The 56,403-nt window shown below is 71.1% G+C and carries 55 protein-coding genes, 1 tRNA gene and 1 pseudogene (1 of these 57 only partly in view); 37 read left to right on the forward strand and 20 right to left on the reverse strand.

What is annotated here, in order from left to right; translation table 11 throughout:
• From ACWEGE_RS29990 to ACWEGE_RS30005, 4 genes are all read right to left on the reverse strand, one after another.
• The coding region (locus ACWEGE_RS29990; RefSeq protein ID WP_449663795.1) for a ribose-phosphate diphosphokinase at nt 1–1,061 on the reverse strand (1,061 nt) is incomplete at its 3' end.
• Nucleotides 1,058–2,530 (reverse strand): bifunctional UDP-N-acetylglucosamine diphosphorylase/glucosamine-1-phosphate N-acetyltransferase GlmU, encoded by a 1,473-nt coding sequence (gene glmU / locus ACWEGE_RS29995; RefSeq protein ID WP_449663796.1) that lies wholly within the window; start codon nt 2,528–2,530, stop codon nt 1,058–1,060. The genes ACWEGE_RS29990 and glmU, both read right to left, overlap by 4 nt.
• Nucleotides 2,531–2,578: 48 nt before the next feature.
• Complete coding sequence (locus tag ACWEGE_RS30000) at nt 2,579–4,333, reverse strand: diguanylate cyclase domain-containing protein (RefSeq protein ID WP_449663797.1); 1,755 nt, start codon at nt 4,331–4,333, stop codon at nt 2,579–2,581.
• Between the two features lie 36 nt (nt 4,334–4,369).
• Nucleotides 4,370–4,441: transfer RNA gene (locus ACWEGE_RS30005), tRNA-Gln, on the reverse strand.
• Nucleotides 4,442–4,646: 205 nt separating this feature from the next.
• Here ACWEGE_RS30005 and ACWEGE_RS30010 point away from each other — a divergent pair.
• From ACWEGE_RS30010 to ACWEGE_RS30020, 3 genes are all read left to right on the forward strand, one after another.
• Complete coding sequence (locus tag ACWEGE_RS30010; protein ID WP_449663798.1) at nt 4,647–5,612, forward strand: acyl-CoA desaturase; 966 nt, start codon at nt 4,647–4,649, stop codon at nt 5,610–5,612.
• Between the two features lie 95 nt (nt 5,613–5,707).
• Nucleotides 5,708–6,301, forward strand: a complete 594-nt coding sequence (locus ACWEGE_RS30015; protein ID WP_003062116.1) for a TetR/AcrR family transcriptional regulator — start codon at nt 5,708–5,710, stop codon at nt 6,299–6,301.
• Between the two features lie 33 nt (nt 6,302–6,334).
• On the forward strand, nt 6,335–7,243 hold the full coding sequence (locus tag ACWEGE_RS30020; RefSeq protein WP_449663799.1) for a GNAT family N-acetyltransferase: 909 nt from the start codon (nt 6,335–6,337) through the stop codon (nt 7,241–7,243).
• Nucleotides 7,244–7,288: 45 nt separating this feature from the next.
• Here the strand turns inward: ACWEGE_RS30020 and ACWEGE_RS30025 are convergent, their stop codons facing one another.
• From ACWEGE_RS30025 to ACWEGE_RS30035, 3 genes are all read right to left on the reverse strand, one after another.
• Nucleotides 7,289–8,791 (reverse strand): hypothetical protein, encoded by a 1,503-nt coding sequence (locus ACWEGE_RS30025; RefSeq protein WP_449663800.1) that lies wholly within the window; start codon nt 8,789–8,791, stop codon nt 7,289–7,291.
• Nucleotides 8,792–9,018: 227 nt separating this feature from the next.
• Nucleotides 9,019–9,411, reverse strand: a complete 393-nt coding sequence (locus ACWEGE_RS30030; protein ID WP_449663801.1) for an NUDIX hydrolase — start codon at nt 9,409–9,411, stop codon at nt 9,019–9,021.
• Nucleotides 9,408–9,800: an NUDIX hydrolase gene (locus tag ACWEGE_RS30035; protein ID WP_449663935.1), complete on the reverse strand. Its 393-nt coding sequence runs from the start codon at nt 9,798–9,800 to the stop codon at nt 9,408–9,410. The genes ACWEGE_RS30030 and ACWEGE_RS30035 overlap by 4 nt, the downstream gene beginning before the upstream one ends.
• Nucleotides 9,801–9,863: 63 nt before the next feature.
• Between ACWEGE_RS30035 and ACWEGE_RS30040 the strand changes: the two genes are divergently transcribed.
• Nucleotides 9,864–10,592 carry an SDR family NAD(P)-dependent oxidoreductase gene (locus ACWEGE_RS30040; RefSeq protein ID WP_449663802.1) on the forward strand — a complete coding sequence of 243 codons (729 nt, stop codon included), beginning with the start codon at nt 9,864–9,866 and terminating at the stop codon, nt 10,590–10,592.
• A gap of 139 nt (nt 10,593–10,731) precedes the next feature.
• Nucleotides 10,732–11,616: a serine hydrolase gene (locus ACWEGE_RS30045; protein ID WP_449663803.1), complete on the forward strand. Its 885-nt coding sequence runs from the start codon at nt 10,732–10,734 to the stop codon at nt 11,614–11,616.
• A 204-nt stretch (nt 11,617–11,820) separates the two neighbouring features.
• Here ACWEGE_RS30045 and ACWEGE_RS30050 read toward each other — a convergent pair whose 3' ends face one another.
• From ACWEGE_RS30050 to ACWEGE_RS30060, 3 genes are read right to left on the reverse strand one after another with little or no spacing between them, the layout of a single operon-like run.
• On the reverse strand, nt 11,821–13,002 hold the full coding sequence (locus ACWEGE_RS30050; RefSeq protein WP_449663804.1) for a PQQ-dependent sugar dehydrogenase: 1,182 nt from the start codon (nt 13,000–13,002) through the stop codon (nt 11,821–11,823).
• Nucleotides 13,003–13,053: 51 nt separating this feature from the next.
• On the reverse strand, nt 13,054–13,710 hold the full coding sequence (locus tag ACWEGE_RS30055) for a response regulator (RefSeq protein ID WP_449663805.1): 657 nt from the start codon (nt 13,708–13,710) through the stop codon (nt 13,054–13,056).
• Entirely contained in the window at nt 13,707–14,828 is a 1,122-nt protein-coding gene (locus tag ACWEGE_RS30060) for a sensor histidine kinase (protein ID WP_449663806.1), read from the reverse strand. The genes ACWEGE_RS30055 and ACWEGE_RS30060 overlap by 4 nt, the downstream gene beginning before the upstream one ends.
• 132 nt (nt 14,829–14,960) lie before the next feature.
• On the opposite strand from ACWEGE_RS30060, the gene ACWEGE_RS30065 reads away from it, so the two are divergent.
• Complete coding sequence (locus ACWEGE_RS30065) at nt 14,961–15,557, forward strand: class I SAM-dependent methyltransferase (RefSeq protein ID WP_449663807.1); 597 nt, start codon at nt 14,961–14,963, stop codon at nt 15,555–15,557.
• Nucleotides 15,529–16,008 (forward strand): DedA family protein, encoded by a 480-nt coding sequence (locus tag ACWEGE_RS30070; protein ID WP_449663808.1) that lies wholly within the window; start codon nt 15,529–15,531, stop codon nt 16,006–16,008. The genes ACWEGE_RS30065 and ACWEGE_RS30070 overlap by 29 nt, the downstream gene beginning before the upstream one ends.
• On the opposite strand, the gene ACWEGE_RS30075 is transcribed toward ACWEGE_RS30070, so the two are convergent.
• A complete protein-coding gene (locus tag ACWEGE_RS30075) occupies nt 15,984–16,757 on the reverse strand; it encodes an MmyB family transcriptional regulator (protein WP_449663809.1) in 774 nt (257 codons plus the stop codon). The genes ACWEGE_RS30070 and ACWEGE_RS30075 overlap by 25 nt on opposite strands.
• Nucleotides 16,758–16,832: 75 nt before the next feature.
• Here ACWEGE_RS30075 and ACWEGE_RS30080 point away from each other — a divergent pair, with 75 nt between their 5' ends.
• The 3 genes from ACWEGE_RS30080 to ACWEGE_RS30090 all read left to right on the forward strand — a co-directional run bounded on the left by ACWEGE_RS30080 (nt 16,833) and on the right by ACWEGE_RS30090 (nt 22,523).
• Nucleotides 16,833–17,750, forward strand: coding sequence for an LLM class flavin-dependent oxidoreductase (locus ACWEGE_RS30080; protein ID WP_449663810.1), 918 nt, complete (start codon nt 16,833–16,835; stop codon nt 17,748–17,750).
• 138 nt (nt 17,751–17,888) lie between these two features.
• Nucleotides 17,889–21,443, forward strand: a complete 3,555-nt coding sequence (mfd, locus tag ACWEGE_RS30085; RefSeq protein ID WP_449663936.1) for a transcription-repair coupling factor — start codon at nt 17,889–17,891, stop codon at nt 21,441–21,443.
• Between the two features lie 84 nt (nt 21,444–21,527).
• Nucleotides 21,528–22,523 carry a Scr1 family TA system antitoxin-like transcriptional regulator gene (locus tag ACWEGE_RS30090; protein WP_449663811.1) on the forward strand — a complete coding sequence of 332 codons (996 nt, stop codon included), beginning with the start codon at nt 21,528–21,530 and terminating at the stop codon, nt 22,521–22,523.
• On the opposite strand, the gene ACWEGE_RS30095 is transcribed toward ACWEGE_RS30090, so the two are convergent.
• Nucleotides 22,520–22,927: a hypothetical protein gene (locus ACWEGE_RS30095; RefSeq protein WP_449663812.1), complete on the reverse strand. Its 408-nt coding sequence runs from the start codon at nt 22,925–22,927 to the stop codon at nt 22,520–22,522. The two genes, ACWEGE_RS30090 and ACWEGE_RS30095, sit on opposite strands and share 4 nt — an antisense overlap.
• A gap of 85 nt (nt 22,928–23,012) precedes the next feature.
• Here ACWEGE_RS30095 and ACWEGE_RS30100 point away from each other — a divergent pair, with 85 nt between their 5' ends.
• Genes ACWEGE_RS30100 through ACWEGE_RS30130 form a run of 7 tightly spaced genes read left to right on the forward strand, consistent with a single transcriptional unit; the run spans nt 23,013 to nt 29,183 of the window.
• A complete protein-coding gene (locus ACWEGE_RS30100; RefSeq protein ID WP_449663813.1) occupies nt 23,013–24,077 on the forward strand; it encodes a SurA N-terminal domain-containing protein in 1,065 nt (354 codons plus the stop codon).
• Nucleotides 24,074–25,006, forward strand: coding sequence for a MazG family protein (locus tag ACWEGE_RS30105; protein WP_449663814.1), 933 nt, complete (start codon nt 24,074–24,076; stop codon nt 25,004–25,006). Before ACWEGE_RS30100 ends, ACWEGE_RS30105 begins: the two co-directional genes overlap by 4 nt.
• A 54-nt stretch (nt 25,007–25,060) precedes the next feature.
• The gene (locus ACWEGE_RS30110) at nt 25,061–25,618 is read left to right on the forward strand and encodes an RNA polymerase sigma factor (RefSeq protein WP_449663815.1); all 558 of its coding nucleotides are present in this window, start codon (nt 25,061–25,063) and stop codon (nt 25,616–25,618) included.
• A complete protein-coding gene (locus ACWEGE_RS30115; RefSeq protein WP_449663816.1) occupies nt 25,615–26,439 on the forward strand; it encodes a zf-HC2 domain-containing protein in 825 nt (274 codons plus the stop codon). The genes ACWEGE_RS30110 and ACWEGE_RS30115 overlap by 4 nt, the downstream gene beginning before the upstream one ends.
• A 34-nt stretch (nt 26,440–26,473) precedes the next feature.
• Entirely contained in the window at nt 26,474–27,277 is an 804-nt protein-coding gene (locus ACWEGE_RS30120) for an ABC transporter ATP-binding protein (RefSeq protein WP_449663817.1), read from the forward strand.
• Nucleotides 27,274–28,623, forward strand: a complete 1,350-nt coding sequence (locus ACWEGE_RS30125; RefSeq protein ID WP_449663818.1) for a hypothetical protein — start codon at nt 27,274–27,276, stop codon at nt 28,621–28,623. Before ACWEGE_RS30120 ends, ACWEGE_RS30125 begins: the two co-directional genes overlap by 4 nt.
• Complete coding sequence (locus ACWEGE_RS30130) at nt 28,620–29,183, forward strand: hypothetical protein (protein WP_449663819.1); 564 nt, start codon at nt 28,620–28,622, stop codon at nt 29,181–29,183. The genes ACWEGE_RS30125 and ACWEGE_RS30130 overlap by 4 nt, the downstream gene beginning before the upstream one ends.
• Before the next feature lie 384 nt (nt 29,184–29,567).
• On the opposite strand, the pseudogene ACWEGE_RS30135 reads toward ACWEGE_RS30130, so the two are convergent.
• The 6 genes and pseudogenes from ACWEGE_RS30135 to efeU all read right to left on the reverse strand — a co-directional run bounded on the left by ACWEGE_RS30135 (nt 29,568) and on the right by efeU (nt 34,928).
• A pseudogene (locus ACWEGE_RS30135) lies at nt 29,568–29,978 on the reverse strand (PPOX class F420-dependent oxidoreductase).
• Nucleotides 29,979–30,001: 23 nt separating this feature from the next.
• Nucleotides 30,002–31,063 (reverse strand): GDSL-type esterase/lipase family protein, encoded by a 1,062-nt coding sequence (locus tag ACWEGE_RS30140; protein ID WP_449663937.1) that lies wholly within the window; start codon nt 31,061–31,063, stop codon nt 30,002–30,004.
• Nucleotides 31,060–31,629, reverse strand: coding sequence for a TetR/AcrR family transcriptional regulator (locus ACWEGE_RS30145; protein ID WP_449663820.1), 570 nt, complete (start codon nt 31,627–31,629; stop codon nt 31,060–31,062). The genes ACWEGE_RS30140 and ACWEGE_RS30145 overlap by 4 nt, the downstream gene beginning before the upstream one ends.
• Before the next feature lie 64 nt (nt 31,630–31,693).
• Nucleotides 31,694–32,953, reverse strand: a complete 1,260-nt coding sequence (gene efeB / locus ACWEGE_RS30150) for an iron uptake transporter deferrochelatase/peroxidase subunit (protein WP_449663821.1) — start codon at nt 32,951–32,953, stop codon at nt 31,694–31,696.
• Nucleotides 32,950–34,086: an iron uptake system protein EfeO gene (gene efeO / locus ACWEGE_RS30155; protein WP_449663822.1), complete on the reverse strand. Its 1,137-nt coding sequence runs from the start codon at nt 34,084–34,086 to the stop codon at nt 32,950–32,952. The genes efeB and efeO overlap by 4 nt, the downstream gene beginning before the upstream one ends.
• On the reverse strand, nt 34,083–34,928 hold the full coding sequence (efeU, locus tag ACWEGE_RS30160) for an iron uptake transporter permease EfeU (RefSeq protein ID WP_449663823.1): 846 nt from the start codon (nt 34,926–34,928) through the stop codon (nt 34,083–34,085). The genes efeO and efeU overlap by 4 nt, the downstream gene beginning before the upstream one ends.
• Nucleotides 34,929–35,298: 370 nt before the next feature.
• On the opposite strand from efeU, the gene ACWEGE_RS30165 reads away from it, so the two are divergent.
• Nucleotides 35,299–36,045 carry a murein transglycosylase gene (locus tag ACWEGE_RS30165; RefSeq protein ID WP_449663938.1) on the forward strand — a complete coding sequence of 249 codons (747 nt, stop codon included), beginning with the start codon at nt 35,299–35,301 and terminating at the stop codon, nt 36,043–36,045.
• Nucleotides 36,046–36,268: 223 nt separating this feature from the next.
• On the opposite strand, the gene ACWEGE_RS30170 is transcribed toward ACWEGE_RS30165, so the two are convergent.
• Nucleotides 36,269–36,673 (reverse strand): tetratricopeptide repeat protein, encoded by a 405-nt coding sequence (locus ACWEGE_RS30170; RefSeq protein ID WP_449663824.1) that lies wholly within the window; start codon nt 36,671–36,673, stop codon nt 36,269–36,271.
• Between the two features lie 72 nt (nt 36,674–36,745).
• Between ACWEGE_RS30170 and ACWEGE_RS30175 the strand changes: the two genes are divergently transcribed.
• From ACWEGE_RS30175 to ACWEGE_RS30245, 15 genes are all read left to right on the forward strand, one after another.
• Nucleotides 36,746–37,207 carry a VOC family protein gene (locus ACWEGE_RS30175; protein ID WP_449663825.1) on the forward strand — a complete coding sequence of 154 codons (462 nt, stop codon included), beginning with the start codon at nt 36,746–36,748 and terminating at the stop codon, nt 37,205–37,207.
• A gap of 62 nt (nt 37,208–37,269) precedes the next feature.
• Nucleotides 37,270–38,556, forward strand: coding sequence for a phosphopyruvate hydratase (gene eno, locus ACWEGE_RS30180; protein WP_449663826.1), 1,287 nt, complete (start codon nt 37,270–37,272; stop codon nt 38,554–38,556).
• A 248-nt stretch (nt 38,557–38,804) separates the two neighbouring features.
• Entirely contained in the window at nt 38,805–39,167 is a 363-nt protein-coding gene (locus ACWEGE_RS30185; RefSeq protein WP_449663827.1) for an FtsB family cell division protein, read from the forward strand.
• A 24-nt stretch (nt 39,168–39,191) separates the two neighbouring features.
• Nucleotides 39,192–39,701, forward strand: a complete 510-nt coding sequence (locus ACWEGE_RS30190) for a DUF501 domain-containing protein (RefSeq protein ID WP_449663828.1) — start codon at nt 39,192–39,194, stop codon at nt 39,699–39,701.
• A gap of 140 nt (nt 39,702–39,841) precedes the next feature.
• Nucleotides 39,842–41,020: a lytic transglycosylase domain-containing protein gene (locus ACWEGE_RS30195; protein ID WP_449663829.1), complete on the forward strand. Its 1,179-nt coding sequence runs from the start codon at nt 39,842–39,844 to the stop codon at nt 41,018–41,020.
• Between the two features lie 9 nt (nt 41,021–41,029).
• Nucleotides 41,030–41,983: a Ppx/GppA phosphatase family protein gene (locus tag ACWEGE_RS30200; protein WP_449663830.1), complete on the forward strand. Its 954-nt coding sequence runs from the start codon at nt 41,030–41,032 to the stop codon at nt 41,981–41,983.
• A 287-nt stretch (nt 41,984–42,270) separates the two neighbouring features.
• Nucleotides 42,271–43,896 carry a peptide ABC transporter substrate-binding protein gene (locus ACWEGE_RS30205; protein WP_449663831.1) on the forward strand — a complete coding sequence of 542 codons (1,626 nt, stop codon included), beginning with the start codon at nt 42,271–42,273 and terminating at the stop codon, nt 43,894–43,896.
• Between the two features lie 94 nt (nt 43,897–43,990).
• A complete protein-coding gene (locus ACWEGE_RS30210; RefSeq protein ID WP_449663832.1) occupies nt 43,991–44,920 on the forward strand; it encodes an ABC transporter permease in 930 nt (309 codons plus the stop codon).
• The gene (locus ACWEGE_RS30215) at nt 44,913–45,866 is read left to right on the forward strand and encodes an ABC transporter permease (RefSeq protein ID WP_449663833.1); all 954 of its coding nucleotides are present in this window, start codon (nt 44,913–44,915) and stop codon (nt 45,864–45,866) included. Before ACWEGE_RS30210 ends, ACWEGE_RS30215 begins: the two co-directional genes overlap by 8 nt.
• A 4-nt stretch (nt 45,867–45,870) precedes the next feature.
• On the forward strand, nt 45,871–46,866 hold the full coding sequence (locus ACWEGE_RS30220; RefSeq protein ID WP_449663834.1) for an ABC transporter ATP-binding protein: 996 nt from the start codon (nt 45,871–45,873) through the stop codon (nt 46,864–46,866).
• Nucleotides 46,859–47,857 (forward strand): ABC transporter ATP-binding protein, encoded by a 999-nt coding sequence (locus ACWEGE_RS30225; RefSeq protein WP_449663835.1) that lies wholly within the window; start codon nt 46,859–46,861, stop codon nt 47,855–47,857. Before ACWEGE_RS30220 ends, ACWEGE_RS30225 begins: the two co-directional genes overlap by 8 nt.
• A 74-nt stretch (nt 47,858–47,931) precedes the next feature.
• Nucleotides 47,932–49,659, forward strand: coding sequence for a S8 family serine peptidase (locus tag ACWEGE_RS30230; protein ID WP_449663836.1), 1,728 nt, complete (start codon nt 47,932–47,934; stop codon nt 49,657–49,659).
• Between the two features lie 76 nt (nt 49,660–49,735).
• The gene (locus ACWEGE_RS30235) at nt 49,736–50,572 is read left to right on the forward strand and encodes a hypothetical protein (RefSeq protein WP_449663837.1); all 837 of its coding nucleotides are present in this window, start codon (nt 49,736–49,738) and stop codon (nt 50,570–50,572) included.
• Between the two features lie 46 nt (nt 50,573–50,618).
• Nucleotides 50,619–51,467, forward strand: coding sequence for a hypothetical protein (locus ACWEGE_RS30240; RefSeq protein ID WP_449663838.1), 849 nt, complete (start codon nt 50,619–50,621; stop codon nt 51,465–51,467).
• Nucleotides 51,468–51,554: 87 nt separating this feature from the next.
• Nucleotides 51,555–51,884 (forward strand): hypothetical protein, encoded by a 330-nt coding sequence (locus ACWEGE_RS30245; RefSeq protein WP_449663839.1) that lies wholly within the window; start codon nt 51,555–51,557, stop codon nt 51,882–51,884.
• Here ACWEGE_RS30245 and ACWEGE_RS30250 read toward each other — a convergent pair.
• The gene (locus ACWEGE_RS30250) at nt 51,862–53,355 is read right to left on the reverse strand and encodes a S10 family peptidase (RefSeq protein WP_449663840.1); all 1,494 of its coding nucleotides are present in this window, start codon (nt 53,353–53,355) and stop codon (nt 51,862–51,864) included. The genes ACWEGE_RS30245 and ACWEGE_RS30250 overlap by 23 nt on opposite strands.
• Before the next feature lie 48 nt (nt 53,356–53,403).
• Between ACWEGE_RS30250 and ACWEGE_RS30255 the strand changes: the two genes are divergently transcribed.
• The 4 genes from ACWEGE_RS30255 to ACWEGE_RS30270 form a co-directional block, all read left to right on the forward strand.
• Entirely contained in the window at nt 53,404–54,063 is a 660-nt protein-coding gene (locus ACWEGE_RS30255; protein ID WP_449663841.1) for an endonuclease V, read from the forward strand.
• Nucleotides 54,060–54,743 (forward strand): uracil-DNA glycosylase, encoded by a 684-nt coding sequence (locus ACWEGE_RS30260; RefSeq protein WP_449663842.1) that lies wholly within the window; start codon nt 54,060–54,062, stop codon nt 54,741–54,743. The genes ACWEGE_RS30255 and ACWEGE_RS30260 overlap by 4 nt, the downstream gene beginning before the upstream one ends.
• A gap of 84 nt (nt 54,744–54,827) precedes the next feature.
• A complete protein-coding gene (locus ACWEGE_RS30265) occupies nt 54,828–56,162 on the forward strand; it encodes an NAD(P)/FAD-dependent oxidoreductase (RefSeq protein ID WP_449663843.1) in 1,335 nt (444 codons plus the stop codon).
• Nucleotides 56,163–56,178: 16 nt separating this feature from the next.
• A protein-coding gene (locus tag ACWEGE_RS30270) for a Crp/Fnr family transcriptional regulator (RefSeq protein ID WP_449663844.1) crosses the window boundary here: on the forward strand, nt 56,179–56,403 show its start. Its footprint extends 465 nt past the window's final position; 225 of the gene's 690 nt are visible here — the first part of the coding sequence; the start codon lies at nt 56,179–56,181; its stop codon lies off the right edge, out of view.

A 56,403-nucleotide genomic window follows, 5' to 3' on the forward strand; every position in this document is an offset into this window, starting at 1 on the left:
GCCGGGCCGGCGGTGTCCTTGAACGGGTCGCCAACGGTGTCACCGATGATGGTGGCCTCGTGCGAGGACGAGCCCTTGCCACCGTGGTTGCCGTCGAACAGTGACGTGACCGAGCCGTCCTCGAAGACCTGCTGGATGGCCTCCGCCAGCATCGGGGCGATCGACAGCACCGTCAGCCCCGGGAACCGCTTCTCCTCCGGGATCGGCAGCGAGTTCGTCACGATCACCTCGCGCGCCTTGCAGGACGAGAGCCGCTGGGTGGCCGGGTCGGACAGGATGCCGTGGGTCGTCGCGATGACCACGTCGGCCGCGCCCTCTTCGATCAGGGCCTCGGTGGCCTTCACGATCGTGCCGCCGGTGTCGATCATGTCGTCGATCAGCACGCAGAGCTTGCCCTCGACCTTGCCGACCACGCGGTTGGCCACAGCCTGGTTCGGCTTGTCCGGGTCGCGCGTCTTGTGGATGAACGCGATCGGGCGGTCGCCCAGCTGGGCGGCCCACTTCTCGGCCAGCCGGACGCGGCCGGAGTCCGGCGAGACGACCGTGATGTCCGCGTCGCCGTAGGTGGCCTTGATGTGGTCGGCCAGCACGGTCTGGGCCATCAGGTGGTCGACCGGGCCGTCGAAGAAGCCCTGGATCTGCGCGGTGTGCAGGTCGACCGTCATGATCCGGTCGGCGCCCGCGGTCTTGAACAGGTCCGCGATCAGGCGCGCCGAGATCGGCTCGCGGCCCTTGTGCTTCTTGTCCTGGCGCGCGTACGGGTAGAACGGCATCACCACGGTGATCCGCTTCGCGCTCGCCCGCTTGAGCGCGTCCACCATGATCAGCTGCTCCATCACGTACTCGTTGATGGGCGTGGTGTGCGCCTGGATGACGAAGGCGTCGGTCCCGCGGACCGACTCCTCGAACCGGACGAACAGCTCCCCGTTGGCGAACGTGTGCGCCGTCTGCGGGGTGATCGTGACGTTGAGGTGCTGGGCCACCTCTTCGGCGAGCTCCGTGTGCGCGCGTCCGGAGAAGAGCATCAAGTTCTTCTTCGGCGTCCCTTGCTTCGGACTCATGCTGGCGACTCCCCGTCGGTTCCTGCTGCTGAATCGGCGTCGAGGGCGGCCTGGGCCGCCTCCGCCGCGGGCGTACCCGGCCGGCGCCGGATCGCCCAGCCTTCGATGTTGCGCTGGGGCGGCGCCGACACCGCGAGTGTGCCTGGCGGGACGTCTTCGCGGATCACGGCACCTGCACCACTGTAAGCGCCGTCACCGATGTGCACCGGGGCGACGAAGGTGTTGTCCGCGCCCAACCGGACATACGACCCGATAACGGTCCGGTGCTTGTTCACGCCGTCGTAGTTCACGAAGACGCTGGAGCACCCGATGTTGCTGTGCTCACCGATCGTGGCGTCACCCACGTAGGTCAGGTGGGGCACCTTCGTGCCGGCGCCGATCTCGGCGGCCTTCGTCTCGACGAACGCGCCCAGCTTCGCCTTGACGCCCAGCTTGGTGCCCGGCCGCAGGTAGGTGAACGGGCCGACGTTGACGCCGTCGCCGAGCTCCGAGTCCGAGCCGTGGACCCGCACGACGCTCGCGCCCGCGCCGATCGACACGTTCGTCAGCGTGCTGTCCGGGCCGACCGTGCTGCCTTCGCCGACCGACGTCGTGCCCTTGAGCTGCACGCCGGGCTCGACGACGACATCGCGGGAGAGGGTGACGCCGGCGTCGATCCAGGTCGTCGCCGGGTCGACGACCGTGACGCCTTCGCGCTGCCAGCGCTGCACGATCCGGCGGTTGAGCTCGGCGCCCAGCACCGACAGCTGCACGCGGTCGTTGACGCCCTCGGTCAGCCACGGGTCGTCGACGACCAGCGCGCCGACGTGCAGCCCGTCGCCGTTCGCGATGCCGAGCACGTCGGTGAGGTAGAGCTCGCCCTGGGCGTTGTCGGTCGAGAGGCGCGAGAGGCCGTCGCGCAGCACCGCCGCGTCGAAGGCGTAGACGCCCGAGTTGATCTCGGTGATCTCGGCCTGCTCGGGGGTGGCGTCCTTGTGCTCGACGATCCCGGTGACCTTGCCGGCGCTGTCGCGCACGATCCGGCCGTACCCGCTCGGGTCGGCGACCACCGAGGTGAGCACGGTGACCGCGTTCTTCGCTTCGGTGTGCTCGTCGAGCAGCGCGCCCAGGGTCGCGGTGTCGAGCAGCGGGACGTCGCCGTAGCTGACGAGCACGGTGCCGGTGAGGTCCGCGGGCAGCGTCGCGAGCGCGCAGGAGACGGCGTGGCCGGTGCCCTTCTGCTGGTCCTGCACCGCCGTGCCGACCGGGCGGCCGAGGGCTTCCCCGACCGAGGCCAGGTGCTCGCCGACGGCCTCGCGGCCGTGTCCGACGACCACGACGAGGTGTTCGGGGTTCAGGCCGGCGGCGGCCCGGACCGCGTGCTCGACCAGGGGCCGCCCGGCGATCGGGTGCAGCACCTTGGGCGTCGAGGAACGCATGCGGGTGCCTTCACCCGCGGCCAGGATCAACGTGCTCAGCGGGCCGGTCAACGGCGCTCCCAACGGTTACCAAAAGATGGCTTCTGTCGGGCACCGATCCTAACCGTGCTCTTCGGGGTCCCACGTCGGGTCGGTGGGCGGAGCCTCGCTGGCCCACGCGGCGGCCGGGTCGGCGGCCATCGAGTTCGCCGACGCGACCTGGTTGCCGCCGCCGCGTTTGGCCTGGTACATGGCCGCGTCCGCGCGGGCGAGGACCTGCTCGCCGCGTTCCTGGGGCCGCAGCGACACCAGCCCGATCGACAGCGTCACACCGTGCGAAAGGTGGTGCGGCAGGTTCGAGACGGACTTCACGGCGCGCCCGAGCGCCATCTTCGCCGCGGACGCCGGGGTGCCCGGGAGCAGGACGATGAACTCGTCGCCGCCGTAGCGGGCCACCAGGTCGTCGCCGCGCAACGCGTCCCGCAGGGTGCTCGCGACCACCCGCAGGACGTTGTCGCCTTCGGCGTGCGACTGCTTGTCGTTGACGCCTTTGAAGCCGTCGAGGTCGACCAGGGCGACCGCCAGCGGCTGCGCGTCGGCCGACGACGCGAGCTGGCGCAGCTTCTCGTCCAGCGCGCGCCGGTTCGGCAGGCCGGTGAGCGGGTCCTGCAGCGCCTGCTGGGTGATCGCGCCGTGCTCGGCGGAGAGCCGTTCGTGCTCGCGGCGGGCGTTCAGGGTGGCGATCTGCGACTCGCGCAGGCTCCACATCTCCGACTCCAGGCGCCGCGCGTAGTCGATCAGCGACTCGCTGGCACCGGAGGCGTAGTCCGGGGTCGTGTCGAGCCGGGCCAGCTCGCGGGCGATGTTCAGCCGCATCGACGGCTGCGAGGTGTCGTCCGAGATCGACTGGCGGGTCTCGCGCAGGACCGTGAGGGCCTCCTCGCGGCGGCCCTCCTTGTCCAGGCAGCGGGCCAGCGCGATCGCCACGATCTCCCGGTCGTGCCCGAACGCGCGCTCGGTGTAGAGGTGCTGCAGCCGGTCGATGTGCTCGGCGCCCGGCTGGTTCAGCGCCGGCGCCGCGGCCAGCACGCCGACCTGGTCGATCGCCGCCACGTTCGCCTTGCGCGGGAACAGCGATTCGGCGAACGGGCCTTCGGCGGCCGCGCCCATCGAAGCCGCGGTGCGGAACTTCTCGGCGCTCTCGTCGTACTCGTCGATGCGCTCCAGCCGCAGGCCCCAGCCGAGCAGCATCTTGATCCGGTTGATCAGCTGCAGGGCGATGTCGTGCGGGCTCGCGCTCTCGCGGATCGCGGTGGCGGCCCGGCCGATGACCTCTTCGGCGGCCTCGTAGACGCCGAGCTGGTTGAGCACCAGCCAGCAGTCGATCAGCGTCGAGGAGAGCAGCCGGTTCCAGTTGCGCAGCCCGACCTGCCGGTCCGGGATGGTCGAGTCGTCGAGGATGGCCAGCGCGCGGGCGATCTCGGTGAGCGCGGCGTCCTCCTGCGCGGCGATCACGAGCCGGCGCCCGCGCAGCGCGTGCGCGTCCGCGCGCAGCAGGGCGATGCCGTGGCGCCGGGTGTGCGCGAGCATCTCGTCGAGCCGGGGCTCGGCCTCCGCGGCCAGGCCTTTCGTGGCCAGCCGGGCCAGCGCCGACGAGCGCAGCAGCTGGGCCACGAGCAGGGGCTCCCCGCGCCGCTGGGTCTCGTCGAGCAGCTCGTCCATCATCGCGACGATCTCGAGCTGCTGGGTGTACTCGTGCCGCTGGACCGCGGCGTTCAGCTCCCGCGCGCGCCCGACGATCCACGCGTCGGACATCTCGGCCAGCGCGGGCCGCCTGGCCGTCACCGGGTCGGTCGCCTCGTCGGTCAGCGCCAACCTCCCGGTGTCGTGGGTTTCCGGTTCCTTCTGCTGCTCCGCCGCCAGGATTCGAACCTGAACTGTCAGAACCAAAATCTGAAGTGCTGCCGATTACACTACGGCGGATCGAACCTGGTCAGGATAGCGACGATCGGGTGTCGTCCGCGCGGGGGATGCGTTACGGGCGGCTCCGCCGGGGTACCCGGGTTCCCGACAGCGGTGTGAGTTCGGGCTCTCCCCAGCCGCCCGAACCTCCTGTACCGTAACTTACGGCATCGTAGGTTAGGGCGCCCTTGCTAGAAGTGTGCCCGTGTAGGAAGAAGTGAAGCGTATGACGGCCACGCTCGACCGTTCCCAGCCCACCGGGGAGCCGGAGGCCCCCAAGGGGCCCAAACCTGTCATCGACGGCAAGCGCGGCATCGGCGTGCAGCTGTCGGTCTACTTCGGTGTGATCGCCCCGCTCGTGGCCCTGCTGGTCGCGGTGCCGTTCGCGTGGGGCTGGGGACTGAGCTGGGTCGACGTCGGCATCTTCGTGGCGTTCTACGCGATCAGCGGGCTCGGCATCACGGTGTCGTACCACCGCTACTTCACGCACGGCTCGTTCAAGGCCAAGCAGTGGCTGCGCGTGTTCATGGCCATCGCGGGCAGCATCGCCCTGCAGGGCCCGGTGATCACCTGGGTTGCCGACCACCGCCGCCACCACGCGTTCTCCGACCGCGACGGCGACCCGCACTCGCCGTGGGCGTTCGGCACCTCGCCGTGGGCCATCGCCAAGGGCTTCTGGCACGCGCACATGGGCTGGCTGTTCGAGCGCGACCAGACCAACGCCGAGCGCTTCGCGCCGGACCTGGTCAAGGACCCGGCGATCAAGAAGGTCGACGACCTGTTCTGGCTGTGGGCCCTGCTCAGCCTGACGCTGCCGGCGCTGCTCGGCGGGCTGATCTCGTGGTCGCTGTGGGGCGCGGTGACGGCGTTCTTCTGGGCCGGCCTGGTCCGCATCTGCGTGCTGCACCACGTGACCTGGTCGGTCAACTCGATCTGCCACATGATCGGCGAGCGCCCGTTCGCCGCCCGCGACAAGTCGGCGAACTTCTGGCCGCTGGCGATCTTCTCCTTCGGCGAGTCTTGGCACAACCTGCACCACGCCGACCCGACGTCCGCCCGCCACGGCGTCAAGCGCGGCCAGATCGACATCTCCGCGCGGCTGATCTGGATCTTCGAGAAGTTCGGCTGGGTGCACGACGTGCGCTGGCCGACGCCGCAGCGCTTGGCCCGTATCGCGACCGAAAAAGCCTAGTCAACTAGGCTGCCCCGATGGCGGGGAGACGACGTTCGAAGCGTGAGCAGCAGGTCACCGGGGCCCGTCCGGCCGCCCCGGTGACCCGCGTCCGGATGACCGGCACCGAGCGGCGTCAGCAGCTGCTGAACGTGGCGCGGGCCCTGTTCGCCGAGAAGGGCTTCGACGGCACGTCGATCGAAGAGATCGCCCACCGCGCCAACGTGTCCAAACCGGTGGTGTACGAGCACTTCGGCGGCAAAGAGGGCATCTACGCGGTGGTTGTCGACCGCGAGACCCAGCTGCTGCTCGACAGGATGGTCTCGACCCTCCACGGCGGCCACCCGCGGGCGATGCTCGAACAGGCGGCGACAGCGCTGCTGTCCTACGTCGAGGACTCCCACGACGGCTTCCGCATCCTGGTCCGCGACTCCCCGGTGGCCAGCTCGACGGGGACGTTTTCCACGGTGCTGAACGACATCGCGAGCCAGGTCGAGCACATCCTGGCCCAGCAGTTCGCGGCCCGAGGCTACGACGAGAAGCTGGCCGCGCTGTACGCGCAGGCCCTGGTGGGCATGGTGGCGCTGACCGGCCAGTGGTGGCTGGACGCGCGCAAGCCGAAGCGCGACGAAGTGGCGGCGCACCTGGTCAACCTGGCGTGGAACGGGTTGTCGCACCTGGAGCACAAGCCGAAGCTGCGCCTGGGCTGAAAACGGCTCGACAGCCCTGCCACAGTGGTGGGCATGGCCGAGTTCGCGACCTTGCGGCTGATGCAGGGGCTGGCGCAGCGGCTCACCGCCACCCACCCGGAGCTGGTCAACAGCGACGCGTCGTACGGCGAGCTGGCCTGGAACTGGGGCCGCACCGGCGGCGAAGGCGAGCACCGGCGGTGGTTTTCCGGCGGCGAGCTCGTCGCCTGGGGCTGGGCCGAGCTGCTGCGCCGGGCCCGCCGCAACGACGGCTCGGTCAAGGACGTCAAGGGCGCGTACCTGGCCTATCAGGTGCACCCTTCGCACGCGGAGCTGGTCGACGAGGTGATCGCCTGGTTCGAGGCGACAGCTCCCGGTGTCGAGCGCACTGTGCTGCCGTCCGCGGCCGACTCGCACGGCCTGCGGCGGTGGGCCGCGCACGGCTACGAGCCGGACGCACCCGACGCGTGGTCGCAGCTCAACTCGCGCGACCTGAACGAGCCGGCGGAACCGTCGCTGCCGGCCGGGTTTTCCTTCCGCACCGCGGCGGAGGTCCCGCCGGAAGCCGTGGTCCAGGCCCACGTGGCCGCCTGGGCACCGACGTCGTACACGGCTTCGTCGTACGAGCGCCTGCGGCGGGTGCCGGGCTACCGAGGTGACTTGCACGTCCTGGTGGAGGCCCCGGACGGGACGATGGCGTGCTCGGCGATCATGTGGCTCGACGAGGTGAACGAAACGGTCGAGTTCGAGCCGGTCGGCACGCATCCGGGCTACCGGCGCCGAGGGCTGGCCCGGGCGATGCTGCTGCAGGGGATGCGCTCGGCGGCCGCGGCGGGCGCCCGGCACGCGACGGTCGCCTGCATGGGCGAGCCGGCCCCGGCGCGGGAGCTGTACCACAGCGTGGGGTTCCGGGCGTTTTCGCGGGACGCGCCGCTGATCAAGCGTTGGCCGCCCGGAGCCTGAAGGGCCGGGACCGCGCCGGAAGGCGGGCCCCGGCACCGGAAGCCGTCAGGTCCGGCCGGTGATGTGCACGGGCGCGGTGACCGGTTCCTGCGGGACCAGGACGATCGGCGCGAGCTTGCCCACCGGCCAGCCCCCCGCGCCGAAGGTCAGGTCGCCGCCCGCGGCCGGGACCGGGTTGGTCGCGTTGCGGAGGTTCTTCAACTGCAGCAGGACGTCCCCGGGGGCCGGCGGCTTGCCCAGGTTCTCCGCCGCCTGCCGGGTGGCGAAGACGGCCGAAGCCAGCGCGTCGTGGAAGGAGATCGAGTAGCCGTCGATCAGGTCGCCCTCGGCCAGCCCGAGTGCGAGGTAGCGGCTGTGGAACTGCGCGTAGTTCTTCGGCGCCCGGTTCGCCCGCCCGGCGTCGCCCCAGGCCTGCGCGTCGCTGTCGGACGCGGCGATGAGCCGGAGGTTCGCCCGGTCGAGGTTCGCCAGCACCGCGCCGTCGCCCTGGGTGAGGCCGACGCCGGTGGTCCCGGTGGCCACGTACCGCCGCTTGTCGTTCCGGCACGGGTGCCCGGCCAGCGCCGCGACCAGCGCGGGGAGGTCACGTTCCCGGCCGGCGAAGAACACGACGTCGCTGTCGTATTCGCACACGGCGTCGGCGACCGGCCCGAACACCGCGGGGGTGGCTTGCGAGGGCTGGCGGCTCCCGGCGAACCAGCGGGTCCGCTGGTCGAACCGGTACCGCTTCCCGAACTTTTCCGTCAGCGCTTCGCCGAGGGTGGTCACGTACGGGTCTTTGTTGTTGTCCTGGACGAGCAGGCCGCCGGCCGGCGGCGGGGTGAGGTACTCGTCGAGCGCCGTCACGTAGTCGGCGTTGGACGGCGACACCTTGAAGAAGTTGTCCCACACCATGTCGGTGCTGGACACGTCGCCGATGGCCGCGATGTGGTACTTCTCGAGTTCCCTGGCGTCGTCCAGGGTCCGCTGGCCACTGGGCCCCATGCCGACGACGGCGACCAGCGGGTGCTCCTCACCGGTCATCCGGACCAGTTGTTCGATCACCTTCGCGGAGTGGTCCTGGTTGCGTCCCTCGTTGAGGAGCACCACTTGCACGCCCAGCGTGTTGGCCGGCCGGAAGTCCGCGCGCTCGAGGTCGTTGGCCCGCACCTGGGCGGTGAGGATCCCGTTCAGCGCACGGGGAATCGCCTTCTCGGTCATCGCACTGCCGGGGCCCGACGTCATGGGCATCAGGACGCCTATCCGCACGTAGTCGATCGGCCCGCGGCTCCCGTCCGCCTGTTCCCCTCGCCGCTTCACAACCTCGTTCTGCGCGGCGATCCGGGCGACGACGTCCTTGACCTCGGGCGAAAACGCATAGCTCTGTTCATTGGTCCACCCGACGCATTCGTCGTCCGCCATGGACAGGGCGAAACCGGGGGTCTCGACCTGGTCCAGGCCCTGGCAGGCCGCCGGCGGTGCTCCGCCGGGACCGCAGCCGACGGCCCCCAGCCCGGCGAACACCACGACCACCGCGGCGAGGGCCCGGCGGCGTTTTCTCGCCGGCACGCGAACCCGGTGGGGAAGTTTTTCCAGCACTTGGCACCTCGCAAAGAAACGGGATTGCTGATCGCGGCCACTCCGGTCTGCCGGGAGTGTCGAAACCGCCGTTCCTTCTACAGATACCAATTTCCACGAGGATATTTGCCGGTGCGCTGTCACTCGATCCGGTGAATACGCGCCGAGTGAGAATCAATTCGAAAACCGGGAAACGGGGTTCGAAATTCCCGTGCTGCTCACCGCAGTTGCCCGGCCGCGTGCAGGTGGTCGAAGATGAGCTGGTCCACGGCGGAAACCCGGCCGCGGTCGGCGTAGCCGAGCCAGACGACCTCTTCGATCTCGCTGCTCGCCTTGCACGTGCCGCGGTAGCCGGCGGTGTAGCAGGTCATCCGCACCAGCGTGCCCGCCGCGTGGCCGTGCGCCTGGGCTTCGAACGTGCCCGCCGGCGTGATCGACTCGACGTCGATCGCCACGTCGAGTTCTTCGCGGATCTCGCGGACCAGCGTTTCGCGGTCGGTTTCGCCGGGCTCGCGCTTGCCGCCGGGGAGGTAGTAGACGTCCTTGCCGCGCGAGCGCGTGCTGAGGACCCGGCCGTCCACGACGTGGATCCAGGCGATCTTGTCGATCACCGCAGCTGCCCTGCCTCGTGCAGGTGGTCGAAGATCTGCTGCGCCACCAGCGAAACCCGCGGCCGGTCCGCGTAGCCGAGCCACGCGATCTCCTCGATCTCCGCGCAGGCACCGGGCGTGCCCCGGTAATCCGCCGAGTAGGCCGTGGTGCGGACGAGCGTGCCGTCCGCGTGTCCGTGGGCCTGGCCCTCGAACGTGCCCGCCGGCGTGATCGACTCGACGTCGATCACCACCCCGAGTTCCTCGCGGATCTCGCGGACCAGCGTCTCGGCGTCGGTCTCGCCCGGCTCGCGTTTGCCGCCCGGCAGGTAGAACCGGTCCTTGCCCCGCGAACGCGCCGCCAGGATCCGGCCGTCCACGACGTGGATCCAGGCGATCTTGTCGATCACGCCGGCGGACGTGGCCGGGTCGATCTCGCTCATGCCCCGATCCTAGGCACTAGGGTCGGGTCTATGGCGAACAACAGGGAAATCGTGGTGACGGGCGGCGGCACGGGCATCGGCTACGCCGTGGCGGCGGCCTTCGCGCAGGCCGGCGAGCGCGTCACGATCACCGGGCGCCGGGAGAAGGTGCTCACCGAAGCCGCGACGCTCACCGGCGCGCGGCCCGTCGTGTTCGACGCCGCCGATCCGGCCGCCGTCGAAGCCGCGCTGGCCGAGCTGCCGGACCGCGTCGACGTCCTCGTCAACAACGCCGGTGGCAACACGGACCTCCTCGACGGGGACAGCGAACCGGGGCTGGCCGGCTTCGCGGCCGCGTTCGAGCGGAACCTCAAGTCCAATGTGGTCAGTGCCGCGCTGGTGACGCACGCGCTGCGCGACCGCCTCGCCGACGGCGCGCGGATCATCACCGTCGGCTCGATCGCCGCGCACACCGGCGCCGGGTCCTACGGGGCCGCGAAGGCCGCGGTCGAAGGCTGGAACGTGAGCGTGGCCCGGGAGTTCGGGCCGCGCGGGATCACCGCGAACGTCGTCGCGCCCGGGCTGATCGGGGAGACCGAGTTCTTCCACGGGCAGCTGAGCGACCGGCGTCGCGAGTGGCTGATCGGCAACACGATGAACAAGCGCCCGGGGACGCCGGACGACGTCGTCGCCGTGGTGACGTTCTTGGCGAGCCCGGCGGCCGGGCACGTCACCGGCCAGGTCGTGCACGTCAACGGTGGTGCCCACCTGGGCAAATAAGGCCGCGAAACCGGCCGATCGGCCGATGCGCGCGCCGGTTGTCCGCCGGATGGCCGGAACAGCCCGGCCCATCGGATGATCCACGCCGCCCGCCTCCGCCATAGCTTCGGATTCCTCACGGATCCGGCGGAGGTGGACGGTGTTCGAGCGGCTGAACAACGTGAAGGTGCTCGTGGCGATCGCGGTGGCCATCGTGGTCGGGGGCCTGGCCGTCGCCTTCGCCGTCAACAGCGGTTCCGGCGGTGACGGCTGGCACGCCCGGTGCGGTGCGGTGCCCGCCGAGCCCGCCGGCAAGCAGGCGAGCCTCGTGGCGGAGGCGCGGAAGGCGCTGCTGGAGACCGGGCACGAGCCGCGGCTCGGGATCGAGATCGTCGACCTGGACGCCTGCGCCGTCGAAACGCGGTGGAAGGCCGACCAGCCGCAGCCCACCGCGTCCGTGGTGAAGCTGCTCATCGCCCTCGACCTGATCGACCGCTCCGGGGTGCCTTCGGGCAGCGAAGCGGCGGCCGTGCGCACCATGCTCGCCGCCAGCGACGACCGCGTCGCCAGCCGCCTGTGGCAGCAGGACGGCGGCCCGGCCATCGTCCGGCGGATGGCCGGGAAGCTGGGGCTCACGCACACCGCGGCCCCGGACGACGCGGGCCAGTGGGGTGCCACCCGGATGTCGCCCACCGACGTCGTCACGGTCTACCGGTACATCACCGCGAACCTGGCCGAAGACGGCCGCGAGTTCCTCACCGAAGCGATGGAAAACGCCCCGCGCAGCGCCGCCGACGGGTTCGACCAGCACTTCGGGATCCCGAGCGCGTTCGCGGGCGCGACCTGGGCGGTCAAGCAGGGCTGGGGCAGCTCCGAGGCCCGCCGGGTGCTCAACACCACGGGCCTGGTCCGGACCGCGTCCCGTACCTACGCCGTCGCGGTGATGGCTTCCTGGAAGGAAACCATCGACTGGCCCACCGCGACCACGGCGGTGACCACCGCCATCACCGCGCTGAAGGGCTCGCTCAAGGCCGGCAAGGCCTGAGGCCGGGCTGGATGCCGGTCCCCGGGTCGCCAGGTCGGCGATGGCGCCCGGGGACCGGCGCGGTGCTGCCGCGGGAACGCACTCTTCGGACCGCGTCCAACACGCGTCGGGGGCGGGCGAAAACTCTTGGTGCACACCATGTTCCGCGATCCGCCACCCCGGCGGAAGTGCCCACGGCACCGAGCGGCCGTGCCTTTCGCACGCTCAGGCGGGTGTGACCTTCAGCAGCTTGTCGTCCGTCCCGTCCGACGTGGTCACGTACAGGGCGCCGTCCGGGCCGCTGCGGACCGCGCGCAGCCGGCCGAACTTGTCGTCGAACTCCGGCGGCAGCGTGACGTCGAGGACCTTGCCCGCCGGGTCCAGGTGGTACAGCAGCAGCTTCTGGCCCTTGAGCGCCACCACGACCAGCGCGCCGTCGTTCGCGCCCCACTGCGAGCCGGTCAGGAAGGCGTCGCCGCTGATCGCCTCGGTGATCTGCCCAGACGTCCACAGTGGACTCACCGCGTCCGGGAACCGCTTGAGGTCGGTCATCGGCACGCTCTCGTCGTAGCTGGAGTCGGTGCCGCCCTTCGACGGGTCCCAGCCGTAGTTCCCGCCCGGCTTCAGCAGGTTGACCTCGTCGTCGAACGTCGGCCCGTGTTCGGCGGTGATCACCTGGCCGCTGCCCGGCCGGATCGCCACGCCCTGGACGTTGCGGTGGCCGTAGGTGTAGATCAGCCGTTCGCGCGGGTCGCTCGAAGTGATGAACGGGTTGTCCGGCAACGGGTTCCCGGTCTTCGCGTCCAGCCGCAGCACCTTGCCGCCGAGGGAGTGGCGGTCCTGCGCGATCGACGCGCGCGCGGTGTCACCGGTGCCGACCAGCAGCGCGCCGTCCGGGGCGAACGTCGGACGGCAGCCGGAGTGCCGCCCGCTCGGGTTCACCGGCAGCCCGGTGAGCAGGTCCTTGACCTTCGACGCGCTCGCGCCGTCGGCGGCCAGCTTCCAGGTGACCAGCCGGATGTCGACGGCCTTGCCGCCTTCCTGGTGGTCCTGGCAGGTGATGAACTCGCGGCTGGTGGCGAAGTCCGGGCTGACGACCATGCCGAGCAGCCCGCCTTCGCCCTTGACCATGACGTCGGAGAAGTCGGCGCGCACCTCGGTGGCCTTGCCGTCGCGGACCAGGGCGAGCTTGCCGGGCCGCTGCGGCACGAGGATGCCGCCGCCGGGCAGGAACCCGACGTCCCAGCCGTGCTCCAGGCCGGCTGTCACGGTCTCGACCTTGAACTTCCCGCTCGCGGCGGACGGCGTGGTCGCGGGCGGGGCGCTCTGCACCGGTTCGCTCGCCGCTCCGGAACAGCCCAGGACCAGCAGGGACACCGCACCGATGAGACCCAGCGAACGCCGCATAAGGCCCATCCTGCCACCACCCGGTGAAATCGCCGTCTGGCCGGACGGCGTTCAGGAGCCCGGCCGCACCAAACCCGATTCGTAGGCGAAGACCACGGCGTGCACCCGGTCGCGCAGCCGCAGCTTGCCGAGGATCCGTCCCAGGTGCGTTTTCACCGTGGTCTCGCCGATGTAGAGCCTCGCGGCGATCTCGCCGTTCGACAGCCCGCGCGCGACGAGGCCCAGCACGTCCTTCTCGCGTTCGGTGAGCTCGCCGAGTTTTGCCACGTCCACGGGGGCGCGGTCGTGCGCGAGGTACCGGTCGAGCAGCCGCCGCGTGACCGACGGCGAGACCATCGAGTCGCCCCGCAGCACGCCCCGGATCGCCACGAGCATCTCTTCCGAAGGCGCGTCCTTCACGAGGAACCCGCTGGCCCCGCCCCGCAGCGCGGCGTAGGCGTATTCGTCGAGGTCGAAGGTGGTGATGACGAGAACGCGCACATCCGGCAGCTCGGCGCAGATCCGCCTGGTCGCGGCGACGCCGTCGAGCACCGGCATCCGGACGTCCATCAGCACGAGGTCGGGCCGCAGTTCGTGGGCGAGGGCGAGGGCTTCTTCGCCGTTGCCGGCCTCGCCGACGACGGTGAGATCGTCCTGGCTTTCGACGATCATCCGCAGGCCCACGCGGACGAGCTGCTGGTCGTCGCAGAGCAGGATCCGGGTGGTCACGGTCCCACCACCAGGCTCGCGCACACCCGGTACCCGCCGTCCGGCAGGGGGCCGGCCGACAGCTCGCCGTGGTACATCTCGACGCGCTGGCGCATTCCGGCCAGCCCTCGGCCGGACGAGGGCAGGGCCGGTGACGGTGGTGCGTGGCCGCCCGTGTTGGTCACCTCGATCCGCACCTCCGGTGGCTCGTAGGCGACGCCGACGCGGCCGGTCGCGTCGGCCGGAGCGTGCTTGATCATGTTGGTCAGTGCCTCCTGGACGATGCGGTACGCCTGCAGCGCGGCGCTCGCGGGCAGCCGGCCCGGGTCGCCGGTGACGTCGAGGCTGACGTCGCGCCCGGACTGCGCCACCAGCTCGCGCAGCTCGGCGAGCGTCGGCTGGGGACTGCGTGCCGCCTGGCCGGCGTGCAGGACTTCGAGGAGCCGCCGCAGCTCGGCCAGTGCGTCCCGGCCGGTGTGGACGATCGTGTCGAGCGTGCGGTCGACGGCTTCGGGGTCGCGGTGCCGGGCGAGCTTCGCGCCCTCGGCGTTCAGGACGATCACGCTCACGCTGTGCGCCAGCACGTCGTGCAGCTCGCGGGCGATCCGCGTGCGCTCTTCCGCGACCGCCGCGCGCGACTGGGCGTCGGCCCGCTTCTCCTCCTCCGCGGCGAGCTGCTCCCGCTTGCGGAAGAACTCGCCGAGCGCCCACGCCGCGATGTGCAGGGGCAGGCCGGCGACGATGGTGAGGGCCGGGTTGTCCGTGTAGCTGCCCCAGACCACGGCCCACTGGACGTCGAGCACGACGATCGCCGCCGCGGTCGCCGCGGCGAACCACCGGTGGGCTTGCTTGACCACGGTGAAGAGGGCGATCGCCATCGCCAGTTCGGTGCGGCCGCGGTCGTACGCCCAGACTTCGGCCGAGTACACCGCCGTCGCCCCCGCGATGACCAGGATCGCGACCGTGCGCGGGAACCGGCGGCGCACCAGCAGCGGGAGCAGGAACAGCATCGGGATCGCGCGGAAGGCGTAGGAGTCCGGGCTGTTCCAGTTGGGGGCGAGGAAGAACAGGAACACGGCGTACAGCGGCAGGTCCACCGTCCACCGGTGGCGGCGCACCCACAGCACGAGTCGTTCCACTCCGCGAAGGTAACGGCCGGACCCGGCCCGGGGCGTCCTTCCCCGGGCCCGATCGGGTCCTCCTCGGGGATGACAAGGGGCGGCCGCTCCGGGGGATCCGCGGCCACCCCGGCCGTTCCTAGCGTCGGGGCCATGTCGATCACCAGGGAATTCCTCCGCCACCCCGTGCTGACGGGCGCGATCGCGCCGAGCTCGCCGCGGCTGGCCGAAGAGATGACGGCGGGCCTCGGCCTGGAACGCGCGTCGTGCGTCGTGGAACTCGGGCCGGGTACCGGTGTGTTCACCGAAGCGGTCCTCGCGCTGCTTCGTCCCGAAGCGCGCTTCACGGCCGTCGAGATCAACCCGCGTTTCGCGACGGCCTTGAGCGAGCGGTTCCCGCAGGTCGACGTCGTCACCGGCGCGGCGGAACACTTGGCCGCCGACGGCGTTGACGTCGTCGTCTCCGGTCTGCCGTGGACGGCCATGTCCGCGGCTCGCCGGCAACGCATCCTCGACGCGGTGACCGGGTCGCTCGCGCCGAACGGCCGGTTCACGACGTTCGCGTACGCCCACGCGGCCTGGACGCCACCCGCCCGTCGCTTCGCCGCGTCGCTGCGAGGCCGGTTCGCCGTCGTGGAGCGCACGAAAGTCGTCTGGGGCAACCTGCCACCCGCGTTCGTCTACCGCGCGGCGCTGCCGGTTGCGGTGGGGAGGGCCCGGCGTGGACAGCCTGCTGCGGCCCCTGCTTGACGCGCCCCCGGTGGTCGTCTACCTGGTCTGCGCGCTGATCATCACGGCGGAAACCGCGCTGCTGCCGGGGATCGTGCTGCCGACGTTGTCGACGCTGCTGCTGATGGGATTCCTCGCCGAGCGGGGCACGCTCCACCTCGGGCTCGCCTGGGTGGTGGCGGTGGCCGCGGCCGTCCTCGGCGACCAGCTCGCGTACCTCGAAGGACGCCGCTGGGGACCGAAGCTGCCCCACCGGGAGCGGTGGCGGCGCGTGGAGCGGGCGGTGGCGCGCCACGGCGTCCCGGCGGTGATCGCGGGCCGCTGCCTGGCCGGTGTGCGCACGCTGGTGCCGCGTGTCGCCGGTTCGGCGGCGATGCCGTACCCGCGGTTCGCGGCGGGCAGCGTGGCGGCGGCGGTGCTGTGGGCGAGCGTGGAGCTGCTGGTGGGTCACACGACGGGGTTGCTGCTCTGAAGCCGTTCGGCGGTTTCGGCGTCCGCGGGCAGGAACGTCTCCAGCTTGAGTTCCGACACCGTCACGTCCGCCGCCGTCGCGAACGTCGTGATCGCCGTGATCAGGCGCAGCTCGCCGAGCGATGTGGCCAGGCGGACCGGGACCGCGAACCCCAGGTGCTCCGGGCCGGGCGGCCCCGCGGGCGGCAGGTACCCCGCCAGCTCGGCGAGCTGGGTGGCCAGCCGCTCGTCCGGCGTGCGGGCCAGGTCGTTGCGGAGGCGCTCGAGGATGTGGCGGGCCCAGTCGTCGAGGTTGGCCACGCGCGGTGCCATCCCGCGCGGGTGCAGCGCCAGCCGCAGGGTGTCCACCGGTTCGCGCAGCAGCTCCGGCTCGACCCCCTCGGTGAGCAGCTTGAACCCGTCGTTCGCCGCGACCAGCACGCCGTACCGGTCGACGACGATCGCGGGGTAGGGCCGGTGGCCGTCGAGCAGCCGCCGCAGGCCGTCGAGCACGGGCTTGATCGCCGGGTCGTCGAGCTTCGTTTCGGGGTAGGAGGGCGCGAAACCGGCGGCGTGCAGGAGGCCGTTGCGCTCGCGCAGGGGCAGTTCGAGCGACTCGGCGACGCGCAGCACCATGCCGCGTCCGGGGAGCGAGCGGCCGCTCTCCATGAAGCTCACGTGCCGCTGCGTCGTCCCGGCTCGCAACGCCAGGTCGAGCTGGCTGAGGTGCCGCCGCGTGCGCCAGTCCTTGAGCGCCGTTCCGAAGTTCACGCGTCCATCATCACCGGCCGCGCCATTCCCCGCGGGGAATTGAGGGCACTCCCCGCTTCGGCGAGCCTTCCCGGTATGACGAACTACGGCCTGGTCGTCCCGACCTACCAGCCCATCCTCGACGCCGGGCGGACCGCGCCCGAGCTGGTCGACACCGCCGTTTCCGCCGAGGAGCTCGGCCTCGACTCGGTCTGGGTCGGCGACACCCTCGCGCGGGCGCCGCTGGACGCCCTCACGGTCCTGTCCGCTTTCGCCGCCCGGACTTCGCGGGTGACGCTGGGGACGGCCGCGCTGCTCCCGGCCCTGCGGAACCCGATCCTGACGGCGAACCAGCTGCTGTCCCTCGACCTGCTCAGCGAAGGACGGCTCACCGTGGCCGTCGGCGCCGGGTTCGCCGGGCGCAGCGAGCCCGAGTTCGCCTTCGCGGGCGTGCCCTGGGAGCGTCGCCGAGCCCGGCTGGACGACATCGTGGCGCTCTGGCGGGCGGCGTGGAGCGGTGCTTCGTCCTTCCACGGCTCGGTGTTGCACTACGACTCCCTGCCGGTGTTCCCTGCGCCGGCCCGGGCGGGCGGCCCGCCGGTGTGGCTGGCGGCCTACACGCCGAGCGCGCTGGAGCGCGTCGGCCGCCTGTACGACGGCTGGCTGCCCTACCCGCCGGACCCCGCGGACTACGGCGCCGGCCTGGCGTCGATCCGCGCCACGGCGTCACGCCCGGTGACCCCGGCGCTGTTCGCGACGGTCCTGGTGGAGGACGATCCGGCGCTCGGCCAGGCCTTGCTGGAGGAGTACTGCCGGCGCAACTACGGCATGCCGGCGAGCTTCGTCCAGGGGATCCAGATGCAGGTCACCGGCACTGCGGCGGAGGTGGCGGCGCGGCTGCGGACCTACGAAGGCGCGGAGCACTTCCTGCTGCGCATCGCGAGCACCGACCCGAAGGTGTTCGACGAGCAGCTGCCGCGGGTGGCCGAGGTGGTGAACCTCCTGCGCTCTTGACGGCCTGCCAGCGCCCCAAGGCGGCCTTCGCTGCGTCGGACGCAACCAATGTGGCCTCGGGGCGCTCGGGGCGCGACCAGCCGTGATCGGAAACTTGTCGGGGGTGGCACGTAGGCTGGGACCGTGACCGACGCTCCACTGTCCGGACTCCTCACCGCCATCCTTCCCGACCCGGCCCTGCGCGGCGTGGTCGAGCGCGCCGGCGCGCCGCTGCTCGAGCTGCAGGGCCCGATCGCCGCGCGGCAGCTCGTCGCCGCCGCGCTCGCCGCCGATGCCGGGGCGGGCAAGCCCGTGCTCGCCGTCACCGCCACCGGCCGCGAGGCCGACGAGCTGACCGCGTCCCTCGGCGCGCTGCTCGGCCGCGGAAGAGTAGCCGACTTCCCGAGCTGGGAGACCCTCCCGCACGAGCGCCTCTCGCCGCGCGCCGACACCGTCGGGCGCCGGCTGGAGGTGCTGCACCGGCTCAAGACCGAAGACGACACCCTGCGCGTGGTCGTCGCCACCGTCCGCAGCCTGATCCAGCCCATGGCGCCCGGGCTCGGCTCCCTGAAGCCGATCGACCTCGTCGTCGGCGAGGAGACGCCGTTCGAACAGCTCCTGGAACGCCTGGTCGAGCTGGCGTACACCCGCGTCGACATGGTCGAGAAGCGCGGCGAGTTCGCCGTCCGCGGCGGCATCCTCGACCTGTTCGGGCCCACCGCGCAGCACCCCGTCCGGGTGGAGTTCTGGGGCGACGAGGTCAGCGAGATCCGCGCGTTCGCCGTCTCCGACCAGCGGTCGCTGCCCGGCGAGATCCCGCGGGTCACCGCGCCGCCGTGCCGCGAGCTGCTGCTCACCCAGCCGGTCAAGGAGAAGGCCGCCGAGCTGGCGAAGACGTACGAAGCGGACGCGCACCTGGCCGAGATGCTCACCAAGCTCGCCGACGGCATCCCCGTCGAAGGCATGGAAGCCCTCATCCCGGTGCTCTGCGAGGGCGAGCTGGAGCTGCTCACCGACGCGATGCCGGCAGGCACCCACGTGCTGCTCACCGACCCGGAGAAGATCCGCGCCCGCGCCGCCGACCTGGTCCGCACCGGCCAGGAGTTCCTCGAAGCGTCCTGGACCACGGCCGCGGCGGGCGGCCAGGCGCCGATCGACCTCGGCGCGTCGGCCTACCGCGGGCTCGAGGAGATCGCTTCCCACGCGCAGGACACCAAGCGCGCCTGGTGGACGATCACCCAGCTGACCAGCGAAGACCCGGACGTCTACCGCGTCTCGGTCGAGGCCGCGCCCGCCTACCGCGGCGAGCTCGAGCGCGCGACGGCCGATCTGCGCGCCCACACCGCGGCGGGCGGCACGGCGGTGCTCGTCGTGGCCGGCCAGGGCACCGCGGCGCGCGCGGTGGAGCAGCTCACGGGCGCCGACGTCCCGGCCACCCAGGCCGGCGACGGTCTCGCCGGACCGCCGGCCGCGGGCATGGTCACGGTCACCTGCGGCGGCCTCACCGACGGGTTCGTCTCGCCCGAGCGCGCACTGGTCGTGCTGAGCGAAGCGGACCTCACCGGCCGCGGCGCGGGCGCCGGAACGTCCACAAAGGACTTGAATACGAAGATGCCGTCCCGGCGGCGCAACGCGGTCGACCCGCTGGCGCTGAAGGCCGGCGACTACGTGGTGCACGACCAGCACGGCATCGGCCGGTTCGTCGAGATGGTCCAGCGCACGGTGGCGGGCGCGACGCGCGAGTACCTCCTGCTGGAGTACGCGTCGTCGAAGCGCGGCCACCCGGGCGACCGGCTGTTCGTGCCCACCGACCAGCTCGACGAGGTCTCCCGGTACGTCGGCGGCGAGCTGCCCACGCTCAACAAGCTGGGCGGGTCGGACTGGAAGAACACCAAGGCCAAGGCCAAGAAGGCGGTCAAGGAGATCGCCGCGGAGCTCGTCCAGCTGTACGCGGCGCGCCAGGCCGCGCCCGGGCACGCGTTCGGGCCGGACACGCCGTGGCAGCACGAGCTGGAAGACGCGTTCCCGTTCACGGAGACGAACGACCAGCTGGCCGCGATCGACGAGGTCAAGGCCGACATGGAGCGCGGCGTCCCGATGGACCGCGTGATTTGCGGCGACGTCGGCTACGGCAAGACCGAGATCGCGGTCCGCGCGGCGTTCAAGGCGGTCCAGGACGGCAAGCAGGTCGCGGTGCTGGTGCCGACGACACTGCTCGCCCAGCAGCACCTGAACACCTTCCACGAGCGCATGCGGTCGTTCCCGGTGACGATCAAGGGCCTGTCCCGCTTCACGAACAAGGCCGAGTCCGACCTGATCCTGGAACAGCTCGCCGCGGGCGAGGTCGACATCGTGATCGGCACGCACCGGCTGCTGCAGACGGGCATTCGCTACAAGGACCTCGGCCTCGTGATCGTCGACGAGGAGCAGCGCTTCGGCGTCGAGCACAAGGAGCACATCAAGGCGCTGCGCACGCACGTCGACGTGCTGACGATGTCGGCGACGCCGATCCCGCGCACGCTGGAGATGTCGCTGGCGGGCATCCGCGAGATGTCGACGATCCTGACCCCGCCGGAGGATCGGCACCCGATCCTCACGTACGTCGGCGCGTACGACGACAAGCAGGTCGGCGCGGCGATCCGCCGCGAGCTGCTGCGCGACGGCCAGGTCTTCTACGTCCACAACCGGGTGTCTTCGATCGAGAAGGCGGCGCGGCGGATCCGCGAGCTGGTGCCGGAGGCGCGGGTCGTCACCGCGCACGGCCAGATGAACGAGGAAAAGCTCGAAAAGATCATCCAGGGCTTCTGGGAAAACGAGTACGACGTCCTGGTGTGCACCACGATCGTCGAAACCGGGCTGGACATTTCGAACGCGAACACGCTGCTGGTCGAGCGCGGTGACCTGCTGGGCCTGGCCCAGCTGCACCAGCTGCGCGGCCGGGTCGGGCGCGGGCGCGAGCGCGGGTACGCGTACTTCCTGTACCCGCCGGAGGCGCCGCTGACGGAGACAGCGCACGACAGGCTGGCGACGATCGCCCAGAACACCGAGCTGGGCGCGGGCATGGCGGTCGCGATGAAGGACCTGGAAATTCGCGGCGCGGGCAACATTCTGGGTGCGGAGCAGTCCGGGCACATCGCGGGCGTCGGGTTCGATCTGTATGTGCGGCTGGTCGGCGAAGCGGTCGACGCGTTCCGTCGGCACGCGGGCGCGGAGCCCGCCGAAGAGGAGGAGCTGGCGGAAGTCCGCGTGGACCTCCCGATCGACGCCCACATCCCGCACGACTACGTCCCGGGCGAGCGGCTGCGCCTGGAGGCGTACCGCAAGATCGCGGCGGCGCCGGACACGGCGGGGCTCGACGCGGTCCGCGAGGAGCTCATCGACCGCTACGGCCAGCCGCCGGCGCCGGTGAACAGGCTGCTGGCGGTGGCTCGCTTCCGGCACACGTGTCGCGAAGCGGGCGTGACGGAGGTGGCGGTCCAGGGCAACACGATCCGCTTCGCGCCGCTGCCGCTGCTGGATTCGCAGATGGTGAGGCTGAAGAGGCTGTACCCGAAGGCGGTGTTCAAGGCGGTGACGAACACGGTCTCGGTGCCCAAGCCGACGGAGGGCCCGGCCGGCGGCCGGATCGGCGCGCCGACATTGCGCGACGAAGAGCTGCTGGATTGGTGCACGAAGCTGCTGGTCCAGCTGACGAAGAAACCGGCGGCCGTGTAAGGCGGGGTGGACACCGGCGCCATTTCGGGGGACTTTCCGTTGTGGCGCCTGGGTTTCCCTGCGCGGAGGTTTTAGGTTCCGCGCATGGCGGAATATCGCGAGCCGAACATCCGGGCCCGGCAGCTGGGGGAACGGCTCCTCGAACGGATGGCGGAGAAGGGCTGGGGCGTCCGGGAAATGTCCCGGCGCCTGGAGATGAGCGCGCAGTGGGTTTCGTCGGTGACCCGCGGCCGGGCCCGGCCGGATCCGGTGAACTTGGCTCGCCTTCTGACGATCCTGGGGGTGACGGGTGCGGAATACCACGAGCTGATGGCACTGGCCGACGAGATGCGCAAGCCGGGCCTGCTCGAGAATCCCGGCAATCTTCGTACTCTGATCGCGCACGAGCAGCAGGCCACTGCCATTTCTTCGTTCCACGGCATGGTCATCCCGGGGCTCCTCCAGACCGCTGACTACGCCCGGTCGCTCGCGCACGAAATGGGCAATCCGCCCGACCCCGACCGGGTGGATGAGCAGGTCTTCACCCGGCTGTCCCGCCAAGCGATCCTTGCCCGCCCTCAGTCGCGGTTCACGTTCTACCTCCACGAATTCGCGCTGCGCCTACCGGTCGGCCCCACACCGGCGGTGATGCGCGCCCAGCTCCACCAACTGGCGAAGGTTCGCGACAACGCCACGATCCGCGTGGTACCGGCAACCGGCGGGCATGCCGGGCTCGCCGGCGACTTCCAGCTGGTCGAGTCGGGTTCGTTCCGGCCGTTGATCTACCTGGAAAGTGAAGTTTCCGCGCTCTACCTGGAGGACCCCCGCGAAATTTCGGCTTACCGCCGCATTCTCCGCGCGCTCGCGAAGACCGCTCTCGATGAGGCAGAATCACGCATGCTCATCACCCGACTCGCGCGAAAGCTCCCGGGAGTGGATATGCCGGAGAAATGGCGGAAGAGCACCCACAGCAGCCAGGCCGACTGTGTCGAAGTGGCCACTGGCCGCGAAGTGCTGATCCGGGACACCAAGGACCGTGAAGGCGGCATCCTCACCGCCTCCACCCCCGCCTGGCGCGAATTCCTCAGCAGGCTCCGCTAACAAACCTCGCTGAACATCGGCGGCAACGGTTCCGCCAGCCCCATCCGCACCGACTCCACCGGCACCGGAACCGCCCCGGCCCCCGCCACCGGCCTCGGCCGGGGCTTCCGCGGCATCCGCGAGCCCGCGCCCCCGCCCCGGCCCGGGTACACCAGCAGCCCGCGCGCCGGGTCCGGGACCGCGTCCAGGGCCGCCGTCACGACCGGCAGTGCCCGGAACGCGTCCCTTCTCTCCTCCGTCGAAAACTCGATCTCCAGCACCACGCCCCAGCGGTGCTCGTGCCAAACCCACTGCTCAGCGCCGTTCGTCAGCGCCGCTTCGGTGAGTGCGTCCCCTCGTGCCAGGCGCCACAGCGAAGCCGAATGCTCCCCGTCGAACACTTCGATGGTCAGCCAATGGTCCATAAGTCGACATTACCGCCGCCGGGACCCCATGCGGGTTGCGTTTCGGGGGCGATGGTGTGAGAGGGTATGGCCTGTGATGCGGATCATGGGGCGCCCTCGCGCGCTGGTCGCCGTCGTTGCCGGTGCTCTTCTGCTCGCCGGGTGCGGCTCGGGCCCCAGCCAGGTCGGGGCCGCCGCCGTCATCGGTGATCGCACCGTCTCCATCGACCAGGTGCAGCAACTGATCGACAAGGCCGTCCGCGAACAGCCGTACGCGCAGAAGCTCGCCGCCGAGCACAAGCTCGAGGTGCTCGGCCGGGCCGTCGTCAGCCAGCTCGTCGTGCACGAGCTGCTCGCGCAGGCCGCCGCGAAGCAGGGCATCACGCCCAACTACGGCCAGATCGACGCCCAGCTGGCCAAGGACCCCCTCAACGGCCCGGTCCCCGCCGACGCGAGCAACGAGACCCAGGCCGTCAGCCAGGTCGTGGCCCGCTCGCGCGACCACCGCGAGGAACTGACCGACACCTACCTCGCCCAGGCGCTGGCCGAGAAGGTCATCCCGAACCTGTCGGTCACGTTCGACTTCACGACGATCGGCACCTTGCCGGACCCCAACACCGGCTCCGCGCCCCAGGGGCCCGAAGCGAAGAAGGCGGCGCTGGACCTCGCCCGGCAGTTCGCCGCCGACCCGGCGGCCGCGAAGAAGCGCATCAGCTCCGACGTCCAGTTCGAGGCCACGGCGCGGCAGCGGGCGAAGGCGTCGGGCAACACCAACGTCGACAGCATCCCGCCGCTCACCGGCCTCGGTGACGCCGTGCCCGCCGCGCAGGCCGGCGCCCTCGCCTCCACGCCGATCTTCGGGTCGGCGGCCGGCACGGTCACGGCCGTCCCGTTCCCGAGCCAGGACCTGGCGGGCACCTGGCTCGTCGCGGTGGTCCGGCAGCGCACGGACGACCGGACCGTCGCCACCGAGCAGGCACCGGAGCTCGACGCCGCCACCAAGACCGCGATCGGCATGCGGCAGCTGCAGCCCCTGTTCGACGAGCTCGGCGCGCGGGTCAACAAGCGGTACGGCGTGTGGGACGCCGTGGGCATGACCGTCGTGCCGAACCAGGACTCCGTCGAGGGCATCGTGCTGCCCCCGGGCGGGGCCGGCAGTGCCAAGCGGTGAGCACTGGTGTCGTCGTAGTCGTCCGCGGGGCGACGCTGCCCGGTGCGGCACTGAAGATCCTGCGTGAGTCATCCGCCGTCTACGCGGCCACGGACGTCGATCCGGCCGCGTTCGGGGTCCCGGCCGTCACCGAGGCGCCTTCGCTGAAGGACGTCGTGCTGCTCGCCGGGTCCCGGGACGAGCCCGCGGCGTCGCTGCTGATCGCGACCGGCGCGGAGGTCATCGAGACGCCGGTGCCGCCGCTGGTCGAGGCCGCCGACGTGATGGACCGGCTGCGCTCGCCGGGCGGCTGCCCGTGGGACGCGGTGCAGACGCACGATTCGCTGCGGCAGTACCTGGTCGAGGAGACCTACGAGCTGCTCGACGCCATCGAGGAAGGCGATCGCGAGGCGCTGCGCGAAGAGCTCGGGGACGTCCTGCTCCAGGTGCTCTTCCACGCGCGGGTCGCGGCCGAGGACGCGGAAGACCCGTTCGGCATCGACGACGTCGCCGCGGCGCTCGTCGCGAAGCTGGTCGGCCGGCACCCGCACGTCTTCGCCGACGCCGACGCCGTGCACACCGTCGAGCACCAGAACCTCAAGTGGGAAGAGCTGAAGCAGCGCGAGAAGCAGCGTCGGTCCATTGTGGACGGCGTGGCGCTCGGCCAGCCCGCGGTCGCACTGGCGGGCAAGCTGGGGCAGCGCTCCGGGCGCGCGGGCATCCCGCTCGACCTCTTCCCCGAAGGCATGGGGGCACCCGCGCAGCTGTTCCGCATCGCGGCCACCGCGCGCCGGGCCGGGGTCGACGCCGAGGGTGAGCTGAGGGCGCTGGCGAAGCAGTTCGCGAAGGACATCCAGGCCGCCGAGCAGGCCGCCCGCGACGCCGGGCTGGAGCCGACGACCCTCGAGGCCGACGGCTGGCGCAAGTTCTGGCCACTCCGTCAGGTGTGACGCAGCACACATCCGGGTGAGAACCGTTCCCGGTGATCCGGCGTCTTGCCTGGTGTGAGACACACGCCAGTGGAGGACGTCGACGAGGAGCACCTCGTCCGGCGCACGGCCAAGGGCGACCGCGCGGCCTTCGAAGAGCTCTACCGCCGCACGGCGCCCTGGCTCGCCGTGCGCCTGCGCCGCCGGTGCGCGGACGAGCAGATCGTCGCGGAGGTCATGCAGGAGACGTTCCTGGCCGTGTGGCGGGCCGCCGCTTCGTTCGCGGGCGGCGCCACCGGCGGGAGCGCGGTCGGCTGGCTCTGGACGATCGCCGCGCGCCGGCTGGTCGACGCGTTCCGCCGCCGCGCTCACCACGCGCAGCCACCGCCGGAGGTGGCCCTCGACGCCGCCCCGGTGGCGGCGGCCGAGGACGAGCTCCTGGCCGCGACGGTGGGCGACGACGTCGGTGACGCGCTGCGCGACCTGGCGCCGGAGCTGCGGGCCGTGCTGCAGGCGATGGTGCTCGACGGGCTGACGGTCCGGGAGACGGCTGTCCTGCTGGGCTTGCCGGAGGGAACGGTCAAGACCCGCGCACGCCGGGCGCGGATCGCGTTGCGGGAGGCACTGTCATGAACCACGCGCCGGAGCAGCTCATCACCGCGTACGTGGCGGGCGAAGACCTCCCCGGTGATCAGCTGTGGGGTCTCGAAGCCCACCTCGAGGCGTGTCCGGTGTGCCGGGCGCGGATCGCCGAGATCGCGCCGGTCGAGCCGGTGGTGGACCTGGTCTGGAGCCGGCTTTCGGTCGAGGTCAGGCTGTCGGCCGTCCCGTTCCACGAGCCCGCCCCCGCACCACAGCCGCAGCGACGACGCCGGCGGCTGCGGTGGCTCGACACCTGGGTCACCCCCGCGATGGCGCCGTGGCTGGCGATGATCGTGGCCGTCACGCTGCCCGCGATCCTGCTCGACGGCGTCTGGCAGGTGGTGTTCGACGTGCCCGCGGTGCAGCTGCTCGCCCCGGTGCTGCCGGTGCTCGGCGTCGCCGCGTCGTGGGCGCGGGGGCTCGACCCGGCCTACGAGGTCGTCACCGCGACCCCGCGGGCGGGGCTCTACCTGGTCGTCCGGCGGACGGTGGCGGTGCTCGCCCTCGTCCTGCCGGTGCTGGGCGTCGCCGGGTGGCTGACCGGCACGCAGCCGGCGCTGTGGTTGCTGCCCAGCCTGGCCTTCACCACCGGCACGCTCGCGCTCGGCGGGCTGGTCGGCGTCAGCCGGGCGGCGTACGCGCTGGTCGCGGTGTGGGTGGCGATCGTCGTGCTGCCGGCCTTCGTCCAGCGGGAACAGGCGTTTTCGCTCGGCACCGGCGCGCTGCCGGTGTGGGCGGGGGTCTTCGTGCTGACCACGGTGGTCGTCGCCCTGCGCGGGCCGGCGTTCACCCGGCTCGGCGCACGTCACTGAGTCTTCGGGTCTTCAGGTTTCAGGGAGGAAAAGCATGCGGGCAGTGGGAGCCGCCGAGGTCGCACCGGCGGCCTACGCCTGGGAAATCCAGGCGCAGGCGCTGAAGGTGCGGGTGGGGCGGAGCAAGATGGCCGTGGACGGGCTGGACCTGTCGCTCGGCAAGGGCGTGCACGGGCTGCTCGGCCCGAACGGCGCCGGCAAGACGACGCTGATCCGGGCGCTGGCCACGGTGCTCCGGCCGGATTCGGGTCGCCTTTCGTTGCTCGGCACCCCGGTCGGCGGGCACTCGGGCCAGCGCGAGCTGCGCCGCCGGATCGGGTACCTGCCGCAGAACTTCGGGTACTACAAGCGGTTCACGGTCCGCGAGTTCGTCGAATACCTGGCCTGGCTCAAAGAGATGTCCAAAGAGGACATCCCGGGGGCGGTCCAGCGGGCCATCGAGCGGGTGGGGTTGGCCGACCGTGCGGACGACCGGATGAAGACGCTGTCGGGCGGCATGGTGCGCCGGGTGGGCATCGCCCAGGCGATCGTCAACGACCCGGACGTCCTGCTCCTCGACGAGCCGACGGCCGGGCTCGACCCGGCGCAGCGGGTCCGGTTCCGCGAGCTGGTCCAGGAACTGGGCCGGGACTCGTGCGTGCTGATCTCCACGCACCTGGTGGAGGACGTGGCCACGGCGTGCACGGACGTCGTGCTGTTCGCGGAGGGAAAGCTGGTGTTCCAGGGAACGCCGGACGGGCTGGCCGCCGCGGGCACCCTCGAGGATGTCGGCGACAGCCCGATCGAACGCGGTTATTCGGCGCTGCTGAACCACGAGCCGGGCCGGGGGTCGTGGTGATCTTCCGCATCGAACTCCGGCGCTCGATCGCGCCCTGGGCCGGTCTCGCGGTCGTCGTCTTCGCGCTCGGGTTCTTCCTCCTGTTCTCCGGGCCGTGGTGGAAGGTGCCCGCGCCCTGGACCGCGAACACCACCACGACCGCGCTCTGGGTCCGGTTCCTGCTGCAGCTGCTCTGGCCCGTCGTGGTCGGGGCCGGGGCCATCCAGGGCATGCGCGACAGCCGGTCCGGCATGACCGAGCTGCTGGCCACCACGCCGCGGCCCGCGTGGCACCGGGCGATCCGGCTGGCCGGCGCCGTCGGTGCGCTGACCGGACTCGGCTACCTGGTCGTGTTCGCCGTCGGCGTCGTCGAAGTCCTCGCCCACGACGGCTTCTTCTCGCTCGTCTTCGTCCCCGTCGTGGGCGTCGGGGTGCTCAGCGTGGTCGCCGGGAGCTGGCTGGGACTGGCCGTCGGGCGGCTGCTGCCGCACCCGCTGACGGCGCCCGGGCTCGCCGTGCTCACCCTCGTCGGGACGGTGCTCTGCTGGATGTCGCTCGAGCCGGACCTGGAGTCCGCCCTGCCGCGCCGGGCCGGTCCGCTGGCGCCGGTGCTGGCCGAGCCGCGGGGCTCGATGGTGACGACCGCCGGCGCGCTCGACGCGGGGCAGGCCGTGTGGTTCCTTGGCCTCGCCGCCACCGGGTTCCTGCTGCTGTCGGTGCGGTCGGTGCGCGCGCGGCTGCTGAGCCTGCTGCCGCTCGTCGTCGGGGCCGCCATCGCGCTGCCGTTGTTCCCGGTGCAAGCCCTCACCGCTGACAGCGTCGCCGCCCGCAAGGTCTGCGACGGGCCGATCTGCGTGGCGGAGCTGCACCGCGACCGGCTGGCCGCATTGGCAGGTCCCGGCCGCGAAGCGCTTGCGATGCTGGCGAAGCTGCCCGGCGCGCCGACCCGGATCGAAGAACAGGTCGCGCCCAACACCAGGACCGAGCCCCTCCCGCGCGATCCCGCCGTCGTCTACCTCGACTTCCAGCGCAACGAGGAGCTCCTCACGGCGGACGCGAGCGACCTGCGGGTGGCGGTGCTGTCCGGGGCGGGCGTGCCGTCCTGCGAGTGGCCGACCAACGCGAGCATGTCCGACCTGGGCGGCCGGATGATCGCGGCGGCGTACTTCACCGGCGAGCTGAGGCCGCTGCCGGAGTACGCCGGGAGGTGGTTCCCGCCCCAGGCGAGCCCGATCCAGCGGGCGTGGGCGCAGTTCCGCGCCCTGCCGCCGGAGGTGCAGTTCGGGCGGGTCGTCGCGCTGCGCCAGGCGTTGCTGGCGTGCCAGGGTGCCCCGCTCGAAACGCTGGTGCCGGGAGCACTCCGATGAGGTGGGCGGTGCTGTACGCCCGCTCACGGCAGCTGCCGGCGGCGTTCGGGGCGCTGCTGGTGGCGACCTGCGGCGTGTGGTTCCTGGGCCGGGACGCCTGGGGCGAGATCCTCGCCGCACTGGCGCTGACCACGGCGGTCGCGGTGGCGGCGATCGGCCTCAGCGGCCAGGACCCCGACCTCGACCGCACCGCGGCCCTGCCGTGGCCGATCCGGCGGTTCGCCCACCTGGCCCTGGTCGCGGTCGCGGCGGGGGCGGTGGTGCTGGGCGTGCAGCAGCTGGGCTCTTCGCCGGTCGAGGCGTCGATCATCGTGCGCGACGCGGCAGGCTTGGCGGGCCTGGCGGGCTTGGCGGCAACGATCGCGGGCGGCCAGTTCGGCTGGACATTGCCACTGTCCTGGGCGGCGGCGAGCCTGTTCGTGCCGAACGACCCATCGGTGGTCAACCGCATCGCGGCGTGGCTGCTGCAACCCCCGGGAACTCCCGCGGCCACCTGGACGGCGGCGGCCCTGGCAGCCACGGGAGCGGCGACGTACACGGCTTGGGGCGGCCGCCGCTAGACGAGTAATGCGTGACTCGGTTGGTGGTCGGGCGAAGCCCAGAAATCATGGAGCTGGGTGGTCATCCCGTCGCCTGAGGCCGTCAAATCACTTTGAGCCGGGCCCGCAACCCAAAGACCAACACGAGATGACAGCGCACGCTTGCGGGCCCGGCTCAAAGTGATAGGCCTCAATCAGGCGACGGGATGACCACCCAGCGGCCCACCTCCAGAAGGCGAGGGGGCAGCGGCAGGTGTGGTCATCCCGGAGCCTGCCCGTCCGGCGAGGACATTCTTTTCTCCCAAACCGCGGCAGCCTTGCGGACTCATTCCAGATGAACCGACGTGGGGTCAGGTGGGCTCGACACAGCCAACCCCACATCGGCGCATTCGCCCCGCCCGGCGATCAGACGTTGCGGATGTTCGTCTCCAGCTCGAGCGGCTCCCGGTCCCAGTCCTCGACGCCGAAGGCGAGGATGCGCTCCGGGTGGATGCGGATCACCGCGTCGTCGAAGTGGTTGTCCGGCAGGTTCACCCCCACCAGGGCCTCCGCGCGGCCCCGGATCTCCAGGCAGCGCACACGCCACGGGTTCGTCGACGGCAGGTCGTCGACGACGAACGCCACGCGGTCGTGTGTGGCGATGTTGCGGAACTTCTTGCTGTTGCGCAGGTTGTGCCCGGTGACGTCGATGGTCTTCTCGTCCGCGTTGTAGCGGAAGCCGACCGGGTTGGCCTGGAGCGTCCCGTCCGGCTACTGGGTCGCCAGCCGGCCCAGGGGCTGGGCGGCGAGGTAGGCGAGTTCTGCTTCGGTGAACATGGCCCCAGCGTCCAACTTCAAGCTCACTTGAAGTCAAGGATCCGCGTGGCGAACCGCGCGCCGATCCGGCGGTGGGCCGCCGGGCACGGGTGGAGGTTGTCCGGCAGCGGTAGCTCCGCGAAGTCCTCCGGGCCGTACAGCGAACGGCCGTCGAGGTAGCTCAGGTTGACGTCTTGCCGCTGCGCCACGATCCGGGCCAGCTCGTCCCGGATGACCTCCAGCGTCAGCTTGTCCGGGCCCGGTTCGCCGGTCGCCCGGAAGCGCACGGAACCGGCAGCCAGTGCCTCGTGGTCGAAGTCGCCCGGGCCCGGGGTCCGCTCATGGATCGGGCAGTACAGCGGCGAGACCACCACGAGCGGGGTGTCCGGGTGGCCGTCGCGGATCGTGTCGAGGAAACCGTGCACCGCGGGCCCGAACGCGCGCAGGCGCATCAGGTCCGCGTTGACCACGTTGATGCCGAGCTTGACGCTGACCAGGTCGGCCGGGGTGTCCCGCAGCGCCCGCGCGGTGAACGGGTCGAGCAGCGCGTTCCCGCTGAAGCCCAGGTTGACCAGCTCGACCCCGGCCGCGAGCGCGGCCAGCGCGGTCCACGTCGCCGACGGGCTCGTCGCGTTCGAGCCCTGGCTGATCGAACTGCCGTGGTGCAGCCACACCCGGTCCGCCCGGGGCGCGGGCGAGACCGGCGCGTCGGTGCGCAACGCGACCAGCGTCGTCAGTTCGTTGTGCGGCAACCAGATCTCGACGTCCTTGTCGTGCCCGGGCAGGTCCGCGAACCGGACGCCGGCCGGCGCCGTCGCCTGGGTCGCGAGCTTGCCGTCGACCAGCAGGTCGTAGACGCCGTCGGGCCGTGGCGGCGCGCCCGGGTACTCGACCTTCGTCGGCAGCGTGTCCAGTTCGATCACGCGAGCCTGTGTGCGGAACCGCAGCCGCACGCCCGCGGGCTGCGCCTCGGCCATCGCGAGCCGCGCGTCGGTGTTCTGCGCCCGCGCGCGGGCCGGCAGCCGGTGCGGGACCAGGCCGCGCTCGGTGCGTTCGAGTTCGAGGGCGCCGCGGACGAGGTCCGCGGTCAGGTGGATGTCGATCACGACCGTGGCCAATCACGCAGGAGCGAATCGAGGACGGCGAGGATGCGGACCCAGCTGTCCGCCGCCGGGGGTGAGCTGTGGTCGAACCCGCCCTGGGTTTCGAGGCCGACGAACCCGTGGAAGACGCTGCCCAGCAGCCGGACGGCGTGCGTTTCGTCCGGCCCGGCCAGGTCGTAGCCACGCAGGATCGCGCGCATCAGCTCGGCGTGGCGGGGACCGGCGCTTGCGGCGGCGGTCTCCGGGTCCAGCCGCAGCTGGGCGGCGGCGTAGCGGCCGGGGTGCTCCCGGGCGTAGTCGCGGTAGACGTCGGCGAAGGCGACGAGCGCGTCCCGCCCGGCCCGGCCCGCGAGCGCGGCGGCGGCCCGGACGGCGAGCTCGTCCAGCGCCAGCAGCGCGACCTTGGTCCGCAGGTCGTTGGCGTTCTTGACGTGCGAATACAGGCTGGCGACCTGGACACCGAGCCGCCGGGCCAGCTCCGACGGCGTCAGCCGGTCGAAGCCCGCCTCGTCGGCCAGCTCCGCGCCGGCGCGTACCACACTTTCGGTGGTCAATCCCGCCCGAACCATCAGCCCTCTCCCGGTTGCCTAAAGCCAGGCTAGATCAGCCTAAAGACTTTAGGCAAACCGGGGGTCAGGAGAACAGCGCGTCCGCCCAGCTCGAATCGCGGGTCACGCCCGGCGGGACCGCGAAGTGCGCCGATCCGGTGTGCTGGACGTACTCCATCATCGCGTCCTTCGACGACAGCGCCTGCTGCATCGGCACGTACTGCTTCCGGGTGTCGCGGTTGAACGCCAGGAAGAACAGGCCCGCTTCGAGGTGACCGACGCCGTCGGAGCCGTCGACGAAGTTGTAGCCGCGGCGCAGGATCCGGACGCCGTTGAGCGCCTGGTGCGAAGCCAGCCGGACGTGGGCGTCCTCCGGGATGAGCTTTTCGCCGCCCGCGCCGCCGACGTCGAGGTCGAGCTCGTCGAACTCCGCGGTCTGGCCCAGCGGGGCGCCGGTGCCCTTCGTGCGGCCGATGATCTTCTCCTGGCCGTCGAGGGTTTCGCGGTCCCACGTCTCGATGTGCATCCGGATCCGGCGGGCCACCAGGTACGAGCCGCCTGCCATCCACGCCGGGCCGTCGGCCGCGGTGGCCCACACCTGGTCGGCCAGGACGTCGGGTTCTTCGGCCTTGATGTTGTTCGTGCCGTCCTTGAAGCCGAACAGGTTCCGCGGGGTCTGCTGTTCGCGCGAGGTCGACGAGCTGCGGCCGAAGCCGAGCTGCGACCAGCGGACCTCGGTGACGCCGAAGCCGAGCCGGACCAGGTTGCGGACCGCGTGCACCGCCACCTGCGGATCGTCCGCGCAGGCCTGGATGCACAGGTCGCCGCCGCTGCGGGCCGGGTCGAGCTTGTCCTTCGGGAACAGCGGCAGGTCGATCAGCTGTGGCGGGCGCTTGCCCGCCAGGCCGAACCGGTCGTCGAACAGCGACGGCCCGAACCCGATGGTCAGCGTCAGGTTCGACGCCGGCAGGTCGAGCGCCTCGCCGGTGTCGCCGGGCGGGGCGTAGGCGCCGCTGCCGACCGCGCCGTTCGCCACGACCTCCTGGCCCGCCGTCATCCGGCGGGCCGCGTCGGTCCACGTCTTGAGCAGGGCCCGCAGCTTCTCGCGGTCCTTCGTCGTGACGTCGAGGGCCGCGAAGTGCAGGTTGGCCTGCGCCGGGGTGACGATCCCGGCCTGGTGCTCGCCGTGGAAGTCGACGACGTTGGTCGACGCCTCGGCGTTGCCGCTGGTCGCCTTGTCGATCCCGATGCCGGCGGCGGCCCCCGCCCCGGCGAGCGCGACGCCCGCGCCCGCCAGGCCGAAGAGCTTCCGCCGCGAAACGCGCGTGCCCTCGGTGGACGTCACTTCGACACGACCTCCGCAACCTTGCTCAGCGGTTCGCTCAGCGCGTCGACGGCCGAGGCGAACTCCTTGACCTGGTCCTGGGAAAGCTCGGTGTAGAGCTTGAAGCCGTCGCCGGACCGCTGCTTGTCGAGCAGGCCCTGGACGTTCGCGAACTCCTTGTCCAGAGTGGACACCAGGGCCGGGTCCTTGGCCTGCAGGACCGGGCGCAGCGAGGTGATGGCGCCCTTCGAACCGTCCACATTGGCCTGGAAGTCCCAGAGGTCGGTGTGCGAGAAGGCCTCTTCCTCACCGGTGATCTTGCCGGTGGCGACCTCGTCGAGCAGGCCCTTCGCGCCGTTCGCGAGGTCCAAGGCGGACAGCTCGAGGGTCTTGGTCTTGGCGACCAGGTCCTTGACGTCGGTCACCAGCTTGTCGGCGATCTGCCCGCTGTCGGGCTGCAGGCCGGTCTTGAAGAGGTCCTTTTCCAGCCGGTGGAAGCCGGTGAACTGCTGGTTCGGCTCGAGGTCGGCCTCGCGGACGTCGATGGCCGGGTCGAGGTCGCCGAACTTCTCGGCGACCGGCTCGATCCGCTCGTAGTAGACGCGGGTGCGCGCGTACGCGGTCTTCGCCTCGTCGACCTTGCCGGCCTTGACGAGGTCGGCGAACTTCGCCGTCTCGTCCTGCAGCGCGGAGGTGTTGTTGGCGATGTACTCGGCGTAGCTCTTGGTCGCCTGCGCCTTCTGCGCGTTGGTGTCGTTCTGCTTCGCGACGCCGCCGGTGACCGTGAAGTCGCCGCGGATGCCGTTGCCGGACATGCCCGGCTTGCACGCGGTCTGGTACTTGCCCGCGTCGGCGACCTCGACGATCAGCCGCCGGTTCAGCCCGGGCGCGATGTTCTCGACCTCGCCCATGATCCGGTCGCCCTCGGCGTAGAGGTAGAACTCGGTGACCTTGGTGCCCTTGTTGGTGATCTCGAAGGTCAGGTTGCCCGCGTCGGCCGTGGTCGCGGAGACCTCGCACGCGGTGTCGGACGCGGCGACCTTGATCGGGCCACCGGCCGCCGCGGGCTGGCTCTTGCTGTCGCACGCGGCCAGCGTCACCAGTACGGCGGCGCCGGCCAGCACGGCCAGCGAGGGGGTCTTGCGCACGGTCACTCCTTCGAGGCGGCCGCGACGGCGGGCGCCGGCGCGGTCTTCTTGCTTGGCTTGAGGAACAGCGGCAGCACGACGGCGACGTAGGCGACCCAGGCGACGGCCTGCAGCACGGTCGTCTGCTGCGAGTAGTTGAAGATGCCCTTCAGCAGGGCGCCGTACCAGGACGTCTCGGGCAGCGCGCTCGACGCGTCGAAGGCCAGGGTGTGGATGCCCGGCAGGAACGCGGCCTCCTGGAGGTCGTGCAGGCCGTAGCCGAGCACGCCGGCGGCGACGAACACCAGCAGCACGCCGGTGATCGTGAAGAACCTGGTCAGGTTGAACCGCACCGCGCCCTTGTAGAGCAGGTAAGCGAGCACGACGGCGGCCGCGATGCCGATGGAGAAGCCGATCAGCGGCTGCACGGTGTCCGATTGCGCGGCCTGGACGGTCGAGTAGAAGAACACCGCGGTCTCGAGCCCTTCGCGCCCGACCGCGAGGAACGACAGCAGCAGCACGGCCGCCGGGCCCACGTTCAGCGCGTCGTCCATCTTCCCGCGCAGTTCGGCGGCGATGCTCTTGGCGGCCTTGCGCATCCAGAAGATCATCGCGGTGACGAACACGACGGCGACGATCGAAAGGCTCCCGCCGAGCAGCTCCTGGTGCTCGAAGGTCATCTGGTGCGTCGTGAAGGTCAGGACCGCGCCGACCGCGACCGACAGCACCACCGCGGCGCCGACGCCCGGCCAGACCCAGCGCAGCGCGTGCCGCCGCTCGGTCTTGACCAGGAAGGCCACCAGGATGCTGACGACCAGCGCGGCTTCCAGGCCTTCGCGCAGCCCGATCAGCGCGCTCGAGAACAACACCGGTCCGCCTCCCTGGGTTTCTGCTTCCGTGATGGTTTTAGGTAAGGCTCACCTGTAAGTCCAGTGCACGTCCGCTCCTTCGAAACGATGCAACCGGACAAAAAGGGCATCGGCTTGAAGTTAGGTTAGGGTAACCGCAGGTCAGAGGCTTGCGCGTCGACTCCATAACGAATTCTGTGATTTCGCAGGCAGTGGGCCCAGGTTTACCTTCGGCTTGCCTGGTCAGCCGTCCGAGGGACCCCCTTGAGTGGCTCCGTAACCTGTTCGAGTGGCCGATACCGCTCAGCCGACTGTCACGCCGCCGGACACGCCGCCTTCGGGTGGCCCGCCCAGGCGGTTCGTCGGCCGGATCGCCCTCGCGCTCGGGCTGGTGGCCACCGGCGTGCTCCTCGTCGTCACCATCGGTGTCCGGAACCCCGACGCGCCCACCGCGGCACCCGCGGTCCAGCCGGCGCTCGCCATCCCTGAGCAGCGTCCGCAGCCCGGTGCCGAAGCGCCGCGGGCGGGCCTCGCCGCGCCGGTCGACCGGCCGCAGGTGTCCGACCGTGCCGAGCTCGACGCGTGGGCGGGCCGGGTGGCGGACAAGACGCACGTCCCGGCGCGCGTGCTGGCCGCGTACGGGCGGGCGGAGATGTGGATGCAGCGCCAGAAGCCGACCTGCCACCTCTCGTGGGCCACGCTCGCGGGCATCGGCCGGGTCGAGAACGAACGCGGGGAGTTCGACCTCGCGGCGATCGGCGCGGACGGCCGGGTGGCGAAGCCGGTGGTCGGCCCGCCGCTGGACGGCTCGCCGGGCGTCCCGGCGGTGCACGACAGCGACGGCGGCAAGCTCGACGGCGACAAGTCGTGGGACCACCTGATCGGCCCGATGCAGTTCCTGCCGTCGACGTGGAAGAAGTACCAGGAACGCGCGAACGGCGACGGCGGCACCCCGGACCCGCAGAACATCGACGACGCGGCCTTCACGGCGGCGCGCTTCCTGTGTTCCGGCGGCGACGACCTCGGCACCCCGGCCGGCTGGTGGCGAGCGATCCTGTTCTACAACCAGGCCCTGGCGTACGGCCAGGACGTCTTCAGCGCGGCGGACGCCTACGCGGAGGCGAGCGTCGCGCCCTGAGTCAGAGCTCGCGGTCGGCGACGAACGGCGTGACGGCCATCAGCACGAGCAGCAGCAAGCCGGCGTAGGCGCCCAGCGTGACGAAGATCGACATTTCCGGTTCCTCCCTGGTTTCGGTCTGGAACCAGCTTCGCCGGAGGAGGGGGTCGAGGACATCGGTCGACGGGCCCGGCCTGGTCGGCCGAAAGGCTGAGGTGACCCGGGCCGTTCGGCCCTGGTCAGGTCAGGGCTCGCGCAGCGCGATGTGTGCCTTGACCTCGCTGATCGCCTCGAGGTACTCCGGCACCGGGTTCATCGCCGACGCGATCCGCAGCTGGCCCAGTGCCTCGACGAACCGGCCGAGGCGCTGCAGCGTGCGGCCCAGGACGAACCGGGCGTAGTGGTCCGTCGGGTCCAGTTCGAGCACCCGGGTGAACGCCTCTTCGGCCCGGCGCAACTGCGCGGAGTGGAAGTACGCGCGCCCGGCCAGCAGGTGCACCGACGGCTTGTCCGTTTCGGATTCCAGCAGGGGCTGGAGCACCTTCAGCGCGTCGAGCGGACGGCGGCGGCCCACCAGGTCTTCGGCCTGGCGGAAGGCATGGAACCGCGACTCCTCGGGAGGCTGCGAAGCAGCTGCGGCGTCCGTCATGGTCGCTCCCACGTTACCCCGGGGGAGGGGGATGCACACGCCTCCGAACGGGACGTGATGGACTGTGCCGCCATGAGCAGCCCGTACCGGGGCCTGGCGCCCTACCTGTACTACGCCGACGCCACCGCGGCGCTCGCCTGGCTGACCAGGGTCTTCGGGTTCACCGAGGAGGTCCGGTTCTGCGACGGCGCCGGCGAGGTCTTCCAGGCGACGCTGCGCGCCGGCGAAGCGCGCATCCAGCTCGCCGGCGTCGGTGCGGACTACTGGCAGGCCAAGGGGGTCGACGGGCCGGTCGGCCAGCTCAACATCCTCTACGTCGACGACGTGGACGAAACGTACGCCCGGGTCGAGGCCGCGCTGGGCGACGAGTGCGAGCTCGATCCGCCGCAGGACCAGCCCTACGGCGCCCGGGTGTTCACCGTCGCCGATCTCGGGGGCAACAGCTGGACGTTCTGGCAGCAGACGTCGGAAACCGTCGAGCTGCCGCCCGGCTGGCAGGAGGTCCGCCCGGGCGGAGAGTCCTCCAACGGGTGAACTGCGGTGACGGCTAGGCTGGGCGCGTTACCGCAGGCAAAAGACGCACCGAGGAGCATGGCGTGGCTCTCATCGAGCAGGTAGGCGCGCGCGAGATTCTGGACTCGCGCGGCAACCCGACGGTCGAGGTGGAGGTGGCCCTCGACGACGGCACCCTGGCGCGGGCCGCGGTCCCGTCGGGAGCGTCGACCGGTGAGCACGAAGCGGTCGAGCTGCGTGACGGCGACACCGGCCGCTACAACGGCAAGGGCGTCGAGCGCGCGGTCGCCGCGGTGCTCGACGAGATCGGGCCGGAGATGGTCGGCATCGAGGCCGTCGACCAGCGGATCGTCGACCAGAAGCTGGTCGACCTCGACGGCACGCCGGCGAAGTCCCGCCTCGGCGCGAACGCCATCCTCGGCGTCTCGCTGGCCGTCGCGAAGGCCGCCGCGGAGTCGGCCGAGCTGGAGCTGTTCCGCTACCTGGGCGGCCCGAACGCGCACGTGCTGCCGGTGCCGATGCTGAACATCCTGAACGGTGGTTCGCACGCCGACAGCAACGTCGACGTGCAGGAGTTCATGATCGCGCCGATCGGCGCGGAAACCTTCCGCGAGGCCCTGCGCTGGGGCACCGAGGTCTACCACTCGCTGAAGTCGGTGCTGAAGGGCCGCGGCCTGGCCACCGGCCTCGGTGACGAAGGCGGCTTCGCGCCGAACCTGGGCAACAACCGCGAGGCCCTCGACCTGATCGTCCAGGCCATCGAGAAGGCCGGCTACACCCCGGGCCGCGACGTCGCGCTGGCCCTCGACGTCGCCGCGACGGAGTTCTTCGCCGACGGCGTGTACACCTTCGAGGGCGCGAAGAAGAGCGCCGAGCAGATGTCGGCCTACTACGCCGAGCTGCTGGCGAACTACCCGCTGGTGTCGATCGAGGACCCGCTGAGCGAGGACGACTGGGACGGCTGGGTCACCCTGACCGCCGACGTCGGCGAGAAGGTCCAGATCGTCGGCGACGACCTGTTCGTCACCAACCCGGACCGCCTGGAGGAGGGCATCACCCGCCGCGCCGCCAACGCGCTGCTGGTGAAGGTCAACCAGATCGGCACCCTGTCCGAGACGCTCGACGCGATCTCGCTGGCCACGTCGTTCGGCTACAAGTCGATGATGAGCCACCGCTCCGGCGAGACCGAGGACACGTTCATCGCGGACCTGGCGGTCGCCACCGGCGTCGGCCAGATCAAGACCGGCGCCCCGGCCCGCGGCGAGCGGATCGCCAAGTACAACCAGCTGCTGCGCATCGAGGAGACCCTCGGTGACGCCGCCCGGTACGCCGGCGAGCTGGCCTTCCCGCGGTTCAGCGCCGAGGCCTGACGCCGATGGCGGACCGGGGGAGGACACGTGGCCGCCGCGGCGGTGGCGGCGGTTCGGCGCGGGTCGGTGGATCCGCGCGGACCCGCCGTCCCGAAGCCGGTCGTGCGGGGAGTCCGGGATCCCGGTCGCCCCGGACGGACGGCACCGCGGCGGCGCGCCGCCGCACCGGCGACGCGGAAACCACCAGGGCCCGGCTGCGCCGGGGCTTGGCGGCGAAGCGGGCGTCGGGGGCGGCGAAGGTGCTCGGCATGTCCACCACCCGCCGCGCGGCGGTGGTGGCGATCGTGGTGTGCGCGCTGGCGTTCACCATCGCCGTGCCCCTGCGCACGTACCTCTCCCAGCGGACCGAGGTCCGCGAACAGCAGGCGCAGCAGGCCCAGCTGCAGCAGGAGGTCGCTCAGCTCCAAGGCCGCAAGGCGGAGCTGAGCGACCCCGCGCAGATCGAGGCGGAAGCCCGGCGGCGGCTGCGGTACGTCAAGCCGGGCGAGACGCCGTACATCGTCCAGCTGCCGGAGGACAAGGCACCGGACGCGGCTCCGCCTGCCGGGCAGCAGCAGGCCGCGGGCACCTCCTGGTACGAGAACCTCTGGAACCAGGTCTCGGGCGGCTGAGGGGCACGCTCTAACCTTGACCGGGTGAACAGCACGCAGCAGCACCGGTTCGAGCCCGTCACCGAAGCCGACCGCGAGATCATCGCGGAGCAGCTCGGACGGCCGCCGCGGGCGCTGCGCGCGATCGCCGCGCGGTGCCCGAGCGGGCACCCTTCCGTGGTGCAGACCAGCCCGCGGCTGGAGAACGGCACGCCGTTCCCGACGCTCTACTACCTGACCTGCCCGAAGCTGAACTCGATGATCGGCACCATCGAGGCGTCCGGGATCATGAAGGAGATGACCGAGCGGCTCACCACCGATCCCGAGCTCGCCGCGCAGTACCAGCGCACCCACGAGGTCTACCTCGCCGAGCGGGACGCCATCGAGCCGCTGGGCCACCAGGTCACCGCCGGGGGCATGCCGGGTCGCGTCAAGTGCCTGCACGTGCACGTCGCCCACTCCCTGGCCGTCGGCCCAGGTGTGAACCCGTTCGGTGACGAGACGTTGGCCCTGCTTAAGGCCAACGGGTGGCCCACCGGTGACTGCGCCGCGTAACACTCGCGCGCTGTGAACAGATAACTGGTCTGGGTGAGCGAAAACCTCGATCGCGCCTCTCGATGGGCTGAAACCTCGCCGCGCATGCGGCAGGCTGTCTTCCGGGAACGGCGATCGATCCGGCCAGGAGGGCTCCGACTATGCGCGTGTGGCGGCTGCCGACCGCAGCCGGGAGCTACGCGCGAAGATTCGGCATCCGCCACCGCACCGCGTACCCGCTGATCACCGGCATCCTGGCCGTGGTGCCGGCACTGGTGGCCGGCGGCGGCACCCTCGGCTGGCTCGGCGGGACCGGTGAGCACACCCGCGACGCCGCGCTCAGCCAGGGCTACGACCCCCGGAACGCCGCCCTCCAGCAGATCGCCGTCGACGGCACCCTCCCCGGCGCGCCCAGCCCGCTGCCCCTGCCCGCCTACGAGCTGCCCGACGGCCCGCTCGGCATCCCGGCCACCGCCCTCAAGGCGTACCGGAACGCCGCCGACATCCTCGGCCGCGAGCTGCCCGCGTGCCACATCGACTGGGCGCTGATCGCCAGCATCGGCCGGATCGAGTCCAACCACGCGCGCGGTGGCTATGTGGACGGATTCGGGACCACGCGCGAGCCGATCCTCGGCCCGCAGCTCAACGGCCAGGGCGGGTTCGCCGCGATCCCGGACACCGACCAGGGCCTGCTCGACACCGACCCGGTGTGGGACCGCGCGGTCGGCCCGACCCAGTTCATCCCGGGGACCTGGAAGGCCTACGCCTCCGACGGCAACAGCGACGGCAAGTCCGACCCGAACAACATCTTCGACGCGGCCCTGGCCACCGGCCGGTACCTGTGCTCCGGCGGGTTCGACCTGGCGAAACCGGACCAGCTGCGCGGGGCGATCTACCGGTACAACAACTCGGACACCTACGTGAACACGGTGATCCTCTGGGCGGACGCCTACCGCAACGGGATCATGCAGGTGCCGGACAGCACGGTCCCGATCGGCGCGCCCAACGCGGCGGCACTGCCCGCGCCGCCGCCGATCCCACCTCCGCCGGTTCCGACGACGACGGTCTCGACGCCGCCGCCGACGGAGACTTCGCCGCCGCCGACCTCGCCGACCTCGTCGGCACCGACGTGTGCCCCGCCCACCACGACGGTGACCACGACGACGGTCACGAGCATCACGACCGTGCCGTCGCCTACCCCGACCGGCACCGGTGACCCGAGCCCCAGCCCGACGACGACGAAAACGCCGAGTCCCACCTGCGGCGAGACGGTCACCTCGGTCACCACGTCGACCACCCCGACGACCACGACCGTGGGGTCGCCGACACCGGCCGGTTAGGGTGGCGGCATGCCTCGTGTTGCCGCCATCGACTGTGGGACCAACTCCATCCGCCTGCTCGTCGCCGAGCTGACGCCGCGCCACGACGGCACGGTCGACCTGCGCGACCTGCACCGCGAGATGCGGATCGTCCGGCTCGGCCAGGGCGTCGACGCCACCGGCGAGCTGGCCCCCGAGGCCCTCGAGCGCACCCGGGTGGCGCTGGCCGACTACACGATCGCCGCGCGGCGCAAGGGCGTGGAGAAGGTCCGCATGGTCGCGACCTCGGCCACCCGCGACGCGAAGAACCGCGACGAGTTCTTCCGGATGACCCGCGAGACCCTCGGCGTCGAGGCCGAGGTGATCAGCGGCGACGAAGAGGCGCGGCTGTCGTTCACCGGCGCGGTCGGGGAGCAAGACCCGGATGACGGCCCGTTCGTGGTGGTCGACGTCGGCGGCGGCTCGACCGAGCTGGTCCTCGGCACGTGGGACGGCCGGCAGGCGGAGGTGCTCGCGGCGAAGTCGGTCGACATCGGCTGCGTCCGCATCACCGAGCGCGCGCTGAAGAGCGACCCGCCGACGGCGGGCGAGATCGCGACCGCCCGCGACCTGGCGGGCAAGGTGCTGACGGACGCGTTCGACGTCGTCGACGTCAGCCGCGCCCGCACGTGGGTGGGTGTCGCGGGCACGGTGACCACGCTGTCGGCGATCGCGCTCGGCCTGCCGGAGTACGACAGCGAGCGGGTCCACCTGTCCACTTTGACCGCGGCGGACATCGACCGCCTCGCCTCGGAGCTGCTGCACAGCGACCACGCCACCCGCGCGGCCAACCCGGTGATCCACCCGGGCCGCGTGGACGTGATCGGCGGCGGCGCGGTAGTGGTCCAGACCCTGGCCGAACAGCTCGCCGCCCGCGGCGGCCCGACCGAGCTGGTGGTCAGCGAACACGACATCCTGGACGGCATCGCCCTCTCGCTCGCCTGACTCAGCGTGATCGGACCGGGGCCGCGCTCGCGCGCGCCCCCGGTTGCCTTACCGACCGTTCGGCCGCCCCAAAGGGCTTGTGCCGCAACGGAACCGTGGGTGAGCGCGTGATGACCTGCAGTCCGCGCTGCGCCGTCCGGAGTATCCGGATTCCTACGTTGGTTGTGCTCCAACCAGGTGGTCCCGACGACCGTCACACATTTGCAACACCGCAGTCCTGTGATCAGCTTCATCGGCCCCGATAGCGTGCGTCTCACCTTTCGGACACACCGGATATGGAGGGGATCATGCGTCGTTCGCGCAGGCTCTGGGGACCCACGGTGGTGATGACCTCGCTGGCGCTCGCGCTCGCCGCGTGCGGTGGTGGTTCGGGCAGCTCCACGGGCGCCGGCGGGACGGATCCGGACGGCACCGTCAGCGTCTACGGCACCGAACCGCAGAACGCGCTGGTCCCGACCAACATCAACGACCTGGGCGGCACCAAGGCGGTCCAGCCGATGTTCGCCACGCTGGTCGGGTTCAAGGGCGCGGACGCCAAGCCCTTCAACCTGATGGCGGACTCGATCACCACGACCGACTCCAAGGTCTACGACATCAAGATCAAGCAGGGCTGGAAGTTCCACGACGGCACCGAGGTGAAGGCGCACAACTTCATCGACGCCTGGAACTACGGCGCCTACGCGCCGAACGGCCAGCTCAACACCGACTTCTACTCGAACATCCAGGGCTACGCCGACGTCCACCCCGAGGACGAGAACGCCAAGCCGGCCACGGACAAGATGTCCGGGCTGGTCGCGAAGGGCGACTACGAGTTCCAGGTGACGCTCAACGCGCCCTTCTCCGTCTTCGACATCAAGGTCGGCTACCAGGCCTTCGCGCCGCTGCCCGACTCGTTCTTCAAGGATCCCAAGGCCTTCGAGCAGCACCCGATCGGCAACGGCCCGCTCAAGTTCGTCTCGCGGACGCCCAACCAGGACATCAAGCTCACCCGGTTCGACGACTACAAGGGTGACGACAAGGTCAAGTTCAAGAACCTCGACATCAAGATCTACTCCAGCCAGGAGACCGCCTACCAGGACCTGCTGAGCGGGCGGCTCGACTTCATGGAGGCGCTGCCGCCGTCGGCGGTCTCGGGCGGCAAGTACAAGAACGACCTCGGCGACCGGCTGGTCACCGGCCACCTGCTCGGCATCAGCACCATCGCCGTCCCGTACTACGTGCCCGGCTACAACAACCTCGAGCTGCGCAAGGCCATCTCGATGGCGATCGACCGCGCGCAGATCACCAAGACCGTCATGAACGACACCTACGTGCCGGCGGACGGCTACATCTCGCAGGGCATCCAGGGCGCGCGTGAAGGCGTCTGCAAGTTCTGCCACTTCGACCCGGCGGCGGCCAAGGAGGCCTTCCAGAAGTCGGGCTTCCAGGGCAAGCTGACCATCGCGTCCAACGCGGACGGTGGCCGCAAGGAACCGCTGGTCGCGGCGTGCAACAGCATCAAGAACACCCTCGGCGTCGAGTGCGACTTCGTGCCCGCCACCGACTTCGGCCAGTGGCGCAGCATCGTGACCGGCCACAAGCTGACCGGCATGGGCCGTTCGGACTGGTCGGCGGACTACCCGTCCATCGAGGACTTCCTCAACCCGATCTTCAAGACCGGCGGGTCCTCGAACGACTCGACGTACTCGAACCCGAAGGTCGACGCGCTGCTCGCGCAGGCCGACGCCACCGCCGACAAGGAGGCCGCGGTCAAGCTGTACCAGCAGGCCGAGGACCTCGTCGCGCAGGACCTGCCGACGATCCCGGTGTGGGACGAGAAGGGGGTCGCGGCCAAGTCGAAGAACCTCAAGACGGCGGCCCTGGACTTCCGCCGGATGCCGGACTACCCCTCGATCGAGGTCCTGAAGAAGTAGTTGCGGCTCCCACCACCACGCCGTCGTGAGTGGTAAGGCGGGTTGGAACCCGCCTTACCGCTCACGACGGCCGCGGCAGACTCAGGAACTCTTCATGACCCGCTACGTCCTGCGACGGCTGCTCCAGCTGATCCCGGTGTTCTTCGGCACCACGTTCCTCATCTACGTCCTGGTCTGGGCCGTGCCCGGCGACCCGTTCTCCGGCAAGTGCGGCCAGGCCGCCTGCCCGCCGGCCTACATCGCCCTGATGACCGAGAAGTTCCACCTCGACGACAACATCTTCGTCCAGTACTTCAAGTACCTCGGGAGCCTGTTCACCGGCGACTGGGGCGAAACCTTCAACGGCACGTCCGTCGGCGAGCTGATCGCGACGTCCTACCCGATCACGCTGCGCCTGGCGGTGATCGCCGTGGTCATCGAAGCGGTCATCGGGCTCACGGCCGGGGTGCTGACCGGCCTGCGCGGCAAGGGTTTCCTCGACAACCTCGTGCTGGTCTCGACCACGTTCCTGATCTCGCTGCCGGTGTTCGTCACCGCGATCGTGCTGCAGCTCGCCCTGGGCAGCAACGGCCTCGGCTGGATCGAGGCGAGCGTGTCCGACGACCCGGGCATCGGCGAGCTCATCGTGCCGGGCATCGCGCTCGGCAGCCTGTCCATGGCGTACGTGGCCCGGCTGGCGCGCACGAGCATCGCGGAGAACCGCCGCGCCGACTACGTGCGGACGGCGATCGCGAAGGGCCAGCCGCAGAGCCGGGTCGTGCTCGTCCACCTGCTGCGCAACTCGGTGATCCCGGTGCTGACGTTCCTCGGCACCGACCTCGGCGCACTGATGGGCGGCGCGATCGTCACCGAGGGCGTGTTCAACATCAACGGACTGGGCGGGCTCATCTTCCGCGGCATCCAGAACCGGGAGAGCGCCACCGTCGTCGGCGTGGTCGTCCTGCTGGTGCTGGTGTACCTGCTGATGAGCCTGGTCGTCGACCTGCTGTACGCCGTTCTCGACCCGAGGATCCGCTATGACTGACCCGAACCTGATCGGCGGCGGCGGGGCCGACGCGGCGGAGCTGTCCCGGGTGGACGACTCCGCCACCACGCCGCAGAAGCCCCGCAGCCTGTGGAGCGACGCCTGGCGGCAGCTGCGGCGCAAGCCGGCGGCGCTCGCCTCGGCGGTGATCATCCTGTTCATCGTGCTGATCGCGATCGCGCCCGGGCTGTTCAGCTCGCGCGACGCGGGTTTCAGCGATCTCGCGCACGCGAACGAGAGCCCGTCCGCGGACGCCTGGTTCGGCTACGACAACCAGGGCCAGGACGTCTACGCCCGCACCATCTACGGCACCCGCGCGTCGGTGCTGGTCGGCGTGTTCGCCACGCTGCTGACCGTCCTCATCGGCTCGGTGATCGGCATCGTCGCCGGCTACTACGGCCGGCTCGTGGACAGCCTGCTCTCGCGCTTCGGCGACATCTTCGCCGGCCTGCCGTTCGTGCTCGGCGCGATCGTCATCCTGACGACGTTCAACGCACCCGGCGCCAACCCCGGCGCGGTCACCATCATCGTCCAGGTGGTCTGTTCCATCGCGGTGCTGAGCTGGCCGGTGGGCATGCGCATCATGCGCTCGGCGACGCTGGTGGCCAAGCAGCTCGACTACGTCAAGGCCGCGCGCGGCCTCGGCGCGAGCACCCCGCGGATCATCTTCCGGCACCTGCTGCCGAACACGATCGCGCCGGTGCTGGTGTACGCCACCATCGCGCTCGGCGCGTTCATCGGCGCCGAGGCGACGCTCGCGTACCTCGGCATCGGCGTGCGCGCGCCGGTGATCTCGTGGGGCGTGCTGATCGCCGACTCGCGGGACTACTTCCGGAACGACCCGCACATGCTGCTGTTCCCCGGTGCCTTCGTCACCCTGACCGTGCTGGCCTTCGTGATGCTGGGCGACGGCATCCGCGACGCGCTCGATCCGAAGTCGAGGTAAGTCCTTGTCCGACAACGAACTCCTGCTCGAAGTCGAAGACCTGCACGTCGAGTTCCGGACCTCCGACGGCGTGGCGAACGTGCTCAACGGCGTCAGCTATTCGGTGCACGCCGGGGAAACCCTGGCCGTGCTCGGCGAATCCGGCTCCGGGAAGAGCGTCACCGCCCAGACGGTGATGGGCATCCTGGACATGCCGCCCGGCGTGATCACCGCCGGTGCCGTGCGCTGGCGCGGCGAGGACCTGCTGACGGCGTCCGAAGAACGCCGCCGCGAGGTGCGCGGCAGCGAGATCGCGATGATCTTCCAGGACGCGCTGTCCGCGTTGAACCCGGTGTTCACCGTGGGCTTCCAGATCGAGGAGCAGTTGCGCTTCCGCCTCGGGATGTCCAAAAAGGATGCCCGGAAGCGCGCGATCGAGCTGCTCGACATCGTCCGCATCCCGGCCGCGGAACGCCGGATCAAGGACTACCCGCACCAGTTCTCCGGTGGCATGCGCCAGCGCGCGATGATCGCGATGTCGCTGGCGCTCGACCCGGACCTGCTCATCGCCGACGAGCCGACCACCGCCCTCGACGTCACCGTGCAGGCCCAGATCATGGACCTGCTGCACGAGATCCAGACCGAACGCAAGATGGGCCTGGTCCTGATCACCCACGACCTCGGGGTGGTCGCCGAGGTCGCCGACCGGATCGCGGTGATGTACGCGGGCCGGATCGTCGAGCAGGCCGACGCCGTCGAGCTGTTCCGCGCGCCGGCGCACCCGTACACCGCCGCGCTGATGGACTCCCTGCCCCGGCTCGACCTCAAAGGACAGACGCTGGAAACCATCAAGGGCCTGCCGCCCAGCCTGCTGGACATCCCGCCCGGCTGTCCGTTCCACCCGCGGTGCAAGCGGGCCGAGGCCAAGTGCAGCACGGAAGTCCCACCGCAGCACGCGATCGGCTTCGGTCGCACCAGCGCGTGCCACTTCGCCGAAGAGGTGGTGAGCTCCCGTGCCTGAACCCATTTTGTCGGTCACCGATCTCCAGAAGTACTTCCCGGTCCGCACCGGCATCCTGTTCAAGAAGACGATCGGCCAGGTCAAGGCGGTCGACGGCGTCTCGTTCGACCTGATGCCGGGCGAGACGCTCGGCGTCGTCGGCGAGTCCGGCTGCGGGAAGTCGACGCTCGCCCAGGTCCTGATGCGCCTGGAAGAGCCGACCGGCGGCACGGCGAAGTTCGAAGGCCGCGACATCTTCGCCATGCGCGGCGCCGAGCTGCGGAAGCTGCGGCGCGAAATCCAGATCGTGCTGCAGGACCCGTACACCTCGCTGAACCCGCGCATGACGGTCGGCGACATCGTCGGCGAGCCGTTCGAAATCCACTCCGAAGTCGCCCCGAAGGGCTCGCGGGCGGGCAAGGTCCGGGAGCTGCTGGAGGTGGTCGGGCTCAACCCCGAGCACCTCAACCGCTACCCGCACCAGTTCTCCGGCGGGCAGCGCCAGCGCATCGGCATCGCGCGGGCGCTCGCGCTGCGGCCCAAGGTGATCATCTGCGACGAGCCGGTGTCCGCTTTGGACGTCTCGATCCAGGCGCAGGTGATGAACCTGCTCGGCGACCTGCAGGGCGAGTTCGGCCTGTCCTACGTCTTCATCGCGCACGACCTTTCGGTGGTGCGGCACCTGTCGAACCGGGTCGCGGTGATGTACCTGGGCAAGATCGTCGAACTCGGCACCGACGAGGAGATCTACGAGCGACCGTCCCATCCGTACACCCAGGCGCTGCTGTCCGCGGTGCCGGTGGCGGACCCGGCCGTGCGCGGCCGCCGCCAGGTGATCCGGCTGACCGGCGACGTGCCGAGCCCGCTGGATCCCCCGTCCGGGTGCCGGTTCCGCACGCGGTGCTGGAAGGCCGAGGACCGCTGCGCGACCGAGGTCCCGGAGCTGGTGCCCAGGACCGACGGGCACTTGTCAGCTTGTCACTTCGCCGAGCAGAAGTCGGTTGTTCCGTAACGTACGTTTGGCCGTTGTTTACGCATTGTCCGATCTATACGGTGCAGGAACCGCTTTCCGCGAGGAGGAGAAACGTGAAGAGACCCAGGCTTCTGGCCGCGGTGCTGGCCGTGCCGCTGTTCGGCGCGGTTTCCGCGGTCGCGGTCCCGGCCGCGTCGGCGCAGCCCGCACTGGCCGGCCCGGCGACCGAGTTCACCGTGCTCGCCAAGGACGTCCAGAGCATCGGCAGCGCCCAGCGGGCGATCAAGGCCGCGGGCGGCACGGTACTGGAGACCAACACCGCGGTCGGCCTGATCAGGGCGAGCGCGCCGGCATCGGGCTTCACCGAGCGCGTGTCCACCGACCGCGCGGTGTTCGGTGCCGCCAAGGCCCAGTCCATCGGCTCGGTGCCGAAGACGGGCAAGCGGGCCAAGGGCGACGCCGGTGTCGAGAAGGAAGGCCGCGGAACCGCTTCTTCGAAGAAGGCCGACGCGAACAAGGCCGTCGGGATGGACCCGCTGGACGACCAGCTCTGGGGCCTCAAGTCCGTCCGCTCGGACCTCTCGCGCACCAAGCAGCCGGGCAGCAAGCAGGTCAAGGTCGGCGTCATCGACACCGGCATCGACGGCACGCACCCGGACATCGCGCCGAACTTCGACGAAGCCGACTCCCGCAACTTCACCCGTGACATCCCGACCGACGTCAACGGCGCCGAAGTCGACGGCCCGTGTGAGTTCCGCGGCTGCGTCGACCCGGTCAACCACGACGACGGCGGCCACGGCACGCACGTCGCCGGCACCATCGCCGCCGCGGCCAACGGCTTCGGCCTCTCCGGTGTCGCGCCGAACGTGACGCTGGTGAACATCCGCGCCGGCCAGGACTCGGGCTACTTCTTCCTGCAGCCGACGGTCGACGCGCTGACCTACGCCGGCGACGCGGGCATCGACGTGGTCAACATGTCGTTCTACACCGACCCGTGGCTGTACAACTGCACGGCGAACCCGGCGGATTCGCCCGCCGAGCAGGCCGAGCAGCGCACGATCATCGAGGCGACCCAGCGCGCGCTGAACTACGCGCACCGCAAGGGCGTCACGATGGTGGTCGCGCTGGGCAACCAGCACACCGACCTCGGCTCGCCGCAGCCGGACACCACGAGCCCCGACTACCCGGCGAACAGCACGCACCCCCGCACGGTGGACAACTCGACCTGCCTCAACCTGCCGGTCGAGGGCAACCACACGATCGGCGTGAGCTCGTTCGGGCCGTCCCAGAAGAAGGCGGACTACTCGAACTACGGCCTCGAGCAGATCTCGGTTTCGGCCCCGGGCGGCTTCTTCCGCGACGGCTTCGGCACGCCGTGGTACCGCACGGTCGAGAACGAAATCCTTTCCACGTACCCGAAGAACGTGGGTGTCGCGGAGGGCAACATCGACGCGGACGGCAACATCACGCCGGACGGCGTCACGGCGGGCGTCAAGAAGGCGACGGCTCCGGACGGCCGGGTCGGCTACTACCAGTGGCTGCAGGGCACGTCGATGGCCGCCCCGCACGCGACCGGGGTCGCGGCGCTGATCATCTCGCAGTACGGCAAGAAGTCGCACGGCGAGTTCGGGATGGACCCGGACAAGGTCCAGCGCGTCCTGGAGGGCACGGCGGCCCAGATCGCCTGCCCGGTGCCGCGGACGGTGGACTACCTGAAGGAGGGCCGCGACGCGACGTTCACGGCCACCTGCCAGGGTGACCCGTCGTTCAACGGTTTCTACGGCCACGGCGCGGTCGACGCCTACGCGGCGGTGACGCGCGGGTCGCAGTACCTGAAGTAGTTCGAAGCGCGACGCCCCGGACAGGCAACCTGTCCGGGGCGTCGCGCGTGTAACGGCGGAACTGGGGGGTGTTCCGTTGATCGTTCGTGAGCCGGCGCTGCCGGTCGACCCGAGGCTGCCCGGCGAGCCCACGGTGCTCGAGGTGGGCTGGGCGCGGCTGTGGCTGGGCCAACGCGGGGTGAACGTGTGGCTGCCGACGCGGCTGCTGGCGCTGCGCATCGGCGCTCGCCGCCAGAAGCTGCCCGAACGACCGGGGTACGTCGTCGTCACCGCGCTCGGGACGTTCGCGTTCCCGTTCCTGGCCGCCCACGTCGACCTGCCGGGGCAGGCCGCGTCCCTGGTCCTTCTCTTCACCGCCTTCCAGGTGGTGCGCTGGCGCCGGGTGCAGCGCCGCGAACAGCTCGCGGAGCGCTGGACGGCCGCCGGGAGCCCGCTCCCGCTCCGCGTGGCCGCGAACCAGGTCGGCTGGTGGTACCTGGTTTCGGCGGCCCTCACGTTCGTCGGCGGGGCGGTGTTGTGCGCGGCGTCGTTCCTGACCCGGCCGCAGTTCACCTGGAAGCACTGGTACCTGCCGTCCGTCGCGGTCGGGGTGCACACGGTCACGCTGGCGGTCGGCGCCGGCGCGACCGCGCTGGTGCTCGCCAGGGTGCTCCGCGCGCCGGTGCTCGCGGAGGACGAGGCGTCGCGGCTGGTCGACGAGGTCCTGCGCGCCGAGGACGGCTACCGGTTCGCGCCTTCCGTGCTGTACGCCGCCTTGGCGGTGCCGGTCTTCGTCGTCGACTGGGCGGCCCCGGGCCTGCTGGGGTGGTCCGCGCTGGCGTACCTGGTCACGGTGGTCGCCCTGCAGCTGGCCGGCTGGCTGTCGGTGCGCCGCCGCTATCGACGGCTGCCGCCCGGCTTCTACGGCCGGTAAACCGTTCCGGCGCTTCGGGCGTGTACGGCGGACAGGGGAGGGGGCCATGGGGGAACAGGTACCGAGCCGCGGCGAGTTCGTGCAGGCGGCGGTCTGGCTGGGGCGGCACGGGGTGCGGGTGGGCATCCCGACGCGGCTGCTCGCCACCCGGCTGGGTGTCCGCAGTACCGCGCACCCCCGGTCGCTGCTGATCGGCCAGATCGGGATCCTGCTGGCGACGCTCGCCGCCGCCGTCGCCTACCAGTGCCTGCAGTACCTGCCCGGGGTCCGGGGCGTGGAGATGACCGAAAGCAAGGTGCCGTACTTCCTGCTCATCGGGAGCCAGCTGGCCTTTTGGTCCGCGTTCCGGCGGCGGGACCGGCAGGCGTTGGACCTGCTCGGCGATCGCGTGCTCGCCCGGCCCCGGCCGTCCTGGCGCGCGTCGCTCGGAAGCTGGTACCTCGCGTCGGCCGCGGTCACGTTCGCCGGGGGCGCGGCGCTCGGGGGCACGATGTTCTTCGCGACGCCGTACCGGACCTACGCCTGGAGCTGGCTCGGCGTGCTCGCACTCGGTGCGGTGGTGTGCACGGTGATCGTGACCGGGGTGCTCCGCCGCCCGGTGATCGCCGAAGACGAGCCGTCCGCCGCCGTCGACGCCGTGCTGCGGATCGAGGACCTGTACACCGCGCTGCCGTCGGGCTACGCCGTGCCGGTGCTCATCGACCTGGTCACCACCCAGCGCCAGCCACCCGGCTTCACGCCATGGCTGGTCGGTTACGCGGTGCTGGCGATCACCCTGCAGGTGATCGGCGCGCTCCTCGGCCGCCGCCGGCGCCCGGCGCTCCCGGACGGCGACTACGGCGTCCCGCTGCCGGCCCAGGCCGGGCCGGGCTGGTCACCGGAGGCCGCCCGGTGATCGCGTCGGCAGCCCGGTGCCTGCTGGAGGTCCGGTGGTGACGGAAGCAGCGTGGACGACGCTCGCCGAGAGGCAGGGCGCGCGGGCGTGGCCGGCCGAACGCGGGGCTGGTGGTACCTGGCCGCGGCAGCGACGACGTTCGGCGGCGGCGCGGTGCTGTGCGCCGTGTCCGCCGCCCAGCCGCTGGGCTGGGCGGCGGCGCTGGTGATCGGCGCCGTCTGCACGGCGCCGGTCCTCGAGCGGGCCCTGCGCGCCCCGGTGATCGCCGAGGACGAGGCATCGGCGGCCGTCGACGCGGCCTTGCGGGCCTACGACACCCGGGCGTTCGCGGCGCCGTTCGTGTTCACGTACCTGGCCTGGATCGACCTGTTCGCGGGCCGGCCGCGGCCCGTGCTCAGCGGTTCGACGCCCGCTTGACGAACTTCGCCAGGTCCTTCGACTGCTGCACCCGCGTCGGCTCGTGGACGTACATCATGTGGCCCGCCGGGTAGTACGCCGTGTCGATGTTCTCGCGCAGTTCCTCCGGGATCTGCAGGTGGGCCAGCACGTGCTCGGCCGCGTAGTACGCCGTCGCGCCGTCGTAGTGGCCGAACGCCACGTGCACCTTCAGGTGCGGGTTCGCCCGCATCGCCGCGCTCAGCGAGTCCACCACCGACACCGAACGGCCTTCGAACTCCGAGTACGACCACGCCTTGAACGTGTCCTCGTGGATCAGCTCGTAGGGCAGGTCGTTGGCGTACCCGAGCTCCGCCCGCACGTAGTGGTTGAACGCCGCCGCGTAGGCGCCGATCACGCGGGAGATCGACGGGTCGTCGCTCATGTGCTCGCGGCCGCCGTCCGGCTCCCACGTCGTGAACCGGCCGTCCATCCGGCCGACCACCAGGCCGCGGTCGCGCAGCAGCTCGGTGAAGAACCGGACGTGCTCGATCCGCAGGTTCACCCGGTCCACATAGGACTCGCTGAGCCCGGTCAGCGAGGCCAGCGTGGCCACCGCGTCCGTCCTGTCCTGAGTGGACAGACGGGCGCCGCGGGCCAGCGCCCACGGCAGGTCCTTCGCCGCGAAGTCCTCGGCGTCGGCGAGGACGTCGTCGAGCGGGCGCTCGCCGTGCAGGCCGTGGTAGTGCGCGATCGCCGCGTACGTCGGCACGTACAGCGAGTACGGGAGGTCGTTGCCCTCCGTGAACCGCAGCGTGCCCAGGTCGAGCACCGACGAGATGAGCAGCAGGCCGTTCAGGTAGAGCCCGTGCCGGTCCTGCAGGTGCGCGGCCAGCCCGGCCGCGCGCAGCGTGCCGTAGGACTCGCCGGCCAGGAACTTCGGCGACAGCCAGCGCTCGTGGCGCGACACCCACAGCCGGATGACCTCGCCGACCGATTCGATGTCGCCCTTGAAGCCGTGGAAGTCCTTCGTCTCGCCGCCGTCGGACGCGCGCGAGTAGCCGGTCGACACCGGGTCGATGAACACGAGGTCGCTGTGCGCCAGCAGCGTTTCGGGGTTGTCGGCCAGCCCGTACGGCGGCGGCACCAGGTCGTCGACGTCACCCGAGAGCACCCGCCGCGGCCCGAGCAGGCCCATGTGCAGCCAGATGCTCGACGAGCCGGGGCCGCCGTTGAAGGCGAAGGTGACCGGCCGCGACCCCGGGTCGGCGTCGTCGAGGGTGTAGGAGGTGATGAACACCTCGGCCTTCGCCTTGAAGCCCTCGGACTTGCCGTCCTTGACGATCTCCTTGCGGAGGACGATCCGTCCCGCTTTCGCGGTGTACGCGAGCTTCTTCCGCTTCACGGTCAGCGTGTGCTGGGTCGTGACGACGTCGTCGGTGGGCTCGGCCGCGATCTCGGTCGCCTCCGCGGCCTTCGGTTCGGGAGCCTCTTCGGGGGTGCTGTCCGCCATGGACCCAACTTAGACGGTGGTGGCGCGCGCCTGTGGCAGGGTGACCTGGTGCACACCGAGGACTGGCCGTCGACGGTCGAGGAGGCGCTGGCCGTGCAGGACCGGCTCCGCGGCCGGGTCGAGCTCGCCGACGACTGCCCCGAGCTCCCGCCGACGGTCACCGGCCTCGACGTCGCCTACGACGACACCGGCGGCATCGCCGCGGCCGTCGTCACCCTCGAGACCGCCGGGCTCACCGTGGTCGAGGAGCGGACGCACCGCGCGCGGGCCGTGTTCCCGTACGAGCCGGGCCTGTTCGCCTTCCGCGAGCTGCCGCCGCTGCTGGCCGCGCTCGAGCGGCTGGACCGAGCGCCCGATGTCCTGGTCTGCGACGGTCACGGCCTCGCCCACCCGCGGCGCTTCGGCCTGGCCTGCCACCTCGGCGTGCTGACCGGGCAGCCGGCGTTCGGCGTAGGCAAGACGCGGTTCGTCGGCACGCACGCCGACCCGGCGGTCGCGCGTGGGTCGGCTGAGCCGCTGGTCGACGCGGGCGAGGTCGTCGGCGCGGTGCTGCGGACCCAGGACGGCGTCAAGCCCGTGTACGTCTCGGCGGGCCATCGGATCGACCTGGCCCACGCCTGCCGGCTCACGTTGGCCCTGACCCCGCGCTACCGGCTGCCCGAAACCACCAGGCACGCCGACCGGCTGTCCCGGGCGGCCCTGCGATGAGGTCCCTGCCCGAGCTGGACGCCGCCGTCGCCGGCTGCCGTGCCTGTCCGCGCCTGGTCGCCTGGCGCGAAGGCGTCGTGGGCACCAAGGCGGCCTTCCGCGGCGAGCGGTACTGGGCCCGCCCGGTACCGGGCTTCGGGCCGCCGGACGCCTCGCTCGCCGTCGTCGGGCTGGCGCCCTCCGCCCACGGCGCCAACCGCACCGGACGGATGTTCACCGGCGACCCATCGGGTGATTTCCTCTTCCGCGTCCTGCACGAGGTCGGGCTCGCCTCCCAGCCGACCTCCACGGCGATCGGGGACGGCCTGCGGCTGCACCGCACCCGGCTCGTCTCGCCCGTGCGGTGCGCGCCGCCGGAGAACAAGCCGACGCCTGCCGAACGGGACACGTGCCGTCCGTGGCTGGCCGAGGAACTGACACTGTTACGTCCGACACTGCGGGCGATCGTGGTGCTCGGCGCGTTCGGCTGGCAGGCGTCACTGCCCGTGCTGGAGGCGGCCGGCTGGCCGGTGCCGCGGCCGCGGCCGGCGTTCGGGCACGGGACCGTCGTCGAGCTGGGCGACCTGCGGCTTTTCGGCTGTTATCACGTGTCGCCGCGCAATGTCCAGACACACCGCGTGACCCACGCCATGGTGGCGGACGTCTTCCGCGCCGCGACCTCGGTGACAGGCCACGACTGAATCGTTACGGAAACCGCAGCGACGCTGGTCACAGCCGGATGGGGCCCCCGAGCGGGGTCGCGGCGAAGGTGTCACCATGAGGACATGGCTGCTGCGAAGTCGAAGTCGGAACCGACTCGGATCCTCGTCCTCGGTGGTGGGTACGTCGGGCTCTACACGGCGTACGGCCTCCAGAAGATGCTTCGGGCCAACGAGGCCTCCGTGACCGTCGTTGACCCGCAGCCCCACATGACCTACGCGCCGTTCCTCCCGGAGGCCGCGGCCGGCGCGATCGAGCCCCGGCACGTGGTCGTGCCGCTGCGGCGGGTGCTCAAGCGCTGCCACGTGCTGACCGCGCGCGTCACCAAGATCGAGAACGACAAGAAGTCCGTCACGGTCGAGGCGGCCGACGGGCACATCGAGCAGCTGGGCTACGACGTCCTGGTCGTCGCGCTGGGCGCCGTCGCGCGCATCCTGCCGATCCCGGGCCTGGTCGAGGAGGGCATCGCCTTCAAGACCATCGGCGAGGCCATCTACATCCGCAACCACGTGATGACGAAGCTCGACGAAGCGGCCAGCACGCTCGACCCCGAGCTGCGCAAGCGCCTGCTGACGTTCACCGTCGTCGGCGGCGGGTTCGCCGGCATCGAGGCGCTGGCCGAGCTCGAGGACATGACCCGGTTCGCGGTGGAGAACTACTACCCGAACATCAAGACCTCCGACATCCGCTGGGTGCTCGTCGAGGCGGCCGGCCGGATCCTGCCCGAGGTCCGCGAGACCCTGGGCGTTTACACGGTCGAGCAGCTGGAGAAGCGCGGCATCGAGGTCTACCTGTCGACCGCGGCGAAGTCGTTCGAAAACGGCCACGTCGTCCTCTCGGACGGCACCGAGTTCGACACCGACACGATCATCTGGACCGCCGGTGTGAAGGCCAACCCGGTGCTGCAGAACTCGGACCTGCCGCTCGACAAGCGCGGCCGCGTCGAGGCGACGGCGGCGATGCAGGTCGTCGGCCACCCGGACGTCTGGACCGCGGGCGACAACGCGGCGATCCCGGACCTTTCGCGCACCGAAGAGGACCCGACGGCGACCTGCCCGCCGAACGCCCAGCACGCGGTCCGCCAGGCCCGCCTGCTGGCGAAGAACATCATCAAGGTGATCCGCGGCGGCAAGCCGAAGGACTACTTCCACAAGAACCTCGGCGCGGTGGCGAGCCTGGGCCTGCACAAGGGTGTCGCCGACGCGCTGAACCTGAAGATCAAGGGCTTCCCGGCGTGGCTGTTCCACCGCGCTTACCACCTCAAGGCGATGCCGACGTGGAACCGCCGCATCCGCATCCTCCTGGACTGGATCCTCGGCGGCCTGTTCCGCCGCGAGGTGATCTCGCTCGGGCAGATCAACAACCCGAAGGACGAGTTCGCGCGCGTCTCGAAGTCCTGACCGGCTTCGAGGTGCGGTGAGCCGGCCGTCCGACGCGAGGTTTCCCCCGGGCAGCTTCCTGGCCGGGCTGTCCCGGACGGCCCGGACCGGCTTGCTGGAGCTCGGCGTCGCGCGCGAGTTCGGCTCCGAGAAGGTGCTCCTCCGCGAAGGCGACCAGAGCACGCACGTCTTCCTGCTGGTCGACGGCTGCGTGAAGATCACCGGGACCACCCCGGAGGGCCACCTGGCGCTGCTGGCGATC

The sequence above is a fragment of the Amycolatopsis sp. NPDC004747 genome, assembly GCF_053601335.1.

What these genes read in the sequence shown, in the direction of transcription:
- ACWEGE_RS30010 (WP_449663798.1), top strand. Translation starts at nt 4,647, where the DNA reads ATGACGGCCACGCTCGACCGTTCCCAGCCCACCGGGGAGCCGGAGGCC.
- ACWEGE_RS30015 (WP_003062116.1), top strand. Translation starts at nt 5,708, where the DNA reads ATGACCGGCACCGAGCGGCGTCAGCAGCTGCTGAACGTGGCGCGGGCC.
- ACWEGE_RS30020 (WP_449663799.1), top strand. Translation starts at nt 6,335, where the DNA reads ATGGCCGAGTTCGCGACCTTGCGGCTGATGCAGGGGCTGGCGCAGCGG.
- ACWEGE_RS30040 (WP_449663802.1), top strand. Translation starts at nt 9,864, where the DNA reads ATGGCGAACAACAGGGAAATCGTGGTGACGGGCGGCGGCACGGGCATC.
- ACWEGE_RS30050 (WP_449663804.1), bottom strand. Translation starts at nt 13,002, where the DNA reads ATGCGGCGTTCGCTGGGTCTCATCGGTGCGGTGTCCCTGCTGGTCCTG.
- ACWEGE_RS30065 (WP_449663807.1), top strand. Translation starts at nt 14,961, where the DNA reads ATGTCGATCACCAGGGAATTCCTCCGCCACCCCGTGCTGACGGGCGCG.
- ACWEGE_RS30080 (WP_449663810.1), top strand. Translation starts at nt 16,833, where the DNA reads ATGACGAACTACGGCCTGGTCGTCCCGACCTACCAGCCCATCCTCGAC.
- ACWEGE_RS30090 (WP_449663811.1), top strand. Translation starts at nt 21,528, where the DNA reads ATGGCGGAATATCGCGAGCCGAACATCCGGGCCCGGCAGCTGGGGGAA.
- ACWEGE_RS30095 (WP_449663812.1), bottom strand. Translation starts at nt 22,927, where the DNA reads ATGGACCATTGGCTGACCATCGAAGTGTTCGACGGGGAGCATTCGGCT.
- ACWEGE_RS30100 (WP_449663813.1), top strand. Translation starts at nt 23,013, where the DNA reads ATGGGGCGCCCTCGCGCGCTGGTCGCCGTCGTTGCCGGTGCTCTTCTG.
- ACWEGE_RS30115 (WP_449663816.1), top strand. Translation starts at nt 25,615, where the DNA reads ATGAACCACGCGCCGGAGCAGCTCATCACCGCGTACGTGGCGGGCGAA.
- ACWEGE_RS30120 (WP_449663817.1), top strand. Translation starts at nt 26,474, where the DNA reads ATGCGGGCAGTGGGAGCCGCCGAGGTCGCACCGGCGGCCTACGCCTGG.
- ACWEGE_RS30130 (WP_449663819.1), top strand. Translation starts at nt 28,620, where the DNA reads ATGAGGTGGGCGGTGCTGTACGCCCGCTCACGGCAGCTGCCGGCGGCG.
- ACWEGE_RS30145 (WP_449663820.1), bottom strand. Translation starts at nt 31,629, where the DNA reads ATGGTTCGGGCGGGATTGACCACCGAAAGTGTGGTACGCGCCGGCGCG.
- ACWEGE_RS30170 (WP_449663824.1), bottom strand. Translation starts at nt 36,673, where the DNA reads ATGACGGACGCCGCAGCTGCTTCGCAGCCTCCCGAGGAGTCGCGGTTC.
- ACWEGE_RS30175 (WP_449663825.1), top strand. Translation starts at nt 36,746, where the DNA reads ATGAGCAGCCCGTACCGGGGCCTGGCGCCCTACCTGTACTACGCCGAC.
- ACWEGE_RS30185 (WP_449663827.1), top strand. Translation starts at nt 38,805, where the DNA reads ATGTCCACCACCCGCCGCGCGGCGGTGGTGGCGATCGTGGTGTGCGCG.
- ACWEGE_RS30195 (WP_449663829.1), top strand. Translation starts at nt 39,842, where the DNA reads ATGCGCGTGTGGCGGCTGCCGACCGCAGCCGGGAGCTACGCGCGAAGA.
- ACWEGE_RS30200 (WP_449663830.1), top strand. Translation starts at nt 41,030, where the DNA reads ATGCCTCGTGTTGCCGCCATCGACTGTGGGACCAACTCCATCCGCCTG.
- ACWEGE_RS30205 (WP_449663831.1), top strand. Translation starts at nt 42,271, where the DNA reads ATGCGTCGTTCGCGCAGGCTCTGGGGACCCACGGTGGTGATGACCTCG.
- ACWEGE_RS30210 (WP_449663832.1), top strand. Translation starts at nt 43,991, where the DNA reads ATGACCCGCTACGTCCTGCGACGGCTGCTCCAGCTGATCCCGGTGTTC.
- ACWEGE_RS30215 (WP_449663833.1), top strand. Translation starts at nt 44,913, where the DNA reads ATGACTGACCCGAACCTGATCGGCGGCGGCGGGGCCGACGCGGCGGAG.
- ACWEGE_RS30240 (WP_449663838.1), top strand. Translation starts at nt 50,619, where the DNA reads ATGGGGGAACAGGTACCGAGCCGCGGCGAGTTCGTGCAGGCGGCGGTC.
- ACWEGE_RS30250 (WP_449663840.1), bottom strand. Translation starts at nt 53,355, where the DNA reads ATGGCGGACAGCACCCCCGAAGAGGCTCCCGAACCGAAGGCCGCGGAG.
- ACWEGE_RS30260 (WP_449663842.1), top strand. Translation starts at nt 54,060, where the DNA reads ATGAGGTCCCTGCCCGAGCTGGACGCCGCCGTCGCCGGCTGCCGTGCC.
- ACWEGE_RS30265 (WP_449663843.1), top strand. Translation starts at nt 54,828, where the DNA reads ATGGCTGCTGCGAAGTCGAAGTCGGAACCGACTCGGATCCTCGTCCTC.